The organism is Pseudomonas sp. 34 E 7 (assembly GCF_900005715.1).
GTDB classification, from domain to species: domain Bacteria; phylum Pseudomonadota; class Gammaproteobacteria; order Pseudomonadales; family Pseudomonadaceae; genus Aquipseudomonas; species Aquipseudomonas orientalis_A.
In genome coordinates this window covers 28,429-86,099 of the sequence record NZ_CVTX01000148.1, presented here as the reverse complement: position 1 = coordinate 86,099, position 57,671 = coordinate 28,429, and the positions used below count along the sequence as shown (strand labels likewise).

46 protein-coding genes (1 of these 46 running past the window's edge) are annotated in these 57,671 nt (G+C 61.9%); 28 read left to right on the top strand and 18 right to left on the bottom strand.

The window, feature by feature from the left end; translation table 11 throughout:
- The 11 genes from BFP96_RS16445 to BFP96_RS16395 form a co-directional block, all read right to left on the bottom strand.
- A protein-coding gene (locus BFP96_RS16445; protein ID WP_065936604.1) for a PAS domain-containing protein crosses the window boundary here: on the bottom strand, positions 1-2,128 show its 5' portion. It extends 410 nt beyond the left edge of the window; the window shows 2,128 of its 2,538 coding nt (coding positions 1-2,128); its start codon is at positions 2,126-2,128; the stop codon falls past the left edge of the window.
- Between the two features lie 139 nt (positions 2,129-2,267).
- Positions 2,268-4,223, bottom strand: a complete 1,956-nt coding sequence (locus tag BFP96_RS16440) for an acetoacetate--CoA ligase (RefSeq protein ID WP_065936603.1) — start codon at positions 4,221-4,223, stop codon at positions 2,268-2,270.
- A 59-nt stretch (positions 4,224-4,282) separates the two neighbouring features.
- Positions 4,283-5,056 carry a 3-hydroxybutyrate dehydrogenase gene (locus tag BFP96_RS16435; RefSeq protein WP_065893091.1) on the bottom strand — a complete coding sequence of 258 codons (774 nt, stop codon included), beginning with the start codon at positions 5,054-5,056 and terminating at the stop codon, positions 4,283-4,285.
- Between the two features lie 7 nt (positions 5,057-5,063).
- Positions 5,064-6,455: a GntP family permease gene (locus tag BFP96_RS16430; RefSeq protein ID WP_065893090.1), complete on the bottom strand. Its 1,392-nt coding sequence runs from the start codon at positions 6,453-6,455 to the stop codon at positions 5,064-5,066.
- Positions 6,456-6,739: 284 nt separating this feature from the next.
- Positions 6,740-8,140: a sigma-54 interaction domain-containing protein gene (locus BFP96_RS16425; protein ID WP_065936602.1), complete on the bottom strand. Its 1,401-nt coding sequence runs from the start codon at positions 8,138-8,140 to the stop codon at positions 6,740-6,742.
- A 154-nt stretch (positions 8,141-8,294) separates the two neighbouring features.
- Positions 8,295-9,866, bottom strand: coding sequence for an ABC transporter ATP-binding protein (locus tag BFP96_RS16420; protein WP_065936601.1), 1,572 nt, complete (start codon positions 9,864-9,866; stop codon positions 8,295-8,297).
- Between the two features lie 10 nt (positions 9,867-9,876).
- Entirely contained in the window at positions 9,877-10,899 is a 1,023-nt protein-coding gene (locus tag BFP96_RS16415) for an ABC transporter permease (protein ID WP_065893087.1), read from the bottom strand.
- A complete protein-coding gene (locus tag BFP96_RS16410) occupies positions 10,899-11,957 on the bottom strand; it encodes a microcin C ABC transporter permease YejB (RefSeq protein ID WP_065893086.1) in 1,059 nt (352 codons plus the stop codon). The genes BFP96_RS16415 and BFP96_RS16410 overlap by 1 nt, the downstream gene beginning before the upstream one ends.
- Positions 11,957-13,816, bottom strand: a complete 1,860-nt coding sequence (locus BFP96_RS16405) for an extracellular solute-binding protein (protein WP_065893085.1) — start codon at positions 13,814-13,816, stop codon at positions 11,957-11,959. The genes BFP96_RS16410 and BFP96_RS16405 overlap by 1 nt, the downstream gene beginning before the upstream one ends.
- Before the next feature lie 129 nt (positions 13,817-13,945).
- Positions 13,946-14,227, bottom strand: coding sequence for a peptidylprolyl isomerase (locus BFP96_RS16400; RefSeq protein WP_065887453.1), 282 nt, complete (start codon positions 14,225-14,227; stop codon positions 13,946-13,948).
- A gap of 114 nt (positions 14,228-14,341) precedes the next feature.
- Positions 14,342-14,836: a DUF1543 domain-containing protein gene (locus tag BFP96_RS16395; RefSeq protein WP_065887452.1), complete on the bottom strand. Its 495-nt coding sequence runs from the start codon at positions 14,834-14,836 to the stop codon at positions 14,342-14,344.
- A gap of 106 nt (positions 14,837-14,942) precedes the next feature.
- Between BFP96_RS16395 and BFP96_RS16390 the strand changes: the two genes are divergently transcribed.
- Positions 14,943-15,764: an aldo/keto reductase gene (locus tag BFP96_RS16390; RefSeq protein ID WP_065893084.1), complete on the top strand. Its 822-nt coding sequence runs from the start codon at positions 14,943-14,945 to the stop codon at positions 15,762-15,764.
- Between the two features lie 49 nt (positions 15,765-15,813).
- On the opposite strand, the gene BFP96_RS16385 is transcribed toward BFP96_RS16390, so the two are convergent.
- Positions 15,814-16,329, bottom strand: a complete 516-nt coding sequence (locus BFP96_RS16385) for an Hcp family type VI secretion system effector (protein ID WP_065893083.1) — start codon at positions 16,327-16,329, stop codon at positions 15,814-15,816.
- 466 nt (positions 16,330-16,795) lie between these two features.
- Between BFP96_RS16385 and tssA the strand changes: the two genes are divergently transcribed.
- Genes tssA through BFP96_RS16310 form a run of 16 tightly spaced genes read left to right on the top strand, consistent with a single transcriptional unit; the run spans position 16,796 to position 36,535 of the window.
- The gene (tssA, locus tag BFP96_RS16380) at positions 16,796-18,349 is read left to right on the top strand and encodes a type VI secretion system protein TssA (RefSeq protein ID WP_065936600.1); all 1,554 of its coding nucleotides are present in this window, start codon (positions 16,796-16,798) and stop codon (positions 18,347-18,349) included.
- 23 nt (positions 18,350-18,372) lie between these two features.
- Positions 18,373-18,882, top strand: a complete 510-nt coding sequence (tssB, locus tag BFP96_RS16375; protein WP_065893081.1) for a type VI secretion system contractile sheath small subunit — start codon at positions 18,373-18,375, stop codon at positions 18,880-18,882.
- Between the two features lie 15 nt (positions 18,883-18,897).
- Positions 18,898-20,379 carry a type VI secretion system contractile sheath large subunit gene (gene tssC / locus BFP96_RS16370; RefSeq protein ID WP_065893080.1) on the top strand — a complete coding sequence of 494 codons (1,482 nt, stop codon included), beginning with the start codon at positions 18,898-18,900 and terminating at the stop codon, positions 20,377-20,379.
- Positions 20,380-20,393: 14 nt separating this feature from the next.
- The gene (gene tssE / locus BFP96_RS16365; RefSeq protein ID WP_065893079.1) at positions 20,394-20,795 is read left to right on the top strand and encodes a type VI secretion system baseplate subunit TssE; all 402 of its coding nucleotides are present in this window, start codon (positions 20,394-20,396) and stop codon (positions 20,793-20,795) included.
- Positions 20,785-22,572 (top strand): type VI secretion system baseplate subunit TssF, encoded by a 1,788-nt coding sequence (gene tssF / locus BFP96_RS16360; protein ID WP_065893078.1) that lies wholly within the window; start codon positions 20,785-20,787, stop codon positions 22,570-22,572. The genes tssE and tssF overlap by 11 nt, the downstream gene beginning before the upstream one ends.
- Entirely contained in the window at positions 22,536-23,543 is a 1,008-nt protein-coding gene (gene tssG, locus BFP96_RS16355) for a type VI secretion system baseplate subunit TssG (RefSeq protein WP_065897782.1), read from the top strand. The genes tssF and tssG overlap by 37 nt, the downstream gene beginning before the upstream one ends.
- Positions 23,544-23,555: 12 nt before the next feature.
- Entirely contained in the window at positions 23,556-25,994 is a 2,439-nt protein-coding gene (locus BFP96_RS16350) for an AAA family ATPase (RefSeq protein WP_065897781.1), read from the top strand.
- Positions 25,991-27,535 carry a sigma-54 interaction domain-containing protein gene (locus BFP96_RS16345; RefSeq protein ID WP_065936599.1) on the top strand — a complete coding sequence of 515 codons (1,545 nt, stop codon included), beginning with the start codon at positions 25,991-25,993 and terminating at the stop codon, positions 27,533-27,535. The genes BFP96_RS16350 and BFP96_RS16345 overlap by 4 nt, the downstream gene beginning before the upstream one ends.
- Positions 27,535-27,666 (top strand): type VI secretion protein, encoded by a 132-nt coding sequence (locus BFP96_RS29275; protein ID WP_065893074.1) that lies wholly within the window; start codon positions 27,535-27,537, stop codon positions 27,664-27,666. The genes BFP96_RS16345 and BFP96_RS29275 overlap by 1 nt, the downstream gene beginning before the upstream one ends.
- A gap of 20 nt (positions 27,667-27,686) precedes the next feature.
- Entirely contained in the window at positions 27,687-28,877 is a 1,191-nt protein-coding gene (gene tagH, locus BFP96_RS16340; protein ID WP_065936598.1) for a type VI secretion system-associated FHA domain protein TagH, read from the top strand.
- A 5-nt stretch (positions 28,878-28,882) separates the two neighbouring features.
- Positions 28,883-29,368 (top strand): type VI secretion system lipoprotein TssJ, encoded by a 486-nt coding sequence (gene tssJ / locus BFP96_RS16335; RefSeq protein ID WP_065887439.1) that lies wholly within the window; start codon positions 28,883-28,885, stop codon positions 29,366-29,368.
- Between the two features lies 1 nt (position 29,369).
- Positions 29,370-30,698, top strand: coding sequence for a type VI secretion system baseplate subunit TssK (tssK, locus tag BFP96_RS16330; RefSeq protein ID WP_065893072.1), 1,329 nt, complete (start codon positions 29,370-29,372; stop codon positions 30,696-30,698).
- A gap of 5 nt (positions 30,699-30,703) precedes the next feature.
- Positions 30,704-31,564, top strand: coding sequence for a type IVB secretion system protein IcmH/DotU (gene icmH / locus BFP96_RS16325; protein ID WP_065936597.1), 861 nt, complete (start codon positions 30,704-30,706; stop codon positions 31,562-31,564).
- 20 nt (positions 31,565-31,584) lie between these two features.
- Positions 31,585-34,941, top strand: coding sequence for a type VI secretion system membrane subunit TssM (tssM, locus tag BFP96_RS16320; protein WP_065936596.1), 3,357 nt, complete (start codon positions 31,585-31,587; stop codon positions 34,939-34,941).
- Positions 34,938-35,660 (top strand): PP2C family protein-serine/threonine phosphatase, encoded by a 723-nt coding sequence (locus BFP96_RS16315; RefSeq protein ID WP_065893069.1) that lies wholly within the window; start codon positions 34,938-34,940, stop codon positions 35,658-35,660. The genes tssM and BFP96_RS16315 overlap by 4 nt, the downstream gene beginning before the upstream one ends.
- Entirely contained in the window at positions 35,657-36,535 is an 879-nt protein-coding gene (locus BFP96_RS16310; RefSeq protein WP_083216651.1) for a serine/threonine-protein kinase, read from the top strand. Before BFP96_RS16315 ends, BFP96_RS16310 begins: the two co-directional genes overlap by 4 nt.
- Here BFP96_RS16310 and BFP96_RS16305 read toward each other — a convergent pair.
- Together BFP96_RS16305 and BFP96_RS16300 are read right to left on the bottom strand one after the other, a co-directional pair.
- On the bottom strand, positions 36,505-36,834 hold the full coding sequence (locus BFP96_RS16305; protein WP_065897775.1) for a DUF6388 family protein: 330 nt from the start codon (positions 36,832-36,834) through the stop codon (positions 36,505-36,507). The genes BFP96_RS16310 and BFP96_RS16305 overlap by 31 nt on opposite strands.
- A 10-nt stretch (positions 36,835-36,844) precedes the next feature.
- Positions 36,845-37,123 carry a hypothetical protein gene (locus BFP96_RS16300; protein ID WP_065893066.1) on the bottom strand — a complete coding sequence of 93 codons (279 nt, stop codon included), beginning with the start codon at positions 37,121-37,123 and terminating at the stop codon, positions 36,845-36,847.
- A 314-nt stretch (positions 37,124-37,437) separates the two neighbouring features.
- Between BFP96_RS16300 and BFP96_RS16295 the strand changes: the two genes are divergently transcribed.
- Complete coding sequence (locus BFP96_RS16295) at positions 37,438-39,507, top strand: EAL domain-containing protein (protein ID WP_065936594.1); 2,070 nt, start codon at positions 37,438-37,440, stop codon at positions 39,505-39,507.
- A 64-nt stretch (positions 39,508-39,571) separates the two neighbouring features.
- Here the strand turns inward: BFP96_RS16295 and BFP96_RS16290 are convergent, their stop codons facing one another.
- Genes BFP96_RS16290 through BFP96_RS16280 form a run of 3 tightly spaced genes read right to left on the bottom strand, consistent with a single transcriptional unit; the run spans position 39,572 to position 42,855 of the window.
- Complete coding sequence (locus tag BFP96_RS16290; RefSeq protein ID WP_065897773.1) at positions 39,572-40,414, bottom strand: metal-dependent hydrolase; 843 nt, start codon at positions 40,412-40,414, stop codon at positions 39,572-39,574.
- 15 nt (positions 40,415-40,429) lie between these two features.
- Positions 40,430-41,320 (bottom strand): SDR family NAD(P)-dependent oxidoreductase, encoded by an 891-nt coding sequence (locus BFP96_RS16285; RefSeq protein WP_065893063.1) that lies wholly within the window; start codon positions 41,318-41,320, stop codon positions 40,430-40,432.
- The gene (locus tag BFP96_RS16280) at positions 41,317-42,855 is read right to left on the bottom strand and encodes a flavin-containing monooxygenase (RefSeq protein WP_065936593.1); all 1,539 of its coding nucleotides are present in this window, start codon (positions 42,853-42,855) and stop codon (positions 41,317-41,319) included. The genes BFP96_RS16285 and BFP96_RS16280 overlap by 4 nt, the downstream gene beginning before the upstream one ends.
- A gap of 268 nt (positions 42,856-43,123) precedes the next feature.
- On the opposite strand from BFP96_RS16280, the gene BFP96_RS16275 reads away from it, so the two are divergent.
- From BFP96_RS16275 to BFP96_RS16230, 10 genes are all read left to right on the top strand, one after another.
- The gene (locus BFP96_RS16275; protein ID WP_065936592.1) at positions 43,124-44,122 is read left to right on the top strand and encodes an alpha/beta fold hydrolase; all 999 of its coding nucleotides are present in this window, start codon (positions 43,124-43,126) and stop codon (positions 44,120-44,122) included.
- 300 nt (positions 44,123-44,422) lie between these two features.
- Positions 44,423-45,703 carry an alkane 1-monooxygenase gene (locus BFP96_RS16270; protein ID WP_065936591.1) on the top strand — a complete coding sequence of 427 codons (1,281 nt, stop codon included), beginning with the start codon at positions 44,423-44,425 and terminating at the stop codon, positions 45,701-45,703.
- Between the two features lie 125 nt (positions 45,704-45,828).
- Positions 45,829-46,332: an alkane oxidation protein activator PraA gene (gene praA, locus BFP96_RS16265; protein ID WP_065936590.1), complete on the top strand. Its 504-nt coding sequence runs from the start codon at positions 45,829-45,831 to the stop codon at positions 46,330-46,332.
- A 118-nt stretch (positions 46,333-46,450) separates the two neighbouring features.
- Positions 46,451-46,954 (top strand): alkane oxidation protein activator PraB, encoded by a 504-nt coding sequence (gene praB, locus BFP96_RS16260; protein WP_065893058.1) that lies wholly within the window; start codon positions 46,451-46,453, stop codon positions 46,952-46,954.
- Between the two features lie 126 nt (positions 46,955-47,080).
- On the top strand, positions 47,081-48,490 hold the full coding sequence (locus BFP96_RS16255) for an outer membrane protein transport protein (protein WP_065893057.1): 1,410 nt from the start codon (positions 47,081-47,083) through the stop codon (positions 48,488-48,490).
- Between the two features lie 233 nt (positions 48,491-48,723).
- Positions 48,724-51,249, top strand: a complete 2,526-nt coding sequence (locus BFP96_RS16250; RefSeq protein ID WP_065897769.1) for an acyl-CoA dehydrogenase — start codon at positions 48,724-48,726, stop codon at positions 51,247-51,249.
- A 153-nt stretch (positions 51,250-51,402) separates the two neighbouring features.
- Positions 51,403-52,746: a 3-oxoacyl-ACP reductase gene (locus BFP96_RS16245; protein WP_065936589.1), complete on the top strand. Its 1,344-nt coding sequence runs from the start codon at positions 51,403-51,405 to the stop codon at positions 52,744-52,746.
- Positions 52,747-52,749: 3 nt separating this feature from the next.
- Positions 52,750-53,658, top strand: coding sequence for a MaoC/PaaZ C-terminal domain-containing protein (locus tag BFP96_RS16240; RefSeq protein ID WP_065936588.1), 909 nt, complete (start codon positions 52,750-52,752; stop codon positions 53,656-53,658).
- Positions 53,651-54,949 carry an acetyl-CoA C-acetyltransferase gene (locus BFP96_RS16235; RefSeq protein ID WP_065893053.1) on the top strand — a complete coding sequence of 433 codons (1,299 nt, stop codon included), beginning with the start codon at positions 53,651-53,653 and terminating at the stop codon, positions 54,947-54,949. The genes BFP96_RS16240 and BFP96_RS16235 overlap by 8 nt, the downstream gene beginning before the upstream one ends.
- Before the next feature lie 31 nt (positions 54,950-54,980).
- Positions 54,981-56,684 carry an AMP-binding protein gene (locus BFP96_RS16230; protein WP_065936587.1) on the top strand — a complete coding sequence of 568 codons (1,704 nt, stop codon included), beginning with the start codon at positions 54,981-54,983 and terminating at the stop codon, positions 56,682-56,684.
- 175 nt (positions 56,685-56,859) lie between these two features.
- Here the strand turns inward: BFP96_RS16230 and BFP96_RS16225 are convergent.
- Positions 56,860-57,671, bottom strand: an 812-nt coding sequence (locus BFP96_RS16225; protein WP_256549056.1) for a Gfo/Idh/MocA family protein, incomplete at its 5' end; no start/stop codon positions are given.

Here is a 57,671-nt window from a genome sequence, read left to right as displayed (position 1 = left end):
TGCTTTCCAGCGCGGTGCCATGCAGACGTGGCAGGTACAGGCGCACGCACGTGCCCTGGCCGGGCTCGCTCTGGATAGTCACATGGCCCCCGGACTGTTGGGCGAAGCCGTAGATCATCGACAAGCCCAGGCCGGTGCCTTGGCCGATGGGTTTGGTGGTGAAGAACGGATCGAAGGCCTTGGCGAGGATTTTCGGCGCCATGCCGCTGCCGTTGTCGCGCACGCCGAGCATCACGTAGTCGCCGGCCTTGACCGGCTCCAGGGTGGTGATATCGGTGCCGTCCAGATAGCTGTTGGCGGTTTCGATCAGCAGTTCGCCGCCGTCGGGCATGGCATCGCGGGCGTTGATCACCAGGTTGAGCAGGGCGTTTTCCAGTTGGCTGGCGTCGGTGTTCACCGGCCAGATGTCTTTGCCAAGCTGCACGGTGAGGGTGATATGCGCGCCCTTGGTGCGGCGAAAGAGATCCTCCAGGGACGCCACCAGCTGGTTGGGGTCGGTGGGGCGTCGGTCCAGCGATTGGCGCCGTGAGAACGCCAGCAGCCGGTGGGTAAGGGCGGCGGCGCGGTGGGCGGACGTCACGGCGGCATCGGCAAAGCGGCCGATGTCCTCGCTGCGGCCGTCGGCAATGTAGCGTTGCATCAGGTCCAGGCTGCCGATGATACCGGTGAGCATATTGTTGAAGTCGTGGGCGATACCGCCCGTGAGCTGGCCCACCGCTTCCATTTTCTGCGCGTGGCGCAAGGCGTCTTCGGCCCGTTCGCGTTCGAACATTTCATTCTGCAGGCGCTGGTTGGCCTCGGCCAGTGCCTGGGTGCGCTGGGCCACGCGTTCTTCGAGGTTCTCATTGAGATGGCGCAGGGCTTCTTCGGTAAGCTTGCGTTCGGTCTCGTCGATCACAAAGATGTAGAAACCGTTCACCGAGCCGTCGTTGCTGAAGCGCGGCAGGTACTTCATCAAGGCATGGCGCGCGCGCCCGTCGCGGTGCGGCGTGACGGTCATGAAACTGCACGCCTTGCCGTTGAGTGCGGCGGCGATCTTGTCGGCGCGTCCGGCGTATACGTCGTCGCCGATGACTTCGCGGATGGTCTTGCCGTACAGCTCTTGAGGCGTTTGGCCGTACCAGTCGAGGTAGGCACTGTTGTTCAGGCGAAAGCGCTGCTCGTGGTCGACGTAGCCGATCAACACCGGCATGGCGTTGATGATCAGTTGCAGCTCGGTCTGGCTTTGACGCAGCGCCTGTTCGGTGTGCTTGCGCTCGGTGAGGTCGAGCGCGGCGCCAAGGAACCGCGCCGGCCGTCCGTGCGGGTCCTTGTAGCAACGGCCACGGGCAAACACCCAGCGCACCTGGCCGTCGGCTTGCTGCAGGCGGTATTCCTCGGCGTATTCGGTGCCGTGGGTGATGCAGTGCTTGATGCTGCGCGTGACCGTGCCACGGTCTTCGGGGTGCACGCCGAGCAGGTAGGCGCTGATGGGCAACAGGCCGGCGTCATTCGGGTCGACGCCATGCAAGTGAGCGAAATGCGCGTCGGCGATAAAGCGGTCTTCGCCGATGTCCCAGTCCCAGGTGCCCACCGCGTCGGTCGCCGCCAGTGCCAGCTGCAGGCGCTGCTCGGTGCTGTGCTGGGCCTTGAGGCTGTCTTCGGAACGCTGCTGCAATTCGAGGGTTTTGCTGCGCCGCTCGTTGGTTTCGATGGCGGTGACCAGGATGCCGGCCACGCGGCCGCTTTCATCGCGCACCGGGCTGTAGGTCAGGTCGAGCCAGATTTCAGTGTCGCGCTGGTTGCGCTGCAGCACGAAACATTGCTCGCTGAAGGTCCGCACCTGGCCACCGAGCACCGCGTCGTAGATCGGCGCGGCAAAGCCCTGCAGTTCCGGCCAGGTGGTGTGTACCGGCTGGCCGAGGGCGTCGGGGTGCTTGTTGCCGGCCAGCAGGGCGAAGCCATCGTTGTAGAGCTGGATGAGTTGATCGCCCCAGAGCAGCAGCATCGGCATGGGCGAATGCACCACGATATCCACGGCGGTGCGCAGACTTTGCGGCCAGCCACTGGCCTCACCGAGGGGGCTTTGCGCCCAGTCCAGCCGCTCGATCAGTGCAGCGGCCTCGCTACCGGTGGATGTTCCATTCATGAAAAAGCCCTGCGCTTGACGCTTTGAAAAAAAGACAACACCTATTATCCCTAGAGAGAACCACGGGTGGCTACCTCGGAAAATAGCATGCATTTTTGGATTTTTTCAAAAACGCCGCGTCAGCGCTGAAACCTTTCATCTATCCAGCCAGCTCAGGGCGGTCGCGAAATTGCTCGAGCGCCTGGGGATTGGCCAGCGCATCGGTGTTTTTCACCGGCTCACCGTGCACGACGTTGCGCACTGCCAATTCGACGATCTTGCCGCTGATGGTGCGCGGGATATCCGTGACCGCGAGGATCTTCGCCGGCACATGGCGCGGCGTGGTATTGGCACGGATCACCTGGCGAATCTGCTGCTCCAGCGCCTCATCCAGTTGCACACCGTGGTCAAGGCGCACAAACAGCACCACGCGCACATCGTCCTGCCAGCGCTGGCCGATGGCGAGGCTTTCCAGCACCTGCGGGACTTTTTCCACCTGGCGATAAATCTCGGCGGTGCCGATGCGCACGCCGCCAGGGTTGAGCACCGCGTCGGAGCGGCCGTGGATCAGCAGGCTGCCATTGGAACGCTGTTCGGCATAGTCGCCCTGGGCCCACACGCCGGGGAACTGGCTGAAATACGACGCGCGCAGTTTGTGCTGCTGTGGATCGTTCCACAGCCCGATGGGCATGGCCGGAAAGTGCCGGGTACACACCAGTTCGCCTTTTTCGCCGAGCAGCGGCAGGCCCTGGTCGTCCCACACTTCAATGGCCATCCCCAGGCTCTTGCACTGCATTTCGCCACGGCGCACCGGCAGCACCGGGTTGCCGATCACGAAGCAGGAGACGATATCGGTGCCGCCGGACATCGACGACAGGCACAGCTCGCCCTTGATCTCGCGGTACACATAGTCGTAACTCTGGGGCGACAACGGCGAACCGGTGGAAATCAGGCCCTTCAGGCTGCTCAGCTGGTGGCTCAGGCGTGGCTGCAGCCCGGCTTTCTCCAGGGTGACGAGAAACTTGGGGCTGGTGCCGAACACACTGATGTTTTCCGCATCGATCAGGTCGATCAAACGCTCGGGTCCGGGATGGAACGGCGAGCCGTCATACAGCACCGCCGTAGCGCCAATCGCCAGCACCGACACCAGCCAGTTCCACATCATCCAGCCGCAGGTGGTGTAGTAGAACAGGCAGTCCTCACGGGACAGGTCGGCGTGCAGGCCGTGTTCCTTGAGGTGGGTGAGCAACACGCCGCCGCTGCCGTGAATGATGCACTTGGGCACGCCGGTAGTACCGCTGGAATAGAGGATATACAGCGGATGATCGAACGGCACCGCGACAAACTCAGGCTCGCCGCCGGCCTGGTAGACGTCGTCCCACAGCCTGACCCGGGCCTGGGTCAGGTAGTCGCCGACCTGCGCCTGCGGGCGGGCGTAGGGCACGATGATCAGTTGTTCCAGGGACGGCAGCCGTTCGAGGATTTCATTGAGCTTGGCGCTCTGGTCGAGGGTCTTGCCGGCATAGCGATAACCGGCGCAGGTGATCAGCACCTTGGGTTCGATCTGACCGAATCGGTCGATGACGCCTTGGGTGCCGAAGTCCGGTGAGGAGCACGACCAGATCGCCCCGAGGCTGGTGGTGGCGAGCATGCCGACCAGGGTTTGCCAGGTGTTGGGCATGCACGCGGCCACCCGGTCACCGAGGCCGACTCCGGCCGCGCGCAGGCTGTTTTGCAGGCCGGCCACGTGGGCGGCCAACTCGGCGTAGGTCAGTTGTTCGCGCTGGCCGTCTTCGCTGATGGCAATCACGGCAGGGTGGTCGTCGCGACGGCGCAGCAGGTGCTCTGCAAAGTTCAACGTCGCGCCGGGAAACCATTGGGCGCTGGGCATTTCGGTGCCTTCGATCAACGTGGCGCTGGGCGGGCTGCGAAAGTGCACGTCAAAGAACGCCACGATGGCCTGCCAGAAGTCCGCGCGCTGGTCGATGCTCCATTGGTGCAGGGCGGGGTAGTCGCTGAGCTGCACGTCGTGGCGAGCATTGATGAAACGTCGGAACTGGTCCATCCGTGTGTTGGCGATGCGTTCGGGGGAGGGTTGCCAGAGGATGTCGGACATAGCGAGATCTCTTGTTCTTATATGAGGTTTGTCAGGCGAAGCAAGTCCAATGTCTGGGGTTATTGGGCCAGCCAGCCGCCATCGATATTCCACGCCGCACCCCGCACCTGGGCGCCGGCCTCACTGCATAAAAACAACACCAACTCACCCAACTGCGACGGCGTCACAAACGCCAGCGACGGCTGCTTCTCCGCCAGCAGATCCTGCTGCGCCTGCTGCGGCTGCACCCCACTGGCCACGCGATCATCTATCTGCTTCTGCACCAGCGGGGTCAGCACCCAGCCTGGGCAAATGGCATTGCACGTCACGCTGCTGGTGGCGGTTTCCAGGCCGACGACTTTGGTCAGGCCGATGACCCCGTGCTTGGCCGCCACATAAGCCGCCTTGCCCACCGAACCCACCTGGCCATGCACCGAGGCAATATTGACGATGCGTCCCCAGCCCCTGGCCTTCATGCCCGGCAGGCTCAGGCGGGTGGCGTGGAACACCGATGACAGGTTGATGGCGATGATCGCGTCCCAGCGTTCCACCGGAAAGTCTTCCACCGCTGCCACGTGCTGGATGCCGGCGTTGTTGACCAGAATGTCGACGCCGCCGAACTCCCGCTCGGCATAGGCGAACATCTCGGCGATCTGCGCCGGGTCGCTGACATCCGCCGGGTGATGCCCGACCTTGCCGCCAAACGCCTGCACCTGGGCGATCACCGCGCCGGCGTCACCGAAGCCGTTGAGGATCAGGTTGGCGCCGGCCTTGGCCAGGCTCAGGGCAATGCCCAGGCCGATGCCGCTGGTGGAGCCGGTGACCAGGGCCGTCTTGCCGTTCAATGTCGTCATGAAAACCTCACACAATGCCGGTGGCGTAGAAAGTACCGATCACCACGAACACCGCGAGGGTCTTGATGATCGTGATGCCGAAAATGTCCTTGTAGGCTTCGCGGTGAGTCAGCCCGGTCACCGCCAGCAGCGTGATCACCGCGCCGTTGTGGGGCAGGGTGTCCATGCCGCCGCTGGCCATGGCCGCGACCCGGTGCAGCACTTCAAGGGGGATATTGGCCGCATGGGCCGCTGAAATAAAGCTCTCGGACATGGCCGCCAGGGCGATGCTCATGCCGCCGGACGCGGAGCCGGTAATCCCCGCCAGCAGGGTCACGGTAATGGCTTCGTTGACCAGCGGGTTGGGGATGCCCTTGAGCCAGTCCGCCAGCACCAGAAAGCCCGGCAACGACGCAATTACCGCACCAAAGCCATATTCCGAGGCGGTGTTCATGGCGGCGAGCAGCGCGCCGCTGACTGCACTTTTACTGCCTTCGGCCAGCTTGCTCTTGATCGCCGAGAAGCCGAACACCAGCACCACGATAATCCCCACCAGCAACGCCGCCTGCACCGCCCAGATCGCCGTGAGCTTGGCGATGTCGGTGGTCACCGGGGTGCTCATGCCGGGCAGGCTGAGGCTGTGGGTCTTGCCGTACCACTGCGGGATCCAGTGGGTGAACAGCAGGTTCATCACCCCCACCAGAATCAGCGGCGACAGCGCGACCCAGGGGTTGGGCAGGGTCAGGTTTTCGGCGGTTTCCGGTTCGTTGCGCAGCTCGGTGCCATAGCCTTCACCTGCGTGCTGGGCCTTGTTGCGCTGGCGTGCCAGGTACAGCATGCCGGCGCAGAACACGAAGATCGTGCCGATCAGCCCCAGCCACGGCGCCGCCCACGCGGTGGTGTTGAAGAAGGTGCTGGGGATGATGTTCTGGATCTGCGGCGTGCCGGGCAGGGCGTCCATGGTGAACGAAAACGCACCGAGGGCGATGGTGGCCGGGATCAGGCGCTTGGGGATATTGCTCTGGCGGAACATCTCCGCCGCAAACGGGTACACCGCAAACACCACCACGAACAGCGACACGCCGCCGTAGGTGAGCAGGGCGCAGACCAGCACGATCACCAGCATCGCCTGGCGCGTACCGAGCACACGAATGGCGGCGGCGACAATCGAGCGCGAAAAGCCCGACAGCTCGATCAGCTTGCCGAATACCGCGCCGAGCAGGAACACCGGGAAATACAGCTTGATAAAGCCGACCATCTTTTCCATGAACACCCCGGTAAAGGCCGGGGCGACAGCGGACGGGTCGGTGAGCAGCACCGCGCCGAGGGCGGCGATTGGGGCAAACAGGATGACGCTGTAGCCACGGTAGGCAGCCAGCATCAGCAGCGCCAGGGCTGCCAGGGCAATGATCACACTCATGGTGTGTCTCCATCGGATTGTTATTGTTGTGGGGTGGGGCTTTGGGGGAGGTATAGCGAGATGTGTGCCAAGTATTTAAGTTGTTGAAATAAAAGGTTATTTATAGGATCTTGCGTTGATTTTTTTTAGCGTATCTCAATAGTGAGACAAACACTGCTCCAATGTGGGAGGGGGCTTGCCCCCGATGGCGGTATATCAGGTGTATATGCTTAACCTGACACACTGCTATCGGGGGCAAGCCCCCTCCCACATTGGATTTTCTTGATATTGAGAATTGTGTCTCTTTATGGAGACTGGGTGAGGCCCAGGGCGATCATTTTCTTGTACAGCGTCGACCGCCCCAGCCCCAGCCGCTTGGCAGCCTCCACCACATTCCCCGCGCACGCCTGCAAGGCCTCACCGATCAACTGTCGATCGAACCGCGCCCGCGCCGCCGCAAACGTCTCACCCTCAACCGTGGCCACCGCACCGCGTGCCACCGGGCTGAACGTACCGATCGCCGCACGAATCTCCCCGGCACTCAACACCAGGTCATCACTCAACAACGCCGCCCGCTCGAGCACATTGCGCAGCTCGCGGATATTGCCCGGCCAGGCGTGCCGGGCCAACAGTGTCAGCGCTTCAGGGCTTAACTCGTGGCGGCTGCGCAGTTCTTCCAGAATCGCCTCGCTCAGCGCGGGGATGTCCTCCAGCCGTTCACGCAACGGCGGTACCTGGATCGGCAGGACATTGAGGCGGTAATACAGGTCTGCACGGAATTCGCCACGCTTGATCGCCGCCTCCAGGTCCATGGAGGTGGCGGCAATCACCCGCACATCGCTGTGCAGCATCTCATTGGAACCCACCGGCTCGAATTCCTTTTCCTGCAGCACCCGCAATAACTTGCTTTGCAGGGGCATCGGCATATCGCCGATTTCATCCAGAAACAGCGTGCCACCCTGGGCGATCTGGAACTTGCCCGGCCGGCCCTTGCGGTCGGCGCCGGTGAACGCCCCCGGCGCGGTGCCGAAAAACTCGGCTTCGAGCAGGTCGTGGGGAATCGCCGCGCTGTTGATGCTGACGAACGCCTTGTGGGCGCGAGGCGACGCACCGTGGATGGCCTGGGCGAGCAGTTCCTTGCCGATGCCGGTTTCGCCCAGCAGCAGCACCGGCGACTCGGCGCTCGCACTGCGCCGCGCGCGGCGCTTGACGTCAAGGCTGGCGGCGCTGGTGCCGATAAAGTGCGCGAAGTTGTATTTACTTTGCCGCGAGCGCAACAGCGAACGGGTGGACGCCAGCTCCTGCTGCAGGCTCAGGTAGCGCTCGATCAGCGGCGACAGGTTGCGCAGCTCATCGAACAACGCAAACCCGATCGCACCGATCACCGCGCCGGCTTCGTCGTGGATCGGCAGGCGCATCACCACCAGCGGGCCCTTGGGCGTGTCCTGGATATCCAGCAGGATCGGCCGGTCATTGCGCACCACCTGGCGCAGCAGGCTATTGGAGATCACCTGCTCGCAGGGTTGGCCGATGGCGTGCTCGGCGCTCTGCAGGCCGAAACGCCTGGCGTAGCGTTCGTTCATCCAGACGATATTCGCGTCGCGATCGACAATCACCGTGCCTTCGCTGGACTGCTCGATGATCTCGAACAGCGACTGGATGGCCAGGCCACGAACCTGTTGGTAATCCTTGAGGCTGGTACTCATGGGTACAAATCCTGTTAATGATCGTTCCCACGCTCTGCGTGGGAATGCCTCCCGTGACGCTCCGCGTCACTTGGCACAAGGCGTGGGGACTTGCGTGCCTGGCGGGACGCGGAGCGTCCTTGGCTGTGTTACCACGCAGAGCGTGGGAACAATCTCACAACGGGATGTGCGCGGCCGCCAGTAATTCTTTTGTATATGGGTGTTGCGGCGACTCAAATACATCATGACTGGCACCGCGCTCCACCACCTTGCCGTCCTTGACCACGATCATATCGTGGGCCATCGCACGCACCACCGCCAGGTCATGGCTGATGAACAGGTAAGTCAGGCCGTATTTCTCCTGCAGTTCGCGCAGCAGCGCCACCACTTGTTTTTGCACCGTACGGTCCAGCGCCGAGGTGGGTTCATCCAGCAGCATCAGCGCCGGCCTGAGCACCAGCGCACGCGCAATGGCGATACGTTGCCGCTGGCCGCCGGAAAACTCATGGGGGTAGCGATGGCGGCTGGCGGGGTCCAGGCCTACATCCTTGAGCACCTGAATCACCTGCGCTTCGCGCGCGTCGAGGCTGCACGGAGCATGCACTTCCAGGCCCTCGCTGATGATCTGCTGCACCGACATGCGCGGGCTGAGGCTGCCATAGGGGTCCTGGAACACCACCTGCATCTGCTTGCGCCACGGCCGCATCTGCTGATGGTTGAGCGGGTCGAGGGCCTGGCCCTGGAAGCGGATGCTGCCGCTGGAGTCCAGCAAGCGCAGAATCGCCTGGCCGAGGGTGGACTTGCCCGAGCCGGACTCGCCGACAATCCCCAGGGTCTTGCCCCGTTGCACGCTCAGGCTGATGCCGTCCACCGCGCGCAGGTAGGTCTTGGGCCGAAACAGTCCGCCGCCGAGGCGAAACTGCACGGTCAGGTCATCGACCTGCAAGACCGTCTCGCGCTCTTCACCGCACAGCGCATCGCCCGAAGGTTCGGCGTCCAGCAGCAGGCGGCTGTAAGGATGTTGAGGCGACGTGAACAGCGTCTGGCAATCGGCCTGCTCGACGATCTCCCCGGCGCGCATCACGCACACGCGCTGGGCAATGCTGCGCACCAGGTTGAGGTCATGGCTGATCAGCAGCAGTGACATGCCCAGGCGTTGCTGCAGGGACTTGAGCAACAGCAGGATCTTGCGCTGCACGGTCACGTCCAGCGCGGTGGTGGGTTCGTCGGCAATCAGCAGTTCCGGCTCGCAGGCCAGGGCCATGGCGATCATCACCCGCTGGCGCTGGCCACCGGAGAGTTGATGGGGATAGGCCTTCAGCCGCTCCCGGGGTTTCTGGATGCCCACCAGCTCGAGCAGCTCGAGGATGCGCGCCTGCGCCGCCTTGCCGCCCAGGCCCTTGTGCAGCAGCAGGGTCTCGCCGATCTGCTTTTCGACCGTGTGCAGCGGGTTCAGCGAGGTCATCGGCTCCTGGAAGATCATGGCAATGCGGTTGCCGCGCAGCTTTTGCAGGGCCGCAGGTGACGCGCCCATCAACTCCTGGCCGCGGTACTTCACCGAGCCTGTACTGTGCGCGCCGGCTTCGGGCAGCAATTGCAGGATCGAATGGGCGGTCACGGATTTGCCCGAGCCCGACTCGCCCACCAACGCCAGGCATTCGCCTGGGCGTACGTCCAGGCTCACCTTGCGCACCACGGTCTGGTCGCCGAACGCCACGCTCAGGTCACGGATTTCAATCAGGTTCATACGCGATCACTCATGAGCGAGGGTCGAAGGCATCACGCAACGCCTCGCCGATAAATACCAGCAGCGACAGGATCAGCGCCAGGGTGAAAAATGCCGTCAGGCCCAGCCACGGCGCTTGCAGGTTCTGCTTGCCCTGGGCGATCAACTCACCCAGCGAAGCACTGCCGGCCGGCATGCCGAAGCCGAGGAAGTCCAGGGCGCTCAAGGTCGAAATCGCCCCGGTCAGGATGAACGGCAGGTAGCTCAAGGTCGCGGTCATGGCATTGGGCAGGATATGCCGGGCGATGATCTTGCCGTCGCCCAGGCCCAGGGCGCGTGCGGCCTTGACGTATTCCAGGTTGCGCCCGCGCAGGAACTCGGCGCGCACCACGTCCACCAGGGCCAGCCAGGAAAACAGCGCCATGATCCCCAGCAGCCACCAGAAATTCGGCTCGACGAACCCCGACAGGATAATCAGCAGGTACAGCACCGGCAGGCCCGACCACACTTCCAGGATGCGTTGGCCGAGCAAGTCCACCCAGCCGCCGTAGTAACCCTGCAACGCGCCGGCGGCGATGCCGATGGCTGCGCTGATCGCGGTCAACGCCAGGGCAAACAGGATCGACACGCGCGCGCCGAAGATGACTCGCGCCAGCACATCCCGCGACTGGTCATCGGTGCCCAGCCAGTTCACCGTCGACGGCGGGCTGGGGGCAGGGCGGGTCAATTCGTAGTTGGGGGTGTCGTCGCTGAAGGGGATGGGGGGAAACAGCATCCAGCCGCCGTCCTGCTTTATAAGCTTTTGCACGTAGTCACTGCGGTAGTCGGCCTGGAACGGCAATTGGCCGCCGAACTGCTGCTCGGTGTAGCGCTTGAACACGGGAAAATACAGCTCGTTCTTGAAGCTGAGCACCAGGGGCTTGTCATTGGCGATCAACTCGCCGCCCAGCGTCAGAATGAACAGGCCGATAAATAGCCACAGCGACCACCAGCCGCGACGGTTCCTCTTGAATCGCTCGAAACGCCGGCGCGCCACGGGAGACAGATTGAGCATCAGGCGTTCCTCGCGGCAAAGTCGATACGCGGGTCCACCAGGGTGTAGCAGAGGTCGCCGATGAGTTTTATCAAGAGGCCGAACAGGGTAAAGATAAACAGCGAACCAAACACCACCGGGTAATCCCGCGACACCGCTGCCTCATAGCTCATGCGGCCCAGGCCATCGAGGGAAAAGATCACCTCGATCAGCAGCGAACCGGCGAAGAACACGCTGATGAACGCTTGGGGAATCCCGGAAATCACCAGCAGCATCGCGTTGCGAAACACATGGCCGTAGAGCACGCGACGTTCGCTCAAACCCTTGGCGCGCGCGGTCACCACGTACTGCCGGGTGATTTCGTTGAGGAACGAGTTCTTGGTGAGGATGGTCAGGGTGGCGAACCCGCCGATCACCAGCGCCGTGACCGGCAATACCAGGTGCCAGAAATAGTCGGCGATCTTGCCCACGGTGCTCAGTTCTTCGAAATTCTCCGACACCAGGCCGCGCACCGGGAACCAGTTCAGCGAAGTGCCACCGGCAAACACCACGATCAGGAACATCGCGAACAGGAACGCCGGCATGGCATAGCCGATCACGATGGCGGTGCTGCTCCATACATCAAAGCTGCTGCCATGGCGCACCGCCTTGCGTATCCCCAGGGGAATAGATACCAGGTAAGTAATCAAGGTGGCCCACAAACCGAGGGAAATGGTCACAGGCATCTTTTCCAGGATCAGGTCGATCACCGTTGCGCCGCGAAAGAAGCTGTTGCCGAAGTCCAGTCGGGCGTAGCTCCTGAGCATCAGCCACAGGCGTTCCGGCGCAGGCTTGTCGAAGCCGTACTGCTTTTCGATGTCCTTGATCAGTTTCGGGTCCAGGCCGCGGCTGGCTCGCGAGCCGCTGATGCTTTCCCCGGCAGCGCCTGCGACACCGCCCCCGCCGATGCCTTGCAGGTGGGCAATGGCTTGTTCGACCGGCCCGCCCGGCGCGGCCTGCACGATCACGAAATTCACCAGCAGGATAATCACCAGGGTCGGGATGATCAGCAGCAGGCGCCGCACGATATAGGCAAACATCAGCGCGCACCTCCGCGTTTTTTCAGTTCAGCGTTCATTTGCTCGTTGGTCAGCGGCGTGGGGCTGATTTCCCACCAGGTTTCCAGGGCTTCGTCGTTCTTCGCCTCGATGGCCGGGCGGCCGAAGCGGTTCCACCACGCGGCAGAGGTGCCCGGCGGGTAGTAATTGGGGATCCACAGGTAATTCCATTGCAGCACCCGGTCCAGCGCATGGGCGTAGGTGAGCATCTGCGCCTGGGTGTCGGCCTTGACCAGGCCCTTGACCAGGCTGTCGACGGCCGGGTCCTGGAGGACCATGTAGTTATTCGCGCCGGGGTCAAAGGCGGCGGTCGAGCCGAAGTAGTTGTACAGCTCCATGCCGGGCGACGTGGTGACGGGGAAGCCGGCGACGATCATGTCGTAGTCCCGGGACATGATCCGGTTCACGTACTGCGAAGAATCGATACGACGGATATTCAAGGTAATACCGATCTGCGCCAGGTTACGCTTGTAAGGGAGCAGCAGACGTTCGAGGCCGTTCTGTGTGTTGAGGAACGTGAACTCCAGCGGCTCGCCCTCGGCATTCACCAGTTTATCACCGTCCGGTTTCCAGCCGGCTTCCTCCAATAGCGCCAGGGCTTGCAGCTGTTTGTCGCGGATCATGCCGCTGCCGTCGGTGACCGGGGCCTTGAACACCTGGGTGAACACCTCGTCGGGCACCTGGCCGCGCAAGGGTTCAAGAATCGCCAGTTCCTCCTTGGTCGGCGGTTGACTGGCCGCCAGCGGGCTATTGGAGAAAAAACTCTGCTGGCGGATATACATAGTGCGCATCATCTGCCGGTTGGCCCATTCGAAGTCCCACAGCATCGCCAGCGCCTGGCGTACGCGGCGATCCTTGAACATCGGTTTTTGCACGTTGAACACATAACCTTGGGCCGGTTGCGGCATCTCCTTGGCCAAGTGCGCGCGCTGCAGGCGACCATCGTCCAGGGCCGGACCGTTGTAGCCGATGGAATAACCGGTGGCGGAAAATTCGCGGTTGAAATCGTAGGCGCCGCCGCGCAAGACCTGGCGCGCCACTTCGGTGTCGCCGAAATACTCCAGGCTCAGGTGATCGAAGTTGTACAGGCCACGGCTGACGGGCAAGTCCTTGCCCCACCAATTCGGGTCGCGGGTAAACGTGATGGTGCTGCCGGAGTCGATCTTGCTGACGGTGTAGGGGCCGCTGCCCAATGGCGCTTCATAACCGCCGCCGTTGGCGAAGTCGCGGGTCTTCCACCAATGCTCCGGGAAGACCGGCAGGGTGGCGATATCCAGGGGCAGGGTGCGGTTTTCATTGCTGGAAAAATCGAAGCGGACCTGGCGCTCACCTTCGACTTCGACGTGCTTGACGTCGGCGAACAACGTGCGAAAACGCAGGCTGCCTTGGGTCATCAGCAAGTCGAAGCTGTAGCGCACATCTTCGGCGGTGATCGGTTTGCCGTCGGCAAAGCGTGCCTTGGGGTTGAGGAAAAAACGCAGCGACAGACCGTCATCGGCGCGCTCCATTTTCTCGGCAACCAGGCCGTAGACGGTGTAGGGCTCGTCCAGGGAGCGCTGGGCCAGTGGTGAGTACAGCCAGCCGTCAACCTGGGAAACGCCGATGCCTTTGTCGATATACGGCAACACATGGTCGAAGCGCCCGATCTCGATGGCCGAGCGGCGCAGGGTCCCGCCCTTGGGCGCATCCGGGTTGGTATAGTCGAAATGGCTGAAGCCGTCGGGGTATTTGGCCGGCTCGCCGTACACCGTGAGGGACGTTTGTGGCGCCGCGATCACGGCGGTGCCTGTCATGAACAGGACCAGGGTGATGCTGAACAGTTTTGGAAAAGCCAGTCGCATTATCAGCCTTGAGCGCGGATGAACATGAAAGGGAGAGCGGTACGTTAACGGCTTAAGCGTCGTCAGTCATCACATGCACAACGGCCCACCAAATGGCGGGCCGTTGTTTACAGCATCAGCACGGACCGATCAGTCCTGGCGGCTGGTGACTTCCAGCAGGTGATAACCGAACTGGGTTTTCACCGGGCCTTGTACGGTATTGACCGGGGCGCTGAAGACGACGCTGTCGAATTCCTTGACCATCTGGCCTGGGCCGAACGAACCCAGGTCACCGCCTTGACGGCTGGACGGGCAGCTGGAGTTGGCTTTGGCGACTTCGGCGAAATCAGCGCCGCCTTCGATCTGGGCCTTGAGTTCGTTGCACTTGTCTTCAGTGGAAACGAGGATGTGGCGGGCGGTGGCTTTGGCCATGGAAAATAACTCCTTAAGTGAAAAACGGTGAGCCTACCGGATTCAGGCGGTTATTTCCCGGCAAAGTTCCACCGGCGTGCCTGAGCGGCTGAAGAACGGCCTGGCCTGCGGGTTTCAGGCCAAAACGATGTAGTCGTTCTGCTGGACGATGGGGGCGTGCGGGCCCTTGACCAGATGGATGTAGCGGCCGTCCACCAGGTCGATGGGCAGACAATCGTCGATATCCATGACCGCGTCGGTGTGGGCCTGGGACCAGTGGCGCAACAGGTGCTGCTTGCCCTTGCTCATGGCTTCGCGTTTGTCGCGCGCGACCAGCAACAGGTAGTGATGGGCCTCGCCAAAACTGTTGGCCTCATAGCCGCCGAGGTTGATGAAATACAAGTGCGGCGCATCACCGTGCGGCGCCAGTTGGCTGAATTGGACCTGCCAGCCGTCGACACCCTCGACCGCCATCCACGAATCGATATGCACGCCCTTGGGGCTGCCAAACCAGGCGTCGCGCAATTGCGGGTAGGTGGCCTGCAGGGTATCCGCCACGGCAAACGCCACATCGTGTACTTCGATCCGGGCCCTGGGGTGCTTGCCCCCGAGCATGACAACAAACAGCATTGCGAGTGATTCCTGGCGATTGATCAAAGGCCAACCATACTGCGATTGAACCCTTTTGTCCGGTCAATGCCACACTGTTAATTCGCCAACTCATCAGGAGGTTGTCATGCGTACTATCGATCTGGCCGGCGTTCCCGTCCCTGTCATTGGCCAGGGCACCTGGCGCATGGGTGAAGACCCGGACCGGCACCGCGCCGAAGTGGGCGCCTTGCAACTGGGCATCGACGAGGGCCTGACCCTGATCGATACCGCTGAAATGTATGGCGAAGGCGGTGCGGAAAAGGTGGTCGGCGAGGCCATCCAGGGCAGGCGCGACCAGGTATTTTTGGTGAGCAAAGTCTATCCGCACAATGCCAGCCGCACCGGCGTGCCCCGTGCGTGCGAAGCGAGCCTTCAGCGCCTGGGCACCGACTACATCGATCTGTACCTGCTGCACTGGCGCGGCCAATACCCTCTTGAAGAAACCGTCGAGGCGTTCGAGCGTTTGCGCGAAGCGGGCAAGATCGGCCGTTGGGGTGTTTCCAATTTTGATGTGGCAGACCTGCAGGAACTGGCATCCCCCGTGTGTGCAACCAACCAGGTGCTCTACAACATTGAAGAGCGTGGTATTGAATTCGACCTGCTGCCGTGGTGGCAACAGCACCATTTGCCACTGATGGCTTACTGTCCTGTTGCCCAGGGCGGTGCGCTGTTGGCCAGCCAGACGCTCAAGGAGATTGCCCGTCGTCATGAGGCCACTCCCGCGCAAGTCGCTCTCGCCTGGGTCTTGCGTCAAGACGGCGTAATCGCCATCCCCAAGGCGGTCACTCCCGAACACATACGGCAGAACGCCGCCGCTGTGAAGCTGGTGTTGGACGAGCATGACCTGGACGCGATTGATCGCGTGTTCGGCGCGCCCAAGCGCAAGCATCCGCTGGCGATGGTGTAGTGCCGGCAGGAACGGTGCCTTCCCTGGACCGTTCCCGCCTACGCCGCGGTTAGCCGGCCACAGGGCTGCGCCAGTCATCCGAGCCGGACGTGCCGGCTACTTCATGGGTCCAGACGATCTTGCGATAGCTGAAATACACGTCCTCCAGGTGGGTGAAATGGGCGTTGTCCGGGTCCTGGCAATTGGGCATGCGCGACTGGATGTCCACAATCGTCGCGCCTTCCAGTTCAACGGTGAAGTAGTGCTCCTGGGTGCCTGCCGAAGAGGTACGAAACCATTCCAGCCGGCACGACACTTCTTCCCCCGAGGTCAGTGCACTGAATAGCAGGGGCGAGGACTTGTCGAAGACCTTGCTCACCATCAGCGGTTTATGCACACGCTGGCCGGTCGGCTGGCCCGATTGCGGATCCCGGGGAATGATCACCTGATGCGCGAACGCCTGCACCAGGATCTGATCTTCATGGCCTTCCTGATAAATGTTTCCTACCGAGTCCTGGGTAAATGTACCTGCGGTGATCAAGCCTTGTTTGACACCGGTGATGGAGAGGTACGCGGGTGTTGGCATGACGGGTTTCCTTGTCTGGTTAAGTAGGTACTCCCGAACAGCAAAGTTGCCGGGCGGGTAAATGCCTATAACAAAAAGCGTGCCTGAAAGTGCGTACCCCAATGAAATAAAGGCGATGCCGTTGGAAAAATTTAATACGCCAGGGAGTTATGAATTTTTTAGTAATTAAAGTTGCACACAACTGCGCAGTTAATTGCTCGTGATGATGAGTGAGTCATTAAACGCAGGTGCGGGTAACTGAAGGGTTTTCTCGCTTATTAAGTGCGCAATTCATTGCGCAGGCCTTGATTTCAAGGCGTTGTAGGAAATTCCTTAAGTCCCGCCCTGCGGCTTGCTGGTTGTTTTTAAGGTGGCTAAGGTTTGTTCACTTCGTAGCGTGTTGAACGCGGGGTTAGCGGCACTCTGATCCGTATTTCTCGGTATCTGGTTTGCCTATTCAGCCTTATTAGTTGTGTGCGGCCAAAAAATGGTTCATTCAGAAAAGCTTTGCGCTTATTACCAGGAACTTGCACGAAGCCCTTGTTCGCCGGGGAATTTCGCCGGCAACGACGTGCGTTTTTCGAGTGAGTTTGAAACCGTGGAAACCGAGGTCGCCAAGACACACTCGATACATGGTGCGAGCCTGCCGGATTGGCAGCAGGTCTGCGAGCTCAGTGAGCGCGTGCTGCGTGAGCAATCCAAGGATCTGCGCGTCGCTGTATGGCTCACCTGGGCACTGCACCAGCGTGATTCATTTCCCGGACTGCTGGCCGGTCTCGTCTTGCTGGTTTATCTCTGTGAGCACCACTGGGCACAGGTGTATCCCGCCAAGCCACGCACCCGCGCTGCCGCGTTGGGTTGGCTGGTGGCGCGCCTCGACTCGCTCTTCTCGCACAACCTGTCTCTTGTCGACCAGTTGCCGTTGTTCCGGGCGCTGCATGAACACCTCGTGCGCCTTGATGAGTTGTTGAACGAGCATCTGGGCAGCGACGCCCCGTTGTTGTTGCCGAGCCGGCGTCAACTGGCGGAGCGCCTGGCGCGTGCCACCCAGGGCGGCGAGGAGCCGGCGGGCATCGCGGGTGTCATTGCCCAGGTCAGGCAGGCGAGCACGCAACTGTTCAAGCCTGAATCGCCCATCAACAACGAGAAGGATGCCCACAAAGCGCTGCGCGCCTTACAGGAACAGGCCCGAACGTTATGTAGCTGGTGGTTGCGCCACAATGCCACCGACCTGCGGGCCTTGCGTCTGGGGCGAACCCTGGCCTGGCTGAGCCTCGTCAACTATCCCGATGCCAACAGCGAGGGGGTGACGGCCTTGCGCCCGCTGGCTCCCGACAAGCTTAAGCGTTACCAGGATCGTCTCGGTCATGGCCATCACGCCGAGCTGTTGCTTGAGCTCGAGGCCAGCCTGGCGGGCGCATTGTTCTGGTTTGATGGCCTGCGCATGGTCTGGGAATGCCTTGAAGCCTTGCACGCAAGCCAGGCAATGACTGAGCTGGAAATGAGCTTCGCGCTGTTATTGCAACGTTTGCCGAACCTGCCTGAATTGCGCTTCGACGACGGTACGCCGTTTGCGGCCCCCGCGACTGGTGAATGGATCACGCTCCACGTGATTCGCCACCTGCACAAACCCGAGCCTTTCACGGCTGTCGCCGATGTCGGCAGCGAACCCTGGGAAGCCGCCTTGCAGGCGGCCATGCCGAGCCTGCGCCAGGAAGGGCTCAAGACTGCAGTGGGCGTGCTCAAGCAAGGTTTGCAGAGCGCATGCAGTGAACGCGCGCGCTTTCATTGGCGACTGGCGCTGGCCAGGTTGTGCATACGGGCGGGCAAGCCTGACCTGGGCAGGATTCAACTGGAACAGCTGGACCTCGAATTACAGCGCGCGGGCCTGGACCGCTGGGAGCCGGAACTGGCCCTGCACGTCGGCAGGCTTTTGTACCGCTGCTATGACCTGTTGCCGCAAAGCCACGCCGTGCGCGAAAGCAGGGAGGCGACGCACCGCCGGCTGTGCCATTTCGATCTGGAAACGGTACTCGAATAAAAATCATCAAAAGGAGTAACACCATGGCCAAAGACGGTTCGGTAGCACCCAAGGAACGTATCAATATCACCTTCAAACCCGCCGTTGGTGGTGCGCAGGAGGAAGTCGAGCTGCCCTTGAAACTGCTGGCGCTGGGGGATTTTTCACAACGCGAGGACCCACGCAAGCTTGAAGACCGCAAGCCTATCGGCATCGACAGGAACAGCTTCGACGAGGTGTTGGCCAAACAGGCCCTGAACTTGACATTGAGCGTGCCCAATCGCCTGCAGGAAGACGCTGACGTCGACGATCTGGCGATCCAGGTGCGGATCAACTCGATGAAGGATTTCAACCCCGCCAACCTGGTCGAGCAAGTACCTCAGCTGCAAAAGCTGATGGTGCTGCGAGAGGCATTGGTGGCGCTCAAGGGGCCGCTGGGCAACACCCCGAGCTTTCGCAAAGCCATTGAGCAGGCACTGGCCGATGACGACTCCCGTGCTCGGGTACTGGCCGAGTTGGGGCTGAGCAACGCTGATGCCGAACCTATTCAGTAAAAGGACACTGACACCATGACAACTCCCCAGCATGACCCGCAGCCCCTGCCAAAAGCCGCCGACGAGTGCAGCATTCTCGACAACATCATTGCCCAGACGCTACTGAGTGCCGATGACGAGGCGTACAGCATTGCCAAGCGCGGTGTGTCGGCGTTTATCGAGGAACTGGTCAAGCCCCACAACCGCGAAGAACCAGTCAAGAAACGGCTGGTCGATCGGATGATCGCCGAGATCGATGCCAAGCTCAGCCGGCAGATGGACGAGATTCTGCACCATCCGGATTTCCAGGCCCTGGAGGCGGCCTGGCGCGGGCTGCAACTGCTGGTCGAGCGCACCAACTTTCGTGAGAACATCAAGATAGAGCTGCTGAATGTCTCGCGGCAGGACCTGCTGGACGATTTCGAGGATTCCCCGGAAGTTACCCAGTCGGGGCTCTACAAGCACATCTACAGTGCGGAATACGGCCAGTTTGGCGGGCAGCCGGTAGGGGCGATCATCGCCAACTACTTCCTGTCGCCCAGCGCGCCTGATGTAAAGCTCATGCAATACGTGGCTGCTGTTGCCGGTATGGCTCACGCCCCTTTCATTGCGGCGGCCGGGCCAGGTTTCTTTGGTCTGGAAAGCTTTACCGGCCTGCCTGACCTCAAGGATCTGCGGGATCATTTCGAAGGCCCTCAGTTTGCCAAGTGGCAGAGTTTTCGCCAGAGCGAAGATGCGCGCTACATCGGCCTCACGGTCCCGCGCTTTTTGCTGCGCACGCCGTACGACCCCCTCGAATGCCCGGTCAAGACCTTTGCCTACCAGGAGACTGTGGTCAACAGCCACGAACACTACCTGTGGGGCAATACGGCCTACGCCTTCGCTACACGCCTGACCGACAGCTTCGCGCGTTTTCGCTGGTGTCCCAACATCATCGGCCCCCAGAGTGGGGGAGCGGTCGAGGACCTGCCGTTGCATCACTTCCAGAGCATGGGCGAGATTGAAACCAAGATTCCTACCGAGGTACTGGTTTCGGACCGGCGCGAATATGAGTTGGCGCAGGAAGGGTTCATCGCCCTGACCATGCGCAAGGGCAGTGACAACGCGGCCTTCTTTTCCGCCAGCTCCGTGCAGAAACCCAAGACGTTCGGCATCAGCGAGGAGGGCAAGGCAGCCGAACTGAACTACCGGCTGGGTACCCAGTTGCCTTACATGATGGTGGTCAATCGCCTGGCTCACTACCTCAAGGTTCTGCAGCGTGAACAATTGGGCTCGTGGAAGGAACGGACCGACCTGGAGTTGGAACTCAACAAGTGGATTCGCCAGTACGTGGCGGATCAGGAGAATCCCAGTGCGCAAGTGCGCGGGCGGCGTCCACTGCGCGCAGCGCGCATTGTCGTCAGCGATGTCGAGGGGGACCCGGGCTGGTACCGCGTCAGCTTGAGCGTACGCCCGCATTTCAAGTACATGGGGGCGGACTTCACCTTGTCCCTGGTCGGCAAGCTCGATAAAGAATGAGTCGAAGCCAGGGAATGCGCCACTGCAGAAGCCTCTTCGAGCGCCTTGAGCCCGACGCCTGCGCCAGTGTGTGCCGCGTGACGTCCGTCGCGGCGCATTTGACGAAAATGCTCAGCACCCGCGCAGGCAGCGTCCAGACATTGCCGGATTACGGCTTGCCTGATCTCAATGATATGCGGCTCAGCCTGCACGAATCCCTGACGCAGTCGCGGCTGCTGATCGAGCGCTTCATCCAGGCCTACGAACCTCGGCTGGTGAATGTACGCGTCAGGGTGCTGCCCCGCGTGCACGAAACGTTGGCATTGGCATTTGCCATTGACGCCGGACTGCTCATTGACGGTGGCACCCAATCTGTCGTGTTCCATGCGCGCCTGGCGGATGCAGGGCAAGTGGAGGTCTGCGCAGATGGCCTTTAACCGTTATTTTCAAAGCGAGCTCAGTGCCCTGCGGCAACTCGGGCGGCGCTTTTCCGAGCGCAACCCGGCCCTGGCACCGTTTCTCGCCGAGGCCGGTCAGGACCCGGATGTGGAGCGTTTGCTGGAGGGCTTTGCATTCCTGACCGCGCGCCTGCGTCAGAAGCTGGATGACGAGCTGCCTGAGCTGACGCATTCCTTGATGCATCTGTTATGGCCCAACTACATGCGGCCGATGCCTGCTATGAGCATCCTGCAATTTGACCCGTTGAAGTGCGCCGGCCCCAGTATTCGAGTGGCACGGGATACCGCCGTGGAAAGCCTGCCCATCAAAGGCGAACGTTGCCGTTTCAAAACCTGCTATGCCATCGACGTCATGCCGTTGCAACTGCGTAGCCTGGACTATACCTGCCAGGGCGCAGTGGACTGGTTGGACCTGCGCCTGACCATGAGCGCAGCGGGCAATTTCAGTGCGTTGACATTCGATTCGTTGCGCCTGCACCTGGCCGGAGACCGCTCTGTCAGCCAAGGCCTGTACCTGGGCCTGTTGCGCCATCTGCACAGCATTGAGTTGCAACTGTTGGACCAGGACGGTTCGCCGGTCAACGGAATCGATGATCAGCCTGCCACGCTAAGGCTCAGCGCCGGCCAGGTCCGGCCGGTGGGTTTCGCAGAGGAACACGCACTGATTCCCTACCCGCAAAACACCTTTTGCGGTTATCGCCACTTGCAGGAATATTTCACGTTTCCCGAGAAGTACTTGTTTGTCGATATCGAAGGCTTGGCTGCCCTCCATCGGTTTCCCCAGGAGGTGCTCAAGCAGGCGCACGGCATGCTGTTGCGCTTCGAGCTACGCGGCCAGGGCCGTGCGCTTGGGCGGCCCACCCTGGACAACGTGAAGCTGTACTGCACGCCGATCGTCAACCTGTTCAATCACGATGCGATACCCATTCGGCTGGACGGAAAACAGGACGAATACCTCCTGCTGCCCGGGGAATACTCCCCGGCAAATGCCGGTGTGTTTTCGGTTGATCGTGTTACAGGATGGCGCCCCGGTGGCCTGGGGCATCAGACGTACGTGCCCTTTGAGTCGTTCGAGCATGACGGCGACCTGCAGACTACGGGCGCGCGCCCCAGCTTCAGCATTCGTCAACGGCCTTCGGTACAGCATGATGGGCTGGCTACCTGGATAAGGTTTGATGGTCGCCGCGAGCAGGGCCCGGAAACCCTGTCAATCGAGCTGACGTGCACCAATGCCGGCCTGCCGCGACAGTTACGGGCCGGTGAAATCAACCAGCCCGGCGAGCACGCCCCGGAGTCGTTGACGTTTGGCAATATCTGCGCGCCGACCGCGAGTTTTGCGCCGCCGCTGGACCAGGACTATCTCTGGAAGCTGATCAGCAACATGTCGCTCAACTATCTGTCGTTGACCGATATCAACGCGCTGAGGGTGATTCTCGAAACCTACGATCTGCCGCGCTATCACGATCGACAGGCGCTGAACATCAGCCGGAAAAAGTTGGGGGCGCTGCGCTCGATCCAGCATGAAGCGGTTGACCGTTTACACCGTGGCCTGCCGATTCGCGGATTGCGGGTGGACCTGACCGTGGACCCTCTGGGGTTTGCCGGCCAGGGCGATCTGTTTGTGTTCGCTTCGGTTCTCAATCAGTTCTTTGCGCTGTACGCCAGCCTCAATTCCTATCACGAGTTGCGAGTTATCAGCACACAAGGAGACGTGTACCTATGGCCGTTCCAGATGGGTCAGCAACCCCTGCTTTGACTCGGCTTTGCCGTGGCATCCGCGAATACACGCTGTTCCAGGCGGTGGTGCAGGTGGTCGCACGCTTGCGCCAAGCCCATCCACGGCTGGATGAGGAGGCGCTGTACGACCTGCTGGAGTTCCAGGCCAATCCGGGCCTGGGGTTTGCGGGGCACGATATTGACCGCGTGGAGTTTTTCATGGACCACGAGACGTTGCGGGCGCGCCTGCGCATCAATGTGCTGGGGTTGTTCGGCGCCGGTTCACCATTGCCCGCGTTTTACGCTGAGCAGGCATTGGCGGAACGCGCGGGTGGTAATCCCACGCGGGATTTCCTCGACATGTTCCACCACCGATTGCACCGCCTGATGTTACCGATCTGGCGCAAGTACCGTTACCCGGCCTGTTTCCTACAGGGCGCCAGTGATGGGTTTTCGCAGCAGATGTTTGCGCTGATCGGCCTCGGCAGCCACGCGCTAAGGGGTGCCTCGCGTCTCGATTGCAAGCGCTTGCTGCCTTACCTCGGGCTTCTGAGCCTGCGAACGCACTCGGCTGCGCTGATCGAGACCGTCCTGCGGTATTACTTCAAACATGCCTCGGTGTTCATCGAACAGTGGGTCGCGCGCACGGTGGACGTTGCGCCGTCGCAGTGCAATGACTTGGGCCGCGCCAACTGTGGGCTTGGCCAGGACCTGATGCTGGGGCGCCGGATCGCCGACCGCAGCGGCAAGTTCAGGGTGCATATCACCGCGTTGGGTTGGCAGCGCTTTCACGATTTTCTCCCCACGGGAACGGCGTATGCCCCGGCGTGTTCGCTGGTGCGTCTGACCGCGCCGGACGCGCTGCAATTTGACCTGCGCCTGGTGCTGGCGCCCGGCGAAATCCGGGCGCTGCACATCGGCGCTGACAATGTGTGCCGCCTGGGTTGGACCAGTTGGCTGGAGCATGAACGAGCCGAGGGTGCGATCACACTCGCCGGGCATTTTCATTAAGGATCGATGAGCATGATTAATGTGGACCTGCAACAACTGATCCGCACGTTGACGGACCAGACCCGCCGTGACCTGACGCGTGCCGCCGAGCGCTGCATGACGAGAGGCGGCCATGAAGTGTTAGTGGAGGATCTGCTCCTGGCCTTGCTCGAGCATCCCGCCGGGCTGATGGCCAAGGCGTTGTCCGATGCCGGCGTTGCCGTGGGCGAACTGCAGGCGGCCTTGCAGCCCAGGAGTGAGCAGAGTGCTACACGCAACCCGGTATTCGCCCAGGCCTTGGTGCTGTGGTTACAACAGGCGCTGGTCATTGCTCACGCGCAATTGGGTCAACGTTTCGTCGATCACGGCGCGCTGTTGCTGGCACTTTTACAGCACCCGCTGGAACATGCGGGCAGCGGGTATTACGCCGTGCTCAGCCGCCTGGACACAAGCAGGCTGCAGGATTTCCTGAAAAGCCGGCCCTGCGAGAATCAGCCGATTGCCAACGAGTCGCTGTTGCAGCGCTTTACCCAGGACCTCACCCGGCAGGCTCGTGAGGGCCGGATAGACCCCGTGCTGTGTCGTGAGCGTGAAATACGCCAGTTGATCGATATTCTGCTGCGGCGGCGCAAGAACAACCCGATTCTGGTGGGGGAGGCCGGGGTGGGGAAAACGGCGATCGTCGAAGGCCTTGCGTTGCAGATCGTCGCTTTGCAAGTGCCCGAGGCCCTTAAAGCAGTGCGCGTGCTGGTCCTCGATATGGGCCTGCTGCAAGCGGGGGCCGGCCTCAAGGGCGAGTTCGAGCGGCGTCTCAAAGGGGTAATCGATGAAGTGAACGCATCACCGCAGCCGGTGATCCTGTTTATCGACGAAGCCCATACCCTGGTTGGCGCCGGCGGCCAGCCGGGAGGCCTGGACGCGGCCAACCTGCTCAAGCCGGCGCTGGCTCGCGGCGCACTGCGTACGATTGCCGCCACCACCTGGTCGGAGTACAAGCGCTACATCGAAAAGGACCCGGCCCTGGCGCGGCGCTTCCAGCCGGTACTGGTCGAGGAACCCGGTGTCGAGCAGGCGGTAACGATTCTGCGGGGACTGGTGCCTGTCTATGAAGCGAGTCATGGCGTGTATGTGCGTGATGATGCAGTGGTGGCGGCCGCTCGCATGAGCGCACGCTATCTTGCAGGCCGACAGCTGCCGGACAAGGCAGTGGACGTGCTGGACACCGCCTGTGCCAGTGTTCGCGCGCGTCAGGCCATGCCGCCACAGGCATTGCAGGCGGTACGCGCCGAACTGATCGAGGGTCAGCGGCAGGCGCGGGCGCTGGGTCGAGACGCCGAACTCGGTTTGCCGGTGGACACACAGGCCTTGCAGGCGTTGAAGCTGCGCCTGGAAACCCTCGAGCACGAGGGCCTGGCACTTGAGCGGCGCTGGCTTGAGCTGGGTGAGCAACCGTTGGCCAAACCTGAGGTGTGCCCGCGTGGCATAGCGCACGTCATCAGCGCGTGGACCGGTATTCCCACTGAGCAGCTGGCCTTCGAACCCAATGAAAAAGTCCTGGGTTTTGCCGAGGCTTTGCGCGCGCGCGTGCTTGGGCAGGAACACGCCGTCCAGGCCCTGGATCGTGCCTTGCGTGCGGTCGCCGCCGGGATCGACAAGGTCGATGCGCCTGTAGGGGTGTTTCTGCTGGTGGGGCCAAGCGGCGTCGGCAAGACCGAAACGGCGCTGGCGCTGGCCGATCTCCTGTACGGCGGTGAGCAGTTCGTCACCACGATCAATATGTCGGAATACCAGGAGAAGCACGCGCTTTCCCGACTGATCGGCGCGCCACCGGGTTATGTCGGTTATGGCGAGGGCGGCGTATTGACCGAAGCCGTACGCCAGCGTCCCTATTCGGTGGTGCTGCTCGACGAGGTGGAGAAAGCCGATCCGCAGGTTTTGAACCTGTTTTACCAGGTCTTCGACAAAGGCCGTGCCAATGATGGCGAAGGGCGGGAAATCGACTTTCGCAATACCGTGCTGCTGATGACGTCCAACCTGGCAAGCGACTGTATCAACGCGCTCTGCGCAGACGGTCAACGACCTGATCCCCAGGTGCTGCAAGACGCGATTTACCCGGTACTGCGTGCCCACTTCAAGCCCGCCTTGCTCGCCCGCATGCGTGTCGTACCGTATTACCCGATTGGGGAAAAGGTGCTGCACGAGGTGGCCGCACTCAAACTGGCGAGCCTTGGCCAGCGGCTGCAGCAACGCCAACTGGCGTTCACCTGGTCGCCGGGATTGGTTGCGCACATGACCGAGCGTTGCGCTGACGGTGACAGCGGTGCGCGGTACATCGACCAGTGGATCGAGCGGCATTTATTGCCGCAGATGGTGGATGGCCTGCTCGGCGCCATGGCCGCGGACGCACCGCTTGCCTCGGTGCATGCCCGATTGGATGGCAACGGCCAGCCCGTCTGTGAGTTCAGCCAATGACCGAAAAAAGCCTTGAGCAACTGCCTGATCCGCTTGCCCATGCCAGCGCCATGCTCGACTGGTTCACACGAATCGGCCTGGACACTGACGTCGCTTCATTGCCCGGTGTGTGCGTTTCGGCTGCGGCCCACATGAGCGGCTGTGAACTGAGCCAGTTGTACCGGCTCGATGAAGAAACCGGCCGGCTCGATCTGATCGCCCAGCACCTGAGCGCGACACCCTCGCTGGTGGTTGCGGCTGCAGCTATCGATCTGCGGCAGGTGCCGTTGCTGCGCGACACCGTGAACCAGGGCGTTGCCGTCCATGTGAATGACGGGCAGGACAGCCCCTACGACACGACTTTCTTGCCAGTGCTCGCGTCACCCTGGCGCGCCCTGTTGAGTGTGCCGCTGTTCAACCGCCTCAATGCAGTCACGGGCGTGCTGCTATGCGCCGCTCAACGCCCGGCGCGGTTACAGGGGTACGCGTGCTCGCTGGGCCGGTTCGGCAGCTTCGCCTTGCACCAATTGGCCCTGTTGCGCAGCCTGCGGTGGGTGCCGGCTGTTGCACCGCAAGGGCCCGAAAAGTCGCTGGTCGACACTTATGGCCTGATTGGCGGCAGCACAGCAATGGCGCAGACCTGCCAATTGATCGGCAAGGTGCTGCATACCCCTTATACCGTCCTGCTGCGGGGCGAAACCGGCACCGGCAAGGAAGTGGTGGCTCGGGCCATCCACCTGGCAGGGCCGCGCGCGGCCAAGGCATTTGTGGTGCAGAACTGCGCAGCGTTCCCGGAAGGCTTGCTGGAGAGTGAGCTGTTCGGCTACCGAAAAGGCGCGTTCACCGGTGCCGAGCGCAACTATGCCGGGCTGTTCGACGCCGCGCATGGCGGCACGTTACTGCTGGATGAAATCGGCGACATGCCGCTGTCCCTGCAAGCAAAGCTATTGCGGGTATTGCAGGAAGGCGAGGTTCGCCCATTGGGCGCCAGTGCCGCGCACAAGGTTGATGTGCGCATCATCGCGGCCACCCACCGCGATCTGGCGGCCATGGTCGCTGCAGGCAGCTTTCGCGAAGACCTTTATTACCGGCTTGCCCAGTTCCCCATCCAGTTGCCGGCCTTGCGTGAGCGGGATGGAGATGTGCTGCAACTGGCACGGCATTTCGCCGCCAAAGCGTGCGCAAGCCTGGGGAGGACGCCTGTGCAGTGGTCCAATATCGCCCTTGATCAACTGTCGAGTCATCCCTTTCCCGGCAACGTGCGTGAACTCAAGTGCCTGGTGGAGCGAGCCGTGCTGTTGTGTGACGACAACGTGATTCTGCCGGTGCACCTGTCGCTGCCCCAGGCGGTGGCCAGCGCCGTTGATGATGTAACGCTGCGCCAGCGTATGGAGCGGGTAGAGCGGGTGTTCCTGCTCGATTGCCTGCACAAGAATCGTGGCAACCGAACCCGGACCGCACGGGAACTGGGGGTTGCACGGCGCACGCTGCTGTACCGGCTTGCGCGCTTGAACATTGCCTGCGGCGATGCCGGCGTGCCTATTCAACGAGGAGAAACCTGATGCTTGATCGTCCCCGACACCTCGTCGTGCTTGTGCTGTGTCTGCTCGGCGGTTGTAACGCCAACTATGTATTCGATGACGCCCAATACCGGCCTTTGGGTGAGCCTCAGGCGGTCATCCGTGGCCGCTGAACAGAGGAGGGAGCCTGACCATGCAACTCGTATTTGAAGTCAGTGAGGCCGCAGGCGCCGGTTCGGCGTCCACGGTGCGCAAGGTTTTTGACGGCGTCGGCGGCGTGATTGGCCGTGGCTCCGGCTGTAACTGGGTAATCCACGATCCCAGTCGCTTGCTCTCCAGCCACCATGCTCTGGTGGGGTGCCGGGAAGGACGTTACTTTCTCACCGATATCAGCAGCAACGGTATCGGCATGCCAGGCAGTGGCGAACGACTGCGCAAGGGGCAGGCGCGCTTGATCGAAGATGGCGATGTTTTCGAACTGGGGATGTTGTCGGTACGCGCGCGGTTGATGGAACCTGCTCAACCCTTCGACGAGCAGTCGATCAGTACGGGGACACCGATTCCCGATGACGCGTTCCTGGGGCTGGACCCGTTGCAGGCGCTGGACCTCGAGCACCAGCGGCATAATGCCTCGGATGAGCTGGCGGCGTTGAGTACAGGTGTTGGCGAACTCGGCGCGTGGGCTGATCGGTATGCCGCAGACCGTGAACATGTCGCGATACCGCGCCGGGTCGAGCCCGTCAGAGAGATGCCGGCGGTTGAGCCGGTCGCGATGGCAACCTCGCCCGACGAGGTATTCTGGATCGCGTTCGCAGCCGCGCTTGGGCTGGACCTGGGCAGGCTTGACAGCGCTGCCCGAGAAGCGCTGGCAATCAAGGTGGCGCGCTTGTTTCGGCTGGAGGTAGAACGCCTGCAAAGCAGCCTGCGCACCTGTGAGCAATTGCAGGGCGAACTGGCAACGCTGCCTGCCGACGCGTTGCGCACCGCCCACAACCCCTTGCGCAGTTGTATCGATACCGACGCAGCGTTAACCGCGATATTGGACATGGCGCAAGTGGCCCCGTTGTCTGGCGAACAGGCGATCGCCCAGGCGCACCGGGCGCTGCAAGTGCATCAGGTCGCGTTGCTGAGTGCCTGTCGAAGTGCGTTGCGTAACGCTCGGGCCGCTTTTGCTCCAGGCCATTTACTGGCATGCGCCGAATTTCAGGAAGCAGCCCCCCGATGGAGTTCCGACGGCGCGCGCTGGCGGGCATACCTGCGTCACTACCGGCGCCTGGTGGCGGATGGGCAGTTCGACGAGCGACCGCTGGGCAGCGACTTCGCCAGGGCCTATGAGGAACAGGTGCGCCTGATCTCAACCCTGCACAACGATTATCCAGGATGACGTTCATGTATCGAGCCGCGCTCACATCGTTGTCGCTCATGCTCGGCCTGTTGGCTGGCTGCAGCGCTCTATCGCCGTTCTCGACGTTGACCAAACTGGACCTGGTACTGAGCGCCAATGAGCGCGTCAACCCGGATCTTCAGGGTCGACCCTCGCCGGTCGTGCTGCAGTTGATTGAACTGCGCCATGGCGTTGCCTTTGAGAATGCCGACTTCTTCAGCCTGTATGACAACGCCGAGCAGGTTTTGCCGAAGGACTGGGTGAGCAGTGAGGAAGTTGAACTGCGCCCGGGCGATAGACAGGCACTCAAGTTGAGGGTCGAGCCAAACAGTCATTTTGTCGGCGTTCTGGCGGCCTATCGCGACTTGCCGCACGTTCAGTGGCGACTGCTCGTTCCGCTCACCGCCCGGCAATTGAACCGTGCCGAGCTGGTGCTGGACCAGGACGGAATCCGGCTTGCCGACCCGCGTTCCGACAAGGAGGTGCAGTGATATGCACGCACATAAAGTCATATGGCAGGAAGGCATGCTGTTGCGGCCACAGCACTTGCAGCACAACGACCGGCATTACCAGCAACAGCTCAACCAGACGCGTCTGCTGGGCCCTGATGCCTGGGGATTCCTCACGCTGGAGTTCGATGTGCAGTACCTCAACCTGGGCAAGCTGGTGGTCACTCAAGCCAGCGGTGTGTTGCCGGACGGCACTCTGTTCGACCACGGTACCGCCATGGAACCGCTGGTATTACAGGTGCCCGCCAATGCCGGGGAACAGGCCGTTTACCTGGCGCTGTTACTGGCGACCGACAATCAGATTGAAGCCCGTCAACCGGAGCAGGGCGATGTCCTGGCGCGCTACCTCAGCTGTGAAGTGGAGGTGGGCGACTCGAATGCCGGGACCGGCTCGCGTTGCCTGATTCATTGCGCGCGGCCTGATCTGCGTCTCCTGCTGGGTGAGCGGCAGCGGGAACAGGGTTACGTCACACTCAAGGTCGCACAGGTGCTGGAGTCTACCGACGCGGGGGGCGTGCGCCTGGACGCGGAGTTCGTGCCTACGTTCATGTTTATGCAGGACCGCGGGTATGTCGCTTCTTGTCTCAAGGAGGTGATCGGCTTGCTTGCGTCGCGAGGCGATGCCATCGCCGCGCGGATCAGGGGGGAGAGCACCGCCGCCGGCACTCAGGTGGGCGATTTTCTGATGCTGCAAGTCATCAATCGTACCGAGCTTGCGCTGCGTCACTGCTTGAGCCAGGCCCGGGTTCGCCCTGAGGCGGTGTTCAGTGCACTGCTCGCGCTGCTCGGCGAGTTATCAACGTTCGCCAGCGATAGCAGGCGCGCTGAGCTGGACGTGCATTACCGGCACGCCGACCAGGGGGCAAGCTTCCGTGGGCTGATGGAAGCAGTGCGTGGCGTGCTGTCGGTCGTGCTGGAACAACACTCTATCGAGTTGACGTTGCAACAGCGTCAGTACGGCGTACTGGTTTGCCCGGTAAGCGACTTGAAATTGCTGGGCACTGCGACGTTCATCCTGGCGGCCTCCGCGCAGTCTGATTCGGAGCAATTACGCCAACGCCTGCCAGCGCATCTGAAAATCGGCCCCGTTGAGCGCATACGCGAGCTGGTCAACCTCCATCTGGCGGGGATCAAGGTCAAGCCACTGCCCGTAGCGCCGCGCCAGATTCCGTTTCATGCCGGCAAGACGTATTTCATGCTGGACATGAGTGCCCGCGACATCGCACAGCTGCAGCAGTCGGGTGGGTTCGCCTTCCACGTGGGGGGCGAGTTCTCCGGGCTTGAGTTGACCTTCTGGGCCATCAGGAATTGAACGCTATGGACAGTGAATATTCGCAGGATGAAAAGACCGTCTTGCTCGACCGCGACGGCCTTGGGCCCGCACAAGGGCCGCTCACGCAGTTCCCTTCGCCGCCACGCTACGAACAGTTACAGGATCGGATGATCTATGCGAGCCAGGCATTGGACGCACACAGCTTCACGACAACGCTCAACCCGTTGGTGGTCGCGGCTTGGGAGGTATTGTCGCAAGTGGTCCGGCTCAAGGGCTGCTCCGGTCGTGAAAACCTCGTCACGATCAACGATCGATTGTCATCGGCGGTGACTCAATTCGAAACCCGTGCCCTGCAGGGAGGCGTTGAAAACGCTCAGGTCATGTCTGCGCGCTACGTGTTGTGCAGCCTGATTGACGAAGCCGTCGTCACCACGGCGTGGGGCGCTCGAAGCGACTGGTCGAAGATGAGTCTGTTGAGCCGCTTTCACCACGAGACATTTGGCGGCGAGAAGGTCTTCCAGTTGCTTGAACGCCTGGCGCGTGACCCGATAAAAAACGTGGCGATGCTTGAGTTGGGGTACCTGTGCCTGTCCCTGGGGTTCGAAGGAAAGTTTCGCGTGATGGAGCGGGGGATGCTGCATCTGGAGGCCGTTCGCGATGGCCTGTATCGACAGATCCGGCAGGTGCGTGGCAACCCGTCGTCGGCGCCGGTCTTGCCGACCGGGCAGAGACGCGCGCGAAGCAGGTGCATACGCGTCATCCCTGCCCGCTGGTGTGTTGCCTTCACGCTGTGCTGTTTGCTCGCGATGTACGCGGGCTTCTGCTGGGTGTTGGCGCGAGAAAGGGCGAACGCGCTGCAGCCTCTTCAACTTTCGGCGTCGGAGCCTACCCGGACGCCCTTGTAAAAAAACGCAGGGAGCAATGAATGAACGCATTTTTCAAGGGCGTGGGCGCCGTGCTGGGCAGAGTCTGGGTTTGGAGCCTGATACTGGTGCTTTGCTGCGCTGTGCTGGTGTGGTGTGTCGGGCCGCTGCTGGCTGTGGACGACCACCGGTTCTGGGAGGGCGCAACTGCCCGCTTGGTCACCATCAGCGTTGTGTTTCTGCTATGGGGGTTGGCGATGGTCATGGCGGATGGGCGACGCGCCGCCGCACGCGAAACGCCCGATTCGCCCGCGAGCCAACCTGCGCTGGCGGCGGTGGAGGAGGAGCGCAAGCACGTCCGTGGCCGTTTCAGGGAAGCGCTGCACCGGTTGAAAACCTCCCCTCGCTATGCAGAGCGTAATGCGCGCTGGCGCCATGACTTGCCCTGGTATTTGGTGATCGGTGAACCCCGCAGTGGCAAGACCCAGCTGTTGGAAGCAGCCGGGTTGCGGTCACCGCTCGATCAGATGGACACAGGGTCCACGGGCAGCAGCGCACAGTGTGACTGGTACTTTGCCGACGACGCTGTGCTCATCGACACGCCAGGGCGCTATCTGCTTCAACCCGACCGTTCGGTGGATGTCGCCGGCTGGACCACACTGTTGAACAGGCTGAAGTGGCGGCACCGAGTGCGTCCGCTCAACGGCGTAGTGGTGACGCTTTCGGCGGACAGTCTTCTGAGCGCTAACGAGCACGACCTGGAGCAGTTGGCACGCCACGTGCGTTCGCGCCTGCAGGAAATCCAGCAGGTGCTACATGTGGATGTACCCGTTTACCTGGTGTTGACCCAGGCTGATCGACTGTCGGGGTTCACCGAGTACTTCGACTCACCCTCGGCGGACGATGTCGACGCGGTGCTGGGCCAGCCGCTGGGGGCTGAGAAGGCGGGCAATGACATGACCCAGGTTCGCCAGGCGTTCGAGCAGTTGCTGCAACGTTTGCACACTGAATTGATCGAGCGATTGCACCAGGAACGCGATGTCGAGCGTCGCAGGCAGATGCTTGAGCTTCCCCGGCAGGCGGCGCGAATGTGCGAGCAGTTGTGCCTGTTCATCGAGTGGGTGTTCGGTGCCCATCGCTACCCGCGCAGCAACGGTTTACGCGGGTTCTACCTGACCTGTGCCAGTGACAGGCGCAGCTATTTCGTGCAGGGGCTGTTCAGCCGGGTGATTTTTGCCGAGGCGGATCTGGCCGCGTTGCAGAGCCGCGAGCGACAGCGCATCTGGCGGCGCAACGGCTTGCTGGGGAGTGCCGTTGCGCTGGTTCTGGCGTGTGCCGGTGGGCTGTGGATGCACAGTTACGCGATCAACCAGCAGCGTTTGGCTCAGATCGCTGCACTCAGCGCGCCCGTTGCTCCGGGTAGCGATGAAACCTTGACGACCCTGGCGCTGCTGGACGCGCGCTGGGCGGCAACCCGCCTATTTCCCCCCGCAGGCGACACTGCGCTGATTGAGCGTGCCGGCCTGTATCAAGGCGAGGTCAGCCGTCCATGGGTGACGCGCGCCTATGAGCAGGCGTTGCAGCAGCGACTGCTGGGCCGCACCGCGGCCCTGCTGGAAGAGCAGGTACGCGCCAGCCTCGGCGACAGGGAACGCCTGCTCGACAACCTGCGTGCGTACCTGATGCTCAATCTGCGCGAGCGGCGTGATACCGCGTGGCTGGCGCAGCATATGGCGAGCTTTTGGTCGCTGCGGTTTGCCGGTGATACGCCGGTACAGACGCGCCTGAATGAACATTGGGCGCGACTGCTCGAACAGCCGTTTTCAGCACCGCTCAATGACGAGTTGGTGGCCCAGGCGCGTGCCGCGCTGCGGGGAGAGTCATTGGCCGATGTGGTGTATAGGGTGCTGCGCGAACAATCGCGCGACCTGGAGCCGTTGCGCCTGGCCGAGGGCAAGGTATTTGCGGCCATCGAGCCCTCTGTTCCCGGTTTCTACACCAAAAGGTATGTGCAGTACTTCCAAACCCAGGGCCCTCGGCTGGTGAACGCCATCGCCCAGGATAATTGGGTACTGGGGGAAGGCACTGACTTGAGCGCCGAGGATTTGCAGCGTCTGATGACCGAACTGCAACAGCGCTACTTCAGCGAATACGCCCAGGCCTGGAGCGACGTCCTCGGGCGTGTCAGGCTGTTGCCAACCGACAGCCTTCGCGGGGATGCTGAACGGCTCGCGGGGCTGACCTCGGCGCAATCGCCGGTACTGCTGTTATTGCAGCAGCTTCGTGAGAACACCCGTTTACTGCCTGGCCTGGAGTTGCCGGCCACGGCGGCCCAGCCGGCAGGTGCGTCGGGCTCCATTGCCAAGGCGGCGTTGGCGCAGGGGCAGGCAAGCCTGGGCGACTCGGCGCGCCGGGCGTTGCAGCGGCGGTTTGAACCGCTGCATCAATTGCTGGACGAGCAGCAGAATCCCGGCGCCGAGCTGGCCCGGGGGTTGGGCCTGCTCGACCAATTGCACCTGCAATTGGCGGCGCTGAACCGTGAGGGTTCGCCTGAGCAGGCGGCTTTTTTACGGGCAAAGCGGCGCATGGACGGCCAGCAGGACGTGCTGGGTGACCTGCGTGAAGCGGCCGCCCGTCTGCCGCTTCCGCTGGCCGGGTGGTTCGAAGGGATTGCCGAAGAAACCTGGCGCCATGTGCTGGACCAGGCCTATGCCCACGTCAATCAGCACTACCAGAGCGAGGTGCAGGGTCTTTACGCCAGGACGATTCGCCAACGGTATCCGTTCACTGCCCACGCCACGAGTGATGTGGCCCTTGAGGATTTTCGCGAGTTTTTCAAACCCCAGGGTGTCCTGGCGCGTTTTTACGAAGCTTACCTGCGTCCTTTTGTCAGCGCCGATGGCACGCGCTACCGGTTACGCGGACTGGACGGGCAGGGTTTACCCCTCTCGCGCTCGCTGCTGGATCAATTGACGAAAGCCCAGCTTATCCGGCGTGGCTTCTTCACCGAGGAGCAGGGCGAGCTGGCCGTGCGTTTTACCCTGGCGCCCTACAGCCTGGATCAGTCGGTCAACCGCGCGACTTTGCGCTTGGGTGGACAGCAGCTGGAATACCGGCACGGCCCGATCATCCCCATGGCGTTCCGCTGGCCCATCGAAGCGGACAACGGTCGTGCCAGCCTCGTGCTGGAGCGAGGCGCCGAACTGCGGCCCCTGGGTATCGAGAAGAACACCGGCGCCTGGTCGTTGTTCCGGTTTTTCGACCTGCTGCACCGAGAGCCTGCCACCGGCGGCAACGCGCAGATCGTCAAGGCCGACCTGGCCGGGCTGCGCGCCCATTACCTGCTGGCGAGCCAGCGAACACCCAGCCCATTTGAAATGGACACGTGGCGCACCTTTCGCCTGCCGGAGCAACTGTGAGCCCCACATGGCGCAGTGCCGGGCGTACACAGCGCGGGCAATCACGGCCGCGTAATGAGGATGCCTTGCTCGATTGCCCGCAGCTGGGCTGTTGGGCCGTGGCGGACGGCATGGGCGGGCACCGGCACGGCGATGTCGCCAGCCAGTGGGTGATCGGCAGCCTGGCTGCGTTGCCCGCGCGGGGCAGTCTTGATCAGCGGGTCGATGCGGTCCGGCAGAGCTTGCAGGGTGTCAATCAGCGGCTGGCGAATGCGCGGCAGGCGCCAGGGGCATCCGGCAATGCCGTGACAGGCAGCACGGTGGTGACGCTATTGCTGGAGCACGGGCGTGCGGCGTGTGTGTGGGCGGGGGACAGCCGCTGTTATCTGTGGCGCGAGCAGACCCTGTACCAGCTGTCCCGGGATCATTCGCTGTTGCAGCGTCTTATGGACGAGCGTCGGCTGAGTGCAACCCAGGCTCGCGCTCACCCTGATGCCAGAGCCTTGACCCGTGCGGTTGGCGGGCACTCGCCCTTGCGCCTGGAGGTGCTGGAGCTCAGGACCCGCCCCGGCGATGTATTTTTACTGTGCAGCGATGGTCTCTACCAGGCCCTCAGCCATGCCCAACTGGGCCGGGCGTTGAGCGCCGGCGGGCCGCGACAGGTTGTGGACAGATTGTTCGCCAGCGCGCTGCACACTCCGGCGCGCGACGACCTGACCGCCGTGGTGGTGCAGTCATGAAGACAGGATCGACTCCGCTGTTGCTGGTCGGGCGCTACCACCTTGAGCACGTCTTGGGCCGGGGTGGAATGGGCGTGGTGTACCGCGCGCGCGATCTGTTGCAGGAGCAGTTCGGCGAACCTTGTTCAGGTGTGGCGCTCAAGCTGCTGGACGAGTCTTTATCGGCGTGCCCGGATGCCCATGTATTGCTGCACAGCGAGTTTGCGTTGTCTCGGCGCCTGCGCCACGAACATGTAGTGAGGATGTATTCGTTTGAGGTGGATACCTGCAGCCAGATCGCTTTTTTCACCATGGAGCTGCTGCATGGCATGACGCTTGACCGGTTGCTGCTGGAATGTCCCGACGGACTGCCTTGGTCCGAACTGCAACCGATTGCCCTGCAACTGCTGGATGCGTTGGCTTACGCCCATCAACACAACGTGCTGCATGGCGATATCAAACCGGCCAATGTCATCGTGGGAGAAGAGGGCGTGCGCCTGTTCGATTTCGGCCTGGGGCAGTCCATTGTGCAAACCACAGCGGACTTGCCGAGTGTGAGTCGCAGCCGGTTGAATGCCTGGACTCGCGCCTATGCAGCGCCTGAGTTACTCGCCGGTGGCGCATTGACGCCCGCGGCCGACCTGTATGGCGTGGCGTGTGTTCTGTATGAGCTGGCCCAGGGGCGTCGCCGTGACGATTACCCACCGGGCCACAGACTGTCACGGCCCAGGCAGTTGCCGCGGCGTTGCTGGCCGGCACTCCATACTGCGTTGGCGCCGGACCCGCAACGGCGGACCCTGACGGTGGCCGAATTGCGCGAGGCCATCGGTTGCAAGCGGCCTCGCTGGTACGGCTGGCCGCCGCGTCAGCCGCTCAAGTCATGCAGTTGGCAGTAGTCGGCCCAGCTCATGCCGGCCATCTGTGCGACTTCCTTATGCACCTCAAGGCGCTGGGCTTCGAAGGCTTGGCTGGAGTCGGTCGTCAGCTTGAGGGTCAGCTCCCAGGCGAACAAGCCTTCGCGCTCGGCCTGCGCCTCGAATGCTTCGTATAGACGCTCGGTACGATACTGCGCCACGCTTTCCCCCCTGGCTTGGGCGGCCAGAGGGTTGAGGCTGTCCAGCTCGGCGGCGACGTCCGGGTGTTCGCGCAGGAATCGGTCCAATGCGCGTTGATAGTTATCGCCAGGTGCTGACAACGCCAGGCCCTCAGTGAGAGGGATGGGTGTCGACGTCGGGCGCGTGCCTGCCGACGTGACGCCGAGCGCGCTTGCGCGACCTGCGCTGGATCCAGCGCTGCACCGGCGCCAATAAAAAGAACATCAGGTAGGCGACGAGCACCAACGCCAGGTCTATCCAGGTTTCCGCGACGGGCCCGGTGAACAGTTCGATGACATTCTTGATCACAAATAACAGCACCACACTGCACAACCACAACAGGATGGTGACGAACAGAGGACGCATGGGGCTGGACTGCTTATCGTGCATGGTAAAGCTCTCTCCTTTGTGCCTGCTTGCATACAGGCCGTATTCCCTGAGTAGACACCCGGCGTTAGCCAGGTTGTAACATCCTTCGACACACGGAAAGCTGCGGATGATACCGACTCAGGCAGGGTTAGGGAGCGGCACACGTCAGAAAGTTCGATTTTTTATGTGGGTATTTTCCTATGTCTCCGAGTTTTTCGCCGAAAGCGCCAGTGGCGATGGCAAAAAGCTTTCGCTCCGAGCATAAGGGCGTGTAGCGTTGACGCGTATTCCGGCGCTGATCTCCAGAACCCGTGAATACGGGCAGAGGGAGGCTCATGGCGCAAACGCTGTTCAAACTTTTCCTTACCCAGCGCCTGGCGGCCCTGGCCAGTATCGAGTCGTTGCGTGCGATTCGCGAGGGATTGTTGTGGATCCTGCCCTGCCTGCTGGTCTCCGCCGGTTTCCTTATCCTGTCCGAATGCGCCAGGATGCTCGGGTTCAGCCCTCAGACCGCCAGCTTCCTGGCAGGTCTGCATGACCGCATCAGCGCGGTCATCCCGCTGCTGGTCGCCGCCTCCATCGGTTACATGCTAGCCATTCAGCACCGCTTGCCACAGCTGCCGATCGCCTTCTTGTGCCTTACCCATGTGGTGGTGGCCACGTTTCTGTTGCGTGAATACCCTCGAGCGTCGGCCACCTTTCTGCTGTTCATTGCCATCGCTTCGCCGCTGATCAATGTGCCCGCCGTTGCCTGGCTGCACCGTTTTCGTTGGACACGCCTGGTCCATGAAGACCTGATCGGACACAACCTCAAAGGCACGATCAACATGGTGCTGCCCGGCGCGATCAGCGTGTTGGCATGGGTGGTGGTGCTGTCGTTGCTGCTGCAGATCCCCTACGTGGCGCAGTGGCAGGGGCCGCAGGTACTCAATGCGTTACAGGCGCCCTATGGCAGCGGTTTGTTCGTGACCTTGATGAACTCGCTGTTGTGGTTTTTCGGCATTCACGGTGTGTACGCCCTGCAGCCGCTGTTCGATGTGCTGGATCAGGCCGTGACGCTCAACGCTGCGGCGCTGGCTGCGGGGGAGCCGGTGCGGTACCTGCTCAACAGTGGCCTGTTGGGCAGCTTCGCGTTTATCGGCGGGTCGGGCAGCGCATTGTGCCTGCTCCTGGCAATTCTGCTGTTTTCCAGGAGCCGGTCCATGCGGTTGCTGGCGATGGCCAGCTTGCCGCTGTCGTTATTCAATGTCAGCGAAGTGCTGTTGTTCGGTTTGCCGATCATCCTCAACCCGCGGTTGTTCATCCCGTTTCTGTTGGTGCCGGCGTTGAACGCGATGGTGGCGTTGGCAGTGGTGCAATTGGGCTGGGTGTCGCCGGCAGTGACCAGCGTGCCGTTTACCGCGCCGGTGTTGCTCAATGCTTACCTCAGTACCCATGGCGACGTCGCCGCCGTGGTGCTGCAGATTGTGCTGACGGGCCTGGGCACGCTGGTGTATGCGCCTTATGTACGGGCGATTCATCGCCAGGCCAGTGAGGGCGGCACGGTGTACCTCAAGTCACTGGACATGACCTTTCGCGGCCTTGAGGAGAAAGGCCGGTTGCTGGAGTTCGACCCGATCCTGGCTTCCCATCGCACCCTGGCCCGCCAGGCCATTGAGCTGAGCCGCATCCAGCAGATCAGCGATTACGATTTCTACCTTGAGTTCCAGCCCCAAGTCTCCACCCGTACCGGCTTGTGCACCGGCTGCGAAGCCTTGATGCGGGCCCGGGACGCCCAGGGCACGGTGCATTCGCCCTGGGAGTTCCTGCAATGGCTGGCGCAGGCGCGGTTGATGCCCGACGTGGACGTGTGGGTGGCGTCCCAGGCCGTGCGCCAACATCAAAAGTGGAAGAAGGCCGGTTTTGAATTGCCCATCACCATTAATGTGTCCAGCTTCACGCTCAAGGACGCGGCCTATGGTGATCGCCTGGTGGAGATTCTCGCCCAGGCCCACGGCTGGGTGTCGGTGGAGATCACTGAAGACGCGCTGGTCAGCGATATCCAGGCCGCCCGTCAGACCATTGGCAAACTGCAGGCGTTGGGGGCCAAGGTGTATATCGATGATTTTGGCACCGGGTTTTCGGCGTTGAGTTACCTGCACCAGTTTCCGGTCGATTTCATCAAGATCGATCGCAGCTTCGTGGTCGCCCAGCACGATCCCAAGGGCGCGCAGGTACTGACGGGCATGCTGCGTTTCTGCGAGGCATTGAACCTGGGCGTGGTGGTCGAAGGGGTCGAGACCGCCGAGCAACTGGCGTTCCTGAATACGGGAGCCGAGTTGTTTATTCAGGGATGGTATTTCAGCAGGGCGTTGCCTGGGGATGAGGTGCCGCAGTTTGTGCGCGAGCGCGCCGCGTTGGCTTGATCAGGTGGGCAAGGCGCCCCGGTTGGAATGTGGGAGCGGGTGGGCTCCCACATTTTTACGCCATCTAGGCGGCCTCGTAGGCCCGATTGGTCTGTTCAATCTCCTCGACCAGCCCGTCGATCCCCTGCAGCCGGGCACGATTGTCATGATCCCATGGGTGAAAACCCGGTTTGAAATAGTGCAGCCATGGCCGCAGCATGCGGGGAAACACGCCCTTGGGGCCATACAGAAACTTGAGCATGCGCCAGCACCCCTTCACCAGCCCGCCCGACTTGCGGTCGGCAATCAGCAGGCGCACGTGGAAGTCGAACACCACCAGCCAAAAAAGCACCGTGGTGAACAGCATGGTGCCGGTGCGCAACAGGTAGCGCCCGGGCCCAGGCTTGATCACCTTGTTCCACACATCGAAGGCCACTGCTTTATGTTCGGTTTCTTCCAGGGCGTGCCAATACCACATCTGCCGGTAGCCCTTGAGTGAATCGCCAAACCGCGACGGGTCGCTCAGCAGGATCTCCGCGAGCATCGCGGTGTAGTGCTCAAGGGCGATGGTCACCGCCAGATTGAATGAGGGTGGCAGGTGCTTCTTCTGCAGGTCCAGGAAAAATTTCAGGCGCCGGTCGAGGCGGTGCGCAGGCAGGCCCGCTGCGTGCAGCAGCTCGTTGTAGGCCACGTGTTCACGGCTGTGCATGGCCTCCTGGCCGATAAATCCCTGGATTTCCTTCTTCAGGTCCGGATCGTCGATGCGGGTGCGGTAGTGGCGCACGCTGTCCATGAAAAACAGCTCGCCCTGGGGAAACAGCAGCGACAGGGCATTGAAAAAGTGCGTCACGAACGGGCCTTGCTCATGCCAGTTGGTGATGCGCCCGGCGGGCAGGGCAAAGCGGATATCACGGCGAATGGGCAACATGGGGCGTACTCCTGTTCAGAGGCGAGGCTCGTCGTTGGTTTCAAACACGGGCGTGCGCGGTTTGGGGGCCATGCGCTTGCTGGCAAACACCACCAGCGCTTGATAGGCCGCCGGCAGGCAACGGGCGAGCAGGTCGAGGAAATAGGCATCGCGGCCGATCAGTATGCGGCGCTTGTTTTTGCGCACGCCGTGCAGGATGACTTTGGCGGCCTGATCGGCGTCGGTGATAAACAGTTTTTCGAAATCGGCGCGCGCCTGTTGTTCGCTGTGGATCAGAAAGCCGGTCATGTTCGCGTCGATACGGCTGCTGCGGCAGATATCGGTGCGAATCCCGCCGGGATGCACGCATGTGGCCGAGACGCCGCAGCGTTGCAGGTCCAGCTCCTGGCGCAGCGCTTCGGTGAAGCCGCGCACCGCGAATTTGCTGGCGTTGTAGCCGCTCATGCCGGGCTGGGCGAACAGGCCGAATACGCTCGAGGTGTTGACGATATGCCCGTCGCCGCTGGCCTTCAGGTAAGGCAGGAACGCCTTGGTGCCATGCACCACCCCCCAGAAATTGATGCCGACGATCCACTCAAGGTCGGCATAGTCCACGCCTTCCACGGTGCTCGACAGCGCCACGCCGGCATTGTTGAAGACCAGGTTGACCTGGCCGTGCTCGGCCGCGCAACGCGCCGCCCACTCCAGCATGGCTTGGCGGTCTGCTACATCCAGCACCTGGGTGGTGACGGTCACCGGCGACAGGGTGGAGGTTCTGATCAAGTCCAGGGTCTGCTCCAGCCCCTGGCTGTTCTTGTCGGCCAGGGCCAGGTGGCAGCCTTCCCGTGCCAGGGCCAGGGCCAATGCGCGGCCCATGCCGGAGGCCGCTCCCGTGATCGCCGCCACGCGGCCGTTGAATGACTTCATGACAGGCTGCCTTCTGTGGCGCAATGAGGGGTTGGCTGCGCACGCGGCACCGATGCCGCCGGCGCCTGGCTGACCAGGTAGTCCTTGAGCGCAAAATGCCGGGTGATCTGCTTGAAGCGCCACGTCGAGCCGGGCCACAGCGTGGTGTTCCTGCCGGTGCGCGGGTCGAGGTACCAGCTGCGGCAGCCGCCGGTGTTCCAGATGGTGCGCTTGAGCTTGCCTTGCAATTGCTCGTTGTAGGCCTGCTCCACGGCGGGTTTGACATCCACCACGCTGATGCGCTGGCGCTGCATCTGTTGCAACGCGCCAAGGATGTAGGTGACCTGGGCCTCGATCATCAGGATCATCGAATTGTGCCCCAGGCCCGTGTTGGGCCCGACGATCAGGAACAGGTTGGGATAGCCCGGCACCGTGGTGCCCTTGTAGGCGTGGGCACCGTCCTGCCAGGTGTCCATCAGGTCGACGCCGTCGCGCCCGATGATGCAGTCACGGGGCAGGGGATCGGCGGCCTGGAACCCGGTGCCGAAGATCAGGCAATCGGCGGGGTGCTTGATGCCGTCGGCGGTGATCACGCCATCGGCTTCGACGCGCAGCACGTTGTCGGTCACCACCTCGACGTTACTGCGTGACAACGCCGGGTAGTAGTCGTTGGAGATCAGTACACGCTTGCAGCCGATGGTGTAGTCCGGTGTCAGGACTTTGCGCAGGGAAGGGCGGGCCACCTGGTTGCGCAGGTGGCGCAGGGCGATTTTCTGCACCATCTTCATCAAGCGCGGGTGCAGGGCAAAGCCCACCACGCGGCCTTCCAGCGCCCAATAAAAGGCGCCGCGCACCAGCCGTTGGGTAAACGGCAGATGCTTGAACAGCCAGCGTTCGGTGCGGGTGATCGGCCGGTCGGGCTTGGGCATGATCCAGGGCGGTGTGCGCTGGAACAAGTCCAGGTGCGCCACGTGCGGTGCAATCTGCGGCACGAACTGAATGGCGCTGGCGCCGGTGCCGATCACCGCGACGCGTTTGCCTTTCAGGCTGTAGTCATGGTCCCACTGCTGCGAATGGAAACGCTTGCCCTTGAAACTGTCCAGCCCGGGAATGTCCGGCAGTGCCGGACGCGACAGCCCGCCCATGCCCGACACCAGCACGCGCGCACTGGCCTGACGGCCGTCGCTGAACGTCAGTTGCCAGCGCTGTTGCTGCTCATCGAACACCGCCCGCTGCAACCCCATGCCGAAGCGCAGGTACGGCGCCAGCTCGAAACGCTGCGCGCAGTGCTCCAGGTAAGCGCGAATCTCCGCCTGCGGAGCAAATTGTCGCGTCCAGTGCGGGTTGGGTGCGAACGAAAACGAATAGACGTGGGACTGCACATCACAGGCACAGCCGGGGTAGTGATTGTCACGCCATGTGCCGCCCAGGCTGTCGGCCTGCTCGGCGACAAAGAAATCGGTGAACCCGGCTTCCTTGAGTTTGATCGCCATGCATAGGCCGGCGAAGCCTGAGCCGATGATCGCGATGTCGACGTTGTCACTGTGGGCATTCATAGGTTGTCCTTTGTGGGCATCGGATGTGCTCCCGTTTTTGTTGTGTGTTTTAGATAGAACACCATTGCAAAGAAAAATTGAATTAATTATTTTAAAAAAAGATTTTAAATAATCTACCTGAAAATTTCGCCGCCGCCAGGGTCTTGTTCGATACATGCGACTTGTCCGACAGACGCGCATAGAGGTTGGCCCCAAGGTAGGGACGAAAGTTGAGGCCTCGATCAATCCCGGTCAGGTCGCCAGCAGCAGGGAAGCAGAGGACCGAGCTATGGCTGTCGAGTGGGTTGTCGCTGCGGGTGTGGTAATAGGCGCAAGCGCTGCGTTGTGGGCGTTCAGTGCGTGGATGACACGGCGCATCGAAACGGCTGTTCCGATCAATGGGCGCTTTGTCGAAGTGGATGGCGAGCGCTTTCACTATGTAGAAGAAGGCGCAGGCCCGGCGCTGGTGATGATCCACGGGCTGATGGGCAGCAGCCGCAACCTGACCTATGCGTTATCCGGTCAGTTGCGCGAGCATTTTCGCGTTATCAGCGTAGACCGGCCAGGCTCGGGCTACTCCACCCGGCAGCAGGGCACGGCGGCGGATCTGCCGGCCCAGGCGCGCCAGATGGCCGCCTTCATCAACACCCTCAAGCTGGACAAGCCGCTGGTGCTTGGGCATTCCCTGGGCGGGGCGATTGCCCTGGCCTTGGCCCTCGATCATCCCCACGCGGTATCGGGCTTGATTCTGGTGGCGCCCTTGACCCATCCCCAACGCATGTTGCCGTTGGTATTCCTGTCATTGGCGGTGCGCCCCGCCTGGCTGTGTCGCTGGATGTCGCGCACCTTGACCATGCCTGTCGGCCTGCTGACCCAGGGATCGGTGGTCAAGGGCGTGTTCGCCCCCGATGCCGCCCCGGCGGACTTCGCCACGCGCGGCGGTGGCCTGCTGGGGATGCGTCCCGACAACTTCTACGCGGCGTCCACCGAGATCAACCGCGTCAATGACCACTTGCCGGACATGGTCACGCGTTACCCGCAGCTGACGCTGCCCATCGGCCTCATCTACGGCACGCGTGACAAGGTGCTCGACTTTCAAAAGCATGGCCAGGGCCTGGCCAGCAGGGTGCCTGGGCTGAAGCTGCAGGTCGTGGAAGACCGTGGGCACATGCTGCCGATTACCGCCACCGAGCGTGTGGTGGCGCTGGTCGAGCAGGTCGCCAAGCGGGTTAGACCGGTACAAACCGCCACCGTGTTGCATCCTTCGTTCGCCGTGGCGAGCAAATAATCGTGCCATTTCATTCGCGGTTCCAGCGCGCCAACGCTTGCCCTAGACACCTGGCCGACGGTCTGAAAAAACGACTGTACGGTCACGGAAAAAAGGTCTGGATAAACTAGTTGACGACCTAACGATTCCGCGCTATTTATTTAAAAAAATTATTTCAATGTCTAATTTGAAACAGTTTTTGAAATGCCTAAGAGCGAATAAAATAATGAAAAGAACGCCTTTTATCGCATGGTTGATGTCTCGCAGCGGTCAGCGCTGCGCCACTGCCTTTTCTGCCTTCGGATGCCTTCGGAGGTTGCCATGAACCCTGCTCTGAGTGTTCCAGGCGTGTGGGCCGACGGCAAGCGCTACCTCTGGTGGCTCGGTATCATGCCGCTGGCAACCCCATTGCTCTCGGGTGCCCTGGCGATCGGCACTGGCATCCAGCAACTGTGGTGGGTCGGTGTGCTGGTCATCTTCGGCGTGATCCCGTTGATCGACGGCCTGCTGGGCGAGGATGTCAGCAACCCGCCCGAATCCGCCGTCAGCCACCTCGAATCCCAAACCTATTACCGTTGGATCGTCTACACCGGCGTGCTGTTTGTGATCGCCTCGGTGGTCATCACCGGTTGGCTCGCCGCCGGCGGCATTGACTGGATCATCGGCGGCGGTTTGCTGCGGGCCACCGCGATGCTCGACCCGTCCAGCGGTTGGGCGAAAGCCGCAGCGTTCATCACCTCTCGCACCGAGTTGCACGGCCAGGTCAGTGGCTTCACTTATCTGGGCATGGCGATGTCTACCGGGGCGGCCACCGGTATCGCGATCAACACCGCCCATGAGCTGGGCCACAAGCCCAAGCCACTGGAAGTGTTCCTGGCCAAGGTAACCCTGGCGCCGACCTTCTACGGCCACTTCTACACCGAACACAACCGCGGCCACCACGTGCGCGTCGCCACACCGGAAGACCCGGCCAGTTCGCGCCTGGGTGAAAGTTTCTGGGCTTTCCTGCCGCGTTCGGTGTGGTTCAGCGCACGCTCGGCGTGGAACCTGGAGCGCGAACGCCTGCGCAAACTCGGGCTGCCGGCCTGGCACTGGAAGAACGCCGTGCTCAGCGCCTGGATGTACAGCGTGCTGCTCTGGGGCGCAATGATTGCCTGGCTGGGCGCGGCAGTGATCCCGTTTCTGATTATCCAGGGCATCTACGGTTTCTCGCTGCTTGAAGTGGTCAATTACGTCGAGCACTACGGCCTCAAACGGCAGAAATTGCCCAACGGTCGTTATGAGCGCTGTTCGCCGCGTCACTCCTGGAACAGCAACCGGATTGTGACCAATATCTTTTTGTTCCAGTTACAACGGCATTCCGATCACCATGCCAATCCAACCCGTAGTTATCAGTCGCTGCGCCACTTTGATGAATCACCGCAACTTCCGTATGGCTACGCAAGCATGATTGTCTGGGCGTATGTGCCTTACTTGTGGCGCCGACGGATGGACCACCGGGTATTGAATCATTATGCAGGCGATATAACCTTGACCAATCTTCAGCCGTCACAACGCTTGAAGTATCTGGAGAAGTACAGCGGCGAAGCCAAGCCGTTTTAATTTGAAATAAAAGCGCATTTTCAAAGGATATTTCGATAAGGATTTCTACGTCTATGGTTTGTTAGTTTAGTTGCAAGGCGGTTGTTTACCCGAACGAAAAATAATTTCAAGGGAAGGGCGTAAACATGCAAGTAACTCCTATAACTATAAAGTTCACCATTAACTTCGTATTGGCTGCGCTGGGCCTGATCGGCTGTCACCAGGCACAGGCCGCCCGTATCGAACCTGCCGGGAGTGCGTTTACAGCCCAGGGCCCGATCAGCTTTTCCAAAGGCGCGTTGATCAGTGCCGACTGCACCATCAAGGTGGCCGGCAAGGTGGCGACCGATGGGACATCCGTCAATATCGACAAGGTGGCGTTCGATGGTGGGCTCAAGTGCAGCCGGGTCGAAGCTATTAACTTGCCCTGGATCTTGATTGCAAAGGATACAAAAAGCGGCTCGATGTCGAAGATCAGCGTGGATGTGCATGCCTTCGGCCTGGGCGGCAAGTGCGGTCCTTCTACCGCAGTCGGTACGTGGGATAACGCCACCGGCAAGTTGCAGGCTGCCAATGTACCGATTGGTGATGACTGCATCATTAAAACGGTGTCAATCAAGATGCCGCCTGATTTCAAAGTCGTTGAATAAAGTTGTCGGACTTAACTGAATTTGGCTGGAATACGAAGCTCTGCAGTTTTACCCGTGGCTTCGTGTTCATGGTCATTACCCCAGGCGAATAATTCGCCATTACATGTGAGGCAAAATAATGAAAAGCTTGAAAACCCTCGTTTGTGCAACTTCGTTCGCCCTGAGCCTTGGTGCAGTGTCGATGGCCAACGCTGCCACTATCGCGCCTGCCGGCACGGCGTTCTCCACATCGGGCTCGATTACCGTTACTTCGCCCGCGTCCCTGAATCTGCCGGTGACCTGCAACATCGCCTTCACCGGTTCCGTCGCGGCTGATGGCTCGAGCGCTTCGATCACCGGCGCAACGGTCAACGGTTCCAACTCGCTGTGTGGCGTACCCAAGTTGTTGGGCCTGCCGTGGACATTGAACGTGGCAAGCGGTGGCCCTGATGCCTTCAACGGTACGGTGTCGGGCGTGAATTTCCAGATTCTCAACAACTGCTCCGCTTCGCCGGTGACCATCAATGTCGGCTTCAATAACTCCACCAACCAGCTGAAGGTGCCAAGCACACAAACCGTTGGCAACTGCAAAATTACCGCTCTGACCGCTACACCAAGCCCGGCCTTTACCGTTACCCCATAAAGGTCGTGAGCGTTTGACGTGATGATCACACGTTGAAATACGCCAGTGCCTCGCAAGGGGCACTGGCTGCGGGAGGCCAGGTCGGGACAACCGATCTCGGAGGATAAAAACAATAAGGAGTGGAGCATGAATAATAAAAAGCAACAGGCACGTACGTTGTTGAGCCTGGCAATTCTCGGCGGCCTTATCACGGCAACGGGACCCGCACACGCCGGCGGTTTCACCACGCCGACCTTCGGTGCTCCCGGGTGGGGGCGCGCCTTCGGGGGGGGCTCACTGTTCCAGAATGATCCTTCCGCGGCCTACAACAACCCGGCCGGCATGGCGTTCATAGACCATACGATTTCTCAATTTACCGTTGATTACGCGCGCATCAACGTTAAATACAAGGGCACGGCCACGGACTACGCCGGCAACGCACCTGCGGCGGTCGACCCTACGGATTTGAGTTCCACGCCGCGCACCGGCGATGGTGGGCAAGGCGGGTTTACCGCCTGGTTGCCAACCGGTTTCATGGTGATACCGATCAACGACCGTTTTGCATTCGGGCTCAGTCAGGTGGTGCCGATGGGTGCGCGCACCACGTGGGATCAAGACTGGATCGGTCGCGACTTTGCCGTTGATACGCGTATTGAAACGGTGGGTGTCACAGGCTCCCTGTCGTTCAAGGTCAATGACCAGTTCTCGGTGGGTGGCGGTGCCATCGTCCAGCACACCAAAGGTTTTGTAAGCCAGAATCTGGACCTGTATTCCGCAGCCGCCCTGTCGCCGGCGATCGGTCTCCCGTTCCCTTCCGGAGTCGGCTCCTCGCTGATGCGGGTCAAGGTGGACAACACCTCGGTCGGCTGGTTTGCCGGTGTGGTCTGGAAGCCTACCCAATTCGATACCCTGGGTCTGAATTACCACGCGAAAATCAAGAATAAACTCGAAGGCAAGTACAGCCTGTATGCCGACGAGGCGAACAAGTCACTGATCGAAGGCGGCCTGCCGGCGCTGGCTTATCCGGGGCTCGACCTCAACGTCAACGGCGCCAAGGCTTCGACACAACTGGACGTGCCCGCCAACGCCTCCATCGACTGGGTGCACCAGTTCAATGATCGCCTCACCCTGGGCGCCAGCGTCACGTGGACCCAATGGTCGTCGTTCAAGGCGCTGACATTGAAGTCCGAGGGCACGCAGCTCGTGTCGATTCCCTATAACTACAAGGATGCCTGGATGGTGTCGCTGGGTGGCGATTACAAATTCACCGACGACTTCACCTTCCGCGCCGGTGTCGCCACCGACCAGACGCCCACCCGCAACTCTACGCGTGACCCGCGTATCCCCGACGGAGACCGGATATTCGCCTCCCTGGGCTTTGGCTACAACATCCGCGCGATTCCCGGTTTGAGCATCGACGGCGCCTACTCGCGGCAATTCGTCGAAAAGGCCAAGCTCAGGACGCACAACCAGGATCGCCTGGGCGGTGCAACCCTTGACGGTAAAGCCGACGCCAAGGGTGAGGTGGTCAGCCTTTCAGCGACCTACGCGTTTTGATCGGTTGATGGCGCGCGACCTGTGCTGGACAGGTCGCGCAGGCAGTGTTGATACAAGGCGTTGATGACCTGACAGGCTGACCCGCTCAGCCCGTTATTTCTTCGCCAAAGCATTAAATAAAAATTTCAAAACAAAATTTGAATTTGTATTTCCAAGTTTGTAGTGTGGACCTGAGCCGTCGCTCAATCCGAGCGGCCGCAGGTGTCACGCCCTGGATCAAGTAGAGGTATCCCATGGTTATCTGGTTATTGGTGGGTTTCGCCGCAGCGATTGCCCTGGCGTATCGACAAGCCGCCGCCACCCTGTGGCTGGGCGCTGGCCTGGTATGGCTGGCGGCCGGTTATCTGTTTAACGCAGTAGCCGCATTCGGTATCACCGTCGCGGCGGTGCTGGTGCTGCTCCCGGCCGTGGTGCTGGCGATCAAACCCCTGCGCCGTGTGCTGTTGACCAACAAGGCCCTGGGGCTGTTTCGTACGATCATGCCGGCGATGTCCGACACCGAACGTGCGGCGATTGAATCCGGCACCGTGTGGTGGGACGCCGAGCTGTTCAGCGGCAAGCCTGACTGGCAGCGCCTGTTGCAAGCCGCACCGGCCAGCCTGAGTGCCGAAGAGCAGGCGTTCCTCGACAACGAAGTGGAAACCCTGTGCGACATCGCCAATGACTGGGAAACCACTCAGGTGTGGCAGGACATGTCTCCCGAGGGCTGGCAGTACACCAAGGACGCGGGCTTTCTTGGCATGATCATTCCCAAGCAGTACGGCGGCAAGGGCTTCTCCCACTATGCGCACTCCCAGGTGGTGATGAAGTTGTCGACCCGCTGCTCGGCGGCGGCCATTTCGGTGATGGTGCCCAACTCCCTGGGCCCCGCCGAACTATTGCTGCATTACGGCACCGACGCCCAGCGCAACTACTACCTGCCGCGTCTGGCGCGGGGCGAGGACATCCCGTGCTTTGCGCTGACCAGCCCGTATGCCGGCTCCGACGCCGGCGCAATTCCCGACGTGGGCATCGTGTGCAAAGGCCTGCACGAAGGTGAGCAGGTGCTGGGGTTCAAGGTGACCTGGGACAAGCGCTACATCACCCTCGGCCCGATTGCCACGGTGCTGGGCCTGGCGTTCCGTGCCGAAGACCCGGACGGGCTGCTCGGTGCCGCCGGTTCCCTGGGGATTACCTGCGCGTTGATTCCCACCTCCCATCCGGGCGTGAACAGCGGTCGGCGCCATTGGCCGTTGAACGCGGTGTTCCAGAACGGCCCGACCACCGGCAAGGATGTGTTCATTCCGTTGGAGTGGGTGATCGGCGGCCGTGAACAAGTCGGCAACGGCTGGCGCATGCTGATGGAATGCCTGGCGGCGGGCAGGGCGATTTCGCTGCCGTCGGCCAACGTCGGCCTGGGCAAAGTCGCGGTACGTGGCACCACTGCCTACGCGGCGATGCGCAAGCAGTTCGGCCTGCCCATCGGCAAGTTCGAAGGGGTGCAGGCGCCCCTGGCGCGCATGGCCGGGCACCTGTATGCCTGTGACGCGGTGCGCAAGGTGTCGGTGGCGTCCCTGGATGCCGGTGAGAAACCTTCGGTGATCTCGGCCATTGCCAAATACCACGTCACCGAGCGCGCCCGCATGATCGTCAACGATGGCATGGACATCGTCGCCGGCAAGGGCATATGCATGGGGCCCAACAATTTCCTGGCCCGTGCCTATCAGCAAAGCCCCATCGCCATCACGGTGGAAGGCGCGAACATCATGACCCGCTGCCTGATCATCTACGGCCAGGGCCTGATCCGCTGCCATCCCTATGTGTTCCGCGAGATGGAAGCGGCGCGCCAGCCGGATCGGCGCAAGGCACTGGAGGCGTTCGACAGTGCGATGTTCGGCCATGTGAGCTTTGTATTGGCCAACACCGTGCGTGCGGCGGTGCATGCATTGACCGGTGGCCGGTTGCTGTCTGCCCCGGCCAAGACCGACCCGGCGCTGGCGTCCTACTATCGTCAGGCCAATCGCCTGTCGGTGGTGCTGGCGCTGGTCTCGGACATTTCCATGGGCGTGCTGGGCGGTGCCCTCAAGCGCAAGGAAAGCATCACCGGGCGCCTGGGCGATATTCTTTCGCAGCTCTACATCCTGTCCTGCGTGCTCAAGCGCTTCGAGGATGACGGTCGGCCCCAGGCGGACCTGCCGCTGGTGCATTGGGCGGCCCAGGATGCCTTGCTGCGCGCCCATGAAGCCCTGGCTGAAGTGCTCGACAATTACCCCTCGAAAGTCGCTGCCGGGGTGCTGCGCGGTTTGAGCTTTCCGTTCGGCATTCCCTTGCATAAACCGTCGGATCGCCTGTTGGCCCAGGTCGCCGATGTGGTGCAGGTCCCCGGCGAGACCCGCGACCGGCTGCTGGCCAATTCCTACATCCCCCGGCCGGAAATCGACAAGCTGGCCTATGGCGAGCTGGGACTGCGCCTGTTGCCCCAGGTTGAGCTGATCGAGGCACGGCTCAAGCCCGCCATCAAGCAAGGCCTGCTTGAGCCGATGCCGATTTCCGCCGTGGCCTTTACCGACTGGCGCGTCAAGGCGCGGGCGCTGGATTTGATCAGCGACGACGAAGAGGCCTTGCTCGCACGCTATGTGGAATACGCCGACCACGCTATCCAGGTCGACGATTTCCCGCAGGACTTCGGTTTGCTGGAGGCCCTGCAACAGCGCAAGCAAGCATTGGAGCCTGCCGCCAAGCGTCGCGCCAGCCAAAGCGAAAATGCGTCGGTCAATTAATCCAAATGCGGTCCCAATGTGGGAGGGGGCTTGCCCCCGATGGCGGTCTGACAGGTGCATCTGTGTGGGCAGACACACCGCTATCGGGGGCAAGCCCCCTCCCACAGGTGACCGGGTTTCCACGGCAGGATTGTGTTGTGAATGGATCTATCTATGAGTGACAGCTACCTTTCTTTCGTCAATTCCCCCTGGGGCCGTCGTCTGGCCCAGGCCGTCGGCTTGCCGCAACCTCTGCCCCTGCAACGCCACCGCAGTGGCCAGCAGGGGCTGGCCAACCCGGTGATCCTCGCCGGGGCAGGGCGCCTGGCGGAGCAGGTGCAACGCATCTTCATCAGCACCGATACCGTCGCCGCCGGCCCGGCCACTCTCAGGGCGCCGTCCACGGTGAAGGTGCAGGGCGCGGTTTTCGATGCCACCGGCGTGACCGAACCGCAGCACCTGGACGAGCTCTACCGGTTCTTTCACGCCAATGCCAAGCGCCTGGGCCAACACGCGCGCGTGGTGGTACTCGGCACTGCGCCGGAACACTGCCAGGACTTGCCCCAGGCCGTCGCCCAGCGCGCGCTCGAAGGGTTGGCACGCTCGCTGGCCAAGGAGCTGCGCCGGGCAATTACCGTGCAATTGATCTACGTGGCGCCCGGCGCCGAAGACGCGCTGGACAGCAGCCTGCGCTTCTTTCTGTCGCGTCGTTCGGCCTATGTGTCGGGGCAAGTGGTACGCCTGGAAAAACCGCTGGACGACGCGCTGAGTGTTAATTGGGACAAGCCGTTCGCCGGCCGGCGCGCCCTGGTCACCGGTGCCTCGCGGGGCATCGGCCTGGCCATTGCCCAGGTGTTGGCGCGCGACGGTGCCCATGTGGTGTGTGTCGACGTGCCCCAGGCCCACCTGGCGCTGCAACAGGCCGCCGACAGCGTGAACGGCTCGGCGCTGCCCCTGGACATTACCGCTGCGGATGCCGCTGCGTTATTGCAGGCGCATGTCGGCCAGTACGGCGCCTTCGATGTGGTGGTGCACAACGCCGGGATTACCCGCGACAAGACCATCGCCAAAATGACCGAAGTTGCCTGGCGCAGTGTGCTGGCGGTCAACCTTGAAGCGCCGTTGCAGCTCAGCCAGGCGCTGCTGGATAACCAGGGCCTGAATCCTGGCGGGCGCATCCTGTGCGTGTCGTCGATTTCCGGGATTGCCGGCAACCTCGGGCAGAGCAACTACGCCACCTCCAAGGCCGGTGTGATCGGCCTGGTGCAGGGCCTGGCCCCGCAGGCGGCGGCGCGCCAGGTAACGGTGAATGCGGTGGCGCCAGGCTTTATCGAAACGCAGATGACCGCGAAAATTCCGCTGATGATCCGTGAAGCCGGGCGGCGCATGAATTCCCTGTCCCAGGGCGGGCAACCGATCGACGTGGCCGAGACCATCGCCTGGCTGGCCCATCCCGCCTCGGGTGGAATCACTGGCCAGGTAGTGCGGGTGTGCGGCCAAAGCCTGCTGGGAGCCTGAGCCATGGACTATGTAACGCAGATTATCGACCCGCCGCCCTCGCGCACCCAACTGTTGCTCGACGGCGTGCGCGGTTTGCGCAAGCCCAAGCCCGACGCCTCGCCGCCATTGCCCAGGGAGTGCCTGGTGCGGCCGGCGGTGGAACTGTCGGGCGCCGCCATCACCGCCTATGGCCGCGCCTGTGGCTTTCGCCGCGAGCAGGGCGTGCCGCTGTCCTATCCCCATGTGCTGGCGTTCCCGCTGCACTTGATGCTGCTGACCCGCCCCAGCTTTCCGTACCCGGCCAGCGGCATGGTGCACCTGGCCAATCGCATTCGCCAGCATCAACGCTTGCACGAAGGTCAGGCGCTGCGCCTGGAAGTATTTTGCGAGCGTTGGGTCGCTCATCCCAAGGGGCAGGCGTTGAGCATCGCCACCCGTGCCTACGCTGAAGAAGCCCTGGTGTGGGAAAGCGACAGCCTGTACCTGCGCCGCGAGGTGAAAAATCCCGTCGGGGAGCTGTGGGCGGATGCACTGCCGTTGCAGGAAGAGGGCTTGCTGCGCACCCAGCGCTGGGTCCTGCCCGCCGACCTGGGGCGCCGCTTTGCCAAGGTCTCGGGAGACTTCAATCCGATTCATACATCGGTCATGGGCGCGAAGATCTTCGGCTTTCGCCGCGCCATCGCCCACGGCATGTGGACCCTGGGCCGGGCACTGGCGGCCCAGCAGCCACCGGGTGGCCTGGACCGCGCCGAAGCCCATTGCGATTTCAAGTTGCCGATCTTTCTGCCCGGCCAGGTCGCCCTGTGGAGTCACCCTGTGACCGGCCCGCTGCGCGAGTTCGAAGTGCGCAGTGTCGCCGGCGACAAACCGCATATGCGCGGGTTGTTTATGTGGGATCAATCGCCTGGAATGAGAGCCTTGCATGAGTGAATACAGCTTCAATCCGCCCCCGAGCCGACGCGTGGCGATCATCGGCGGTAATCGCCTGCCGTTCGCCCGTTCCAACACCGTCTATGCCCATGAGACCAATCAGGACTTGCTGGTGGCCGCACTGCAGGGCCTGGTGGACCGCTACAACCTGCACGGCCAGTGCCTGGGTGAGTTCGCCGCCGGTGCGGTGATCAAGCATTCGCGCGATTTCAACCTGGCCCGTGAGTCACTGCTGTCGACCACATTGTCCGCGCAGACGCCCGCCTACGATGTGCAGCAAGCCTGCGGCACGGGCCTGGAAGCCGCGTTGCTGGTGGCCAATAAAATCGCCCTCGGCCAGATTGAAGTGGGCATCGCCGGGGGCGCCGATACCACCTCCGACGCGCCCATCGGCATCAATGAATCCCTGCGCCACACCTTGCTCCAGGCCAATCGGGCCAAGGGCCTGGGCGATAAACTCAAGACGCTGTTGAAGGTGCGCCCGTCGATGTTGTTCAAGCCGTTGCTGCCGCGCAATGGCGAGCCACGCACCGGCCTGTCCATGGGCGAGCACTGCGAAGAAATGGCCAAGCGTTGGCAGATCAAGCGCCTGGCCCAGGATGAGTTGACCCTTGCCAGTCATCAACGCCTCGACGCGGCCTATCAGCGCGGTTTCTTCGACGACCTGATCAGCCCCCATCGGGGCCTCGCACGGGACAACAACCTGCGTGCCGACATCAGCCTGGAAAAACTCGCCGGCCTGGCACCGGCCTTCGACCGCCACAACGGCACGCTCACCGCCGGCAACTCGACGCCCCTTACCGACGGTGCCTCGGTGGTGCTGCTCGCCAGTGAAGACTGGGCCGCGGCCAATGGCTGGCCGGTGCTGGCCTACCTGCGCACCGGCGAAACGGCGGCGGTGAATTTCGTCGACGGCACCGAAGGCCTGTTGATGGCCCCGGCCTACGCCGTACCGCGCATGCTCAAACGCGAAGGCCTGGGCTTTGCCGACTTTGATTTCTTCGAGATCCACGAAGCCTTCGCCGCCCAGGTGCTGTGCACGCTCAAGGCCTGGGAAGACCCGGACTACTGCCGCGAGCGTTTGGGCCTGGACACGCCGCTGGGCGCTATCGACCGCAGCAAAATGAACGTCAACGGCGGCTCGCTGGGTTGCGGCCATCCGTTTGCCGCCACCGGCGGCCGGCAACTGGCGGCGCTGGCCAAGGCCATCCATGAGCGCGGTGGCGGTCGCGGGTTGATCTCGATCTGTGCGGCGGGCGGGTTGGGTATCACCGCCATCGTCGAAAAGTAGCCTCATCCACAACAACAATAAGGACACTGCCATGAACGCCATCAGCCTGGAACAGACCGAACGCATCTGGTTGAACGCCTACCTGCCCGGCGTGCCGGCGGACATCGATGCGGCCATCGAGGATTACCCCTCATTGCGCGAAGTGTTCCTGGAGCACCTGGAAAAATTCCGCGAGCGCGTGGCCTATGTCAGCATCGGCACGCCAATGACCTATGCCGATTGGAACACCCAAGGCCACGCCTTCGCCGCCTGGCTGCAGGGTCAGGGGGTGAAGAAGGGCGACCGTGTCGCGCTGATGATGCCCAATTGCTTGCAGTACCCGATCTGCCTGCTGGGCACGATCCTGGCCAGCGCGGTGGTGGTCAACGTCAATCCGTTGTACACCGCCCATGAACTCAAGCACCTGCTCAAGGACAGCGGCGCCGAGACCGTGGTGATCTTCGAAAACTTCGCCCACACCCTGGAAAAAGTCGTGTCCGGCAGCAGCGTCAAGCGCGTGGTGGTGGCGGCCATCGGCGACCTGCTCGGCACCTTCAAGGGCGCGGCGATGAACTTCATCCTGCGCAGCGTGCAAAAGCAGGTGCCTGCTTTCAGGTTGCAAGGTTCTGTGCGTTTCAACCAAGTGCTCAAGCAGGGGCGGGCGCTGACGTACCTGCCGGTCAGTCTGGACCGCGATGAGCTGGCCTTCCTGCAATACACCGGCGGCACCACCGGCGATGCCAAGGGCGTGATGCTCAGCCATCGCAATATCATCGCCAACCTGTTGCAAGCCAAGGCCTGGGTCGGCGACCAACTGGACCAGGACAAGCAGGAAACCAACGTGACCCTGCTGCCGCTGTACCACATCTTTTCCCTGACGGTGAACTGCCTGATGTTCATGTGCCTGGGTGGGCGCAATATCCTCATCGCCAATCCCCGGGACGTGAAACGGGTGCAGATGATCCTGCGCAAGGAGCGCTTCAACGGGATTGCCGGGGTCAACACGCTGTTTAACGGTTTGCTGGAGAACAAGGAATTCTGTGCGCGGGACTTTTCCGACCTGCGCCTGGTGATCGCCGGAGGCATGGCCACCCACACGGCGGTGGCCAAGCGTTGGAAAGAAGTCACCGGGCTGCCGATCGTTGAAGGCTATGGGCTGACCGAGTGTTCACCGGTGGTGAGCATCAGCCCCATCGACATTCATCGTATGCGCGAAATGGCGTTTACCGGCAGCATCGGCGTGCCGTTGCCGTCTACCTGGGTGCGCTTCATGCGTGAAGACGGTGAACTGGCCGAAATCGGCGAGCCGGGCGAATTGCAGGTGCGCGGGCCGCAAGTGATGCAGGGCTACTGGAAGCGCCCGAAGGAAACCGCCGAAGTGCTGGACGCCGACGGCTGGTTGTCCACCGGTGATATCGGGGTGATGGATGAACGCGGTTACATTCGCCTGGTGGACCGCAAGAAAGACATGATCCTGGTCTCGGGCTTCAACGTGTACCCCAATGAAATCGAAGATGTGGTGGCGATGCACCCAGGGGTGGCGGAAGTAGCGGCGATTGGCGTGGAAGATGGCGTGACCGGCGAGCGGGTCAAGATCATCGTGGTACGCAAGGACCCCAAGCTGACCCAGGAGCAGATCCTCGCCCACTGCCGGGAATACCTGACCGGGTACAAAGTGCCCAGGTATGTGGAGTTTCGCACCACGGAGTTACCCAAAACCACCGTCGGCAAGGTGCTACGCCGAGCCCTGCGCTGATAGTGAAGGTAACGCAGACCAAATGTGGGAGGGGGCTTGCCCTGATGTCTGTAGGAGCGAGCTTGCTCGCGAAAAACATCAACGATAACGCGTGCTTTCTGAATGAACGCGGTGCCTGTGAGTTTTTCGCGAGCAAGCTCGCTCCTACAGTATTAGGGCAAGCCCCCTCCCACATTTAGATCGAGTTCACTTGGACCCAGCGTTCTTCTTTGGACGCCATCCGAATCGCCGTCGCCAACCGCTCCACCGCCCACGCCGCCTCAAAATCAGTGCCATCGCCGCCTTGCCCCGCCAGCGCCATGATCAGCTCCTGTACCTCCAATGTCTTAAGCTCGTTGTAACCCAACTGATGCCCCGCCGCCGGGCTGAACGCGGCATAACCGGGCAGGGTGGGGCCGGCGAGCAGACGCTGGAAACCGTCCTGGCCGACGCGGCACAGGCGCAATTCGTTCAAGCGTTCCTGGTCGAACGCGAGCGTGCCCAGGGTGCCGCTGATTTCAAAACTCAGGTGGTTTTTGTAGCCGTGCTTGAGCCAACTGCTGCTGACCGTGCCGCGCGCGCCGTTGGCGAAGCGCAGCAGGGCGTGCACCTGGTCATCCACGGCGATGGATTTCAGCTCGAGGCTGCCTTTGAAGGCCGGCCGTTGCGCGTGGACGGTCTGGGTATCGGCGCACACGCTGACCACTTCGCCCACCAGATAATGGGCCATCGACAGCAAATGGCTGCCGAGGTCCGCCAGCGCGCCGCCTGCGTGTTCCACCTCACAGCGCCATGACCAGGGCGAGGCCGGATCGGCCATGAAGTCTTCGCTGAACTCGCCCTGGAAACTGATGATCTCGCCCAGCTCGCCGCTGGCAATCATCTGTCGCGCCAGTACGATCATCGGGTTGTGCTGGTAGTTGTAGCCGACGCGCGTCACCACCCCGGCCGCGCTGGCCGCGCGACGCATCGCATCGGCCTGTTCCAGGCTGACCGCCAGCGGCTTCT

What these genes read in the sequence shown, in the direction of transcription:
- BFP96_RS16415 (WP_065893087.1), bottom strand. Translation starts at nt 10,899, where the DNA reads ATGCTCAATCTGTCTCCCGTGGCGCGCCGGCGTTTCGAGCGATTCAAG.
- BFP96_RS16350 (WP_065897781.1), top strand. Translation starts at nt 23,556, where the DNA reads ATGATTAATGTGGACCTGCAACAACTGATCCGCACGTTGACGGACCAG.
- tssK (WP_065893072.1), top strand. Translation starts at nt 29,370, where the DNA reads ATGCACGCACATAAAGTCATATGGCAGGAAGGCATGCTGTTGCGGCCA.
- tssF (WP_065893078.1), top strand. Translation starts at nt 20,785, where the DNA reads ATGGCCTTTAACCGTTATTTTCAAAGCGAGCTCAGTGCCCTGCGGCAA.
- tagH (WP_065936598.1), top strand. Translation starts at nt 27,687, where the DNA reads ATGCAACTCGTATTTGAAGTCAGTGAGGCCGCAGGCGCCGGTTCGGCG.
- BFP96_RS16390 (WP_065893084.1), top strand. Translation starts at nt 14,943, where the DNA reads ATGCGTACTATCGATCTGGCCGGCGTTCCCGTCCCTGTCATTGGCCAG.
- BFP96_RS16300 (WP_065893066.1), bottom strand. Translation starts at nt 37,123, where the DNA reads ATGCACGATAAGCAGTCCAGCCCCATGCGTCCTCTGTTCGTCACCATC.
- BFP96_RS16420 (WP_065936601.1), bottom strand. Translation starts at nt 9,866, where the DNA reads ATGAACCTGATTGAAATCCGTGACCTGAGCGTGGCGTTCGGCGACCAG.
- BFP96_RS16245 (WP_065936589.1), top strand. Translation starts at nt 51,403, where the DNA reads ATGAGTGACAGCTACCTTTCTTTCGTCAATTCCCCCTGGGGCCGTCGT.
- BFP96_RS16250 (WP_065897769.1), top strand. Translation starts at nt 48,724, where the DNA reads ATGGTTATCTGGTTATTGGTGGGTTTCGCCGCAGCGATTGCCCTGGCG.
- BFP96_RS29275 (WP_065893074.1), top strand. Translation starts at nt 27,535, where the DNA reads ATGCTTGATCGTCCCCGACACCTCGTCGTGCTTGTGCTGTGTCTGCTC.
- praA (WP_065936590.1), top strand. Translation starts at nt 45,829, where the DNA reads ATGCAAGTAACTCCTATAACTATAAAGTTCACCATTAACTTCGTATTG.
- tssE (WP_065893079.1), top strand. Translation starts at nt 20,394, where the DNA reads ATGCGCCACTGCAGAAGCCTCTTCGAGCGCCTTGAGCCCGACGCCTGC.
- BFP96_RS16310 (WP_083216651.1), top strand. Translation starts at nt 35,657, where the DNA reads ATGAAGACAGGATCGACTCCGCTGTTGCTGGTCGGGCGCTACCACCTT.
- BFP96_RS16345 (WP_065936599.1), top strand. Translation starts at nt 25,991, where the DNA reads ATGACCGAAAAAAGCCTTGAGCAACTGCCTGATCCGCTTGCCCATGCC.
- BFP96_RS16255 (WP_065893057.1), top strand. Translation starts at nt 47,081, where the DNA reads ATGAATAATAAAAAGCAACAGGCACGTACGTTGTTGAGCCTGGCAATT.
- BFP96_RS16425 (WP_065936602.1), bottom strand. Translation starts at nt 8,140, where the DNA reads ATGAGTACCAGCCTCAAGGATTACCAACAGGTTCGTGGCCTGGCCATC.
- tssC (WP_065893080.1), top strand. Translation starts at nt 18,898, where the DNA reads ATGACAACTCCCCAGCATGACCCGCAGCCCCTGCCAAAAGCCGCCGAC.
- tssM (WP_065936596.1), top strand. Translation starts at nt 31,585, where the DNA reads ATGAACGCATTTTTCAAGGGCGTGGGCGCCGTGCTGGGCAGAGTCTGG.
- BFP96_RS16410 (WP_065893086.1), bottom strand. Translation starts at nt 11,957, where the DNA reads ATGTTTGCCTATATCGTGCGGCGCCTGCTGCTGATCATCCCGACCCTG.
- BFP96_RS16275 (WP_065936592.1), top strand. Translation starts at nt 43,124, where the DNA reads ATGGCTGTCGAGTGGGTTGTCGCTGCGGGTGTGGTAATAGGCGCAAGC.
- BFP96_RS16295 (WP_065936594.1), top strand. Translation starts at nt 37,438, where the DNA reads ATGGCGCAAACGCTGTTCAAACTTTTCCTTACCCAGCGCCTGGCGGCC.
- BFP96_RS16230 (WP_065936587.1), top strand. Translation starts at nt 54,981, where the DNA reads ATGAACGCCATCAGCCTGGAACAGACCGAACGCATCTGGTTGAACGCC.
- BFP96_RS16435 (WP_065893091.1), bottom strand. Translation starts at nt 5,056, where the DNA reads ATGACGACATTGAACGGCAAGACGGCCCTGGTCACCGGCTCCACCAGC.
- BFP96_RS16285 (WP_065893063.1), bottom strand. Translation starts at nt 41,320, where the DNA reads ATGAAGTCATTCAACGGCCGCGTGGCGGCGATCACGGGAGCGGCCTCC.
- BFP96_RS16280 (WP_065936593.1), bottom strand. Translation starts at nt 42,855, where the DNA reads ATGAATGCCCACAGTGACAACGTCGACATCGCGATCATCGGCTCAGGC.
- tssA (WP_065936600.1), top strand. Translation starts at nt 16,796, where the DNA reads ATGGTTCATTCAGAAAAGCTTTGCGCTTATTACCAGGAACTTGCACGA.
- tssJ (WP_065887439.1), top strand. Translation starts at nt 28,883, where the DNA reads ATGTATCGAGCCGCGCTCACATCGTTGTCGCTCATGCTCGGCCTGTTG.
- BFP96_RS16240 (WP_065936588.1), top strand. Translation starts at nt 52,750, where the DNA reads ATGGACTATGTAACGCAGATTATCGACCCGCCGCCCTCGCGCACCCAA.
- BFP96_RS16395 (WP_065887452.1), bottom strand. Translation starts at nt 14,836, where the DNA reads ATGCTGTTTGTTGTCATGCTCGGGGGCAAGCACCCCAGGGCCCGGATC.
- BFP96_RS16405 (WP_065893085.1), bottom strand. Translation starts at nt 13,816, where the DNA reads ATGCGACTGGCTTTTCCAAAACTGTTCAGCATCACCCTGGTCCTGTTC.
- tssG (WP_065897782.1), top strand. Translation starts at nt 22,536, where the DNA reads ATGGCCGTTCCAGATGGGTCAGCAACCCCTGCTTTGACTCGGCTTTGC.
- BFP96_RS16235 (WP_065893053.1), top strand. Translation starts at nt 53,651, where the DNA reads ATGAGTGAATACAGCTTCAATCCGCCCCCGAGCCGACGCGTGGCGATC.
- BFP96_RS16290 (WP_065897773.1), bottom strand. Translation starts at nt 40,414, where the DNA reads ATGTTGCCCATTCGCCGTGATATCCGCTTTGCCCTGCCCGCCGGGCGC.
- tssB (WP_065893081.1), top strand. Translation starts at nt 18,373, where the DNA reads ATGGCCAAAGACGGTTCGGTAGCACCCAAGGAACGTATCAATATCACC.
- BFP96_RS16440 (WP_065936603.1), bottom strand. Translation starts at nt 4,223, where the DNA reads ATGTCCGACATCCTCTGGCAACCCTCCCCCGAACGCATCGCCAACACA.
- BFP96_RS16400 (WP_065887453.1), bottom strand. Translation starts at nt 14,227, where the DNA reads ATGGCCAAAGCCACCGCCCGCCACATCCTCGTTTCCACTGAAGACAAG.
- icmH (WP_065936597.1), top strand. Translation starts at nt 30,704, where the DNA reads ATGGACAGTGAATATTCGCAGGATGAAAAGACCGTCTTGCTCGACCGC.
- praB (WP_065893058.1), top strand. Translation starts at nt 46,451, where the DNA reads ATGAAAAGCTTGAAAACCCTCGTTTGTGCAACTTCGTTCGCCCTGAGC.
- BFP96_RS16430 (WP_065893090.1), bottom strand. Translation starts at nt 6,455, where the DNA reads ATGAGTGTGATCATTGCCCTGGCAGCCCTGGCGCTGCTGATGCTGGCT.
- BFP96_RS16270 (WP_065936591.1), top strand. Translation starts at nt 44,423, where the DNA reads ATGAACCCTGCTCTGAGTGTTCCAGGCGTGTGGGCCGACGGCAAGCGC.
- BFP96_RS16385 (WP_065893083.1), bottom strand. Translation starts at nt 16,329, where the DNA reads ATGCCAACACCCGCGTACCTCTCCATCACCGGTGTCAAACAAGGCTTG.